The sequence below is a fragment of the Catenulispora pinisilvae genome, assembly GCF_015356865.1.
In the GTDB taxonomy this organism is placed as follows: Bacteria; Actinomycetota; Actinomycetes; order Streptomycetales; family Catenulisporaceae; genus Catenulispora; species Catenulispora pinisilvae.
Window position 1 is genome coordinate 1 of sequence record NZ_JAAFZA010000020.1, and the last position, 56348, is coordinate 56348.

Annotated in this window: 54 protein-coding genes and 1 riboswitch (1 of these 55 running past the window's edge); of the genes, 36 read left to right on the forward strand and 18 right to left on the reverse strand. The window is 71.3% G+C overall.

Annotated elements, in window-relative coordinates; translation table 11 throughout:
- Positions 1-235 precede the first annotated feature (235 nt).
- Complete coding sequence (locus IZR01_RS07985; RefSeq protein WP_194923479.1) at positions 236-1216, reverse strand: aldo/keto reductase; 981 nt, start codon at positions 1214-1216, stop codon at positions 236-238.
- A 15-nt stretch (positions 1217-1231) separates the two neighbouring features.
- A complete protein-coding gene (locus IZR01_RS07990) occupies positions 1232-3769 on the reverse strand; it encodes an excinuclease ABC subunit UvrA (RefSeq protein ID WP_228559038.1) in 2538 nt (845 codons plus the stop codon).
- An 82-nt stretch (positions 3770-3851) separates the two neighbouring features.
- On the opposite strand from IZR01_RS07990, the gene IZR01_RS07995 reads away from it, so the two are divergent.
- Both IZR01_RS07995 and IZR01_RS08000 read left to right on the forward strand, forming a co-directional pair.
- Positions 3852-4292, forward strand: coding sequence for a helix-turn-helix domain-containing protein (locus IZR01_RS07995; protein ID WP_323746427.1), 441 nt, complete (start codon positions 3852-3854; stop codon positions 4290-4292).
- A gap of 4 nt (positions 4293-4296) precedes the next feature.
- Positions 4297-4719, forward strand: coding sequence for a VOC family protein (locus IZR01_RS08000; protein ID WP_194895903.1), 423 nt, complete (start codon positions 4297-4299; stop codon positions 4717-4719).
- A gap of 102 nt (positions 4720-4821) precedes the next feature.
- Here IZR01_RS08000 and IZR01_RS08005 read toward each other — a convergent pair whose 3' ends face one another.
- Positions 4822-5217: a nuclear transport factor 2 family protein gene (locus tag IZR01_RS08005; RefSeq protein ID WP_194895902.1), complete on the reverse strand. Its 396-nt coding sequence runs from the start codon at positions 5215-5217 to the stop codon at positions 4822-4824.
- Between the two features lie 88 nt (positions 5218-5305).
- Here IZR01_RS08005 and IZR01_RS08010 point away from each other — a divergent pair, with 88 nt between their 5' ends.
- A complete protein-coding gene (locus IZR01_RS08010; RefSeq protein WP_323746945.1) occupies positions 5306-5758 on the forward strand; it encodes a MarR family winged helix-turn-helix transcriptional regulator in 453 nt (150 codons plus the stop codon).
- A gap of 39 nt (positions 5759-5797) precedes the next feature.
- Here the strand turns inward: IZR01_RS08010 and IZR01_RS08015 are convergent, their stop codons facing one another.
- On the reverse strand, positions 5798-7645 hold the full coding sequence (locus IZR01_RS08015; protein ID WP_194895900.1) for an AMP-dependent synthetase/ligase: 1848 nt from the start codon (positions 7643-7645) through the stop codon (positions 5798-5800).
- Between the two features lie 254 nt (positions 7646-7899).
- Here IZR01_RS08015 and IZR01_RS08020 point away from each other — a divergent pair, with 254 nt between their 5' ends.
- The 5 genes from IZR01_RS08020 to IZR01_RS08040 are packed head-to-tail and all read left to right on the forward strand — an operon-like array spanning position 7900 to position 11745.
- Entirely contained in the window at positions 7900-8340 is a 441-nt protein-coding gene (locus tag IZR01_RS08020) for an SRPBCC family protein (RefSeq protein ID WP_194895899.1), read from the forward strand.
- Positions 8337-9581 carry an ArsA family ATPase gene (locus IZR01_RS08025; RefSeq protein ID WP_194923445.1) on the forward strand — a complete coding sequence of 415 codons (1245 nt, stop codon included), beginning with the start codon at positions 8337-8339 and terminating at the stop codon, positions 9579-9581. The genes IZR01_RS08020 and IZR01_RS08025 overlap by 4 nt, the downstream gene beginning before the upstream one ends.
- Positions 9582-9597: 16 nt before the next feature.
- The gene (locus tag IZR01_RS08030; RefSeq protein ID WP_194895897.1) at positions 9598-10056 is read left to right on the forward strand and encodes a DUF5304 family protein; all 459 of its coding nucleotides are present in this window, start codon (positions 9598-9600) and stop codon (positions 10054-10056) included.
- A complete protein-coding gene (locus IZR01_RS08035) occupies positions 10056-10994 on the forward strand; it encodes an ROK family glucokinase (RefSeq protein WP_194895896.1) in 939 nt (312 codons plus the stop codon). Before IZR01_RS08030 ends, IZR01_RS08035 begins: the two co-directional genes overlap by 1 nt.
- Positions 10995-11037: 43 nt before the next feature.
- Positions 11038-11745, forward strand: coding sequence for an endonuclease/exonuclease/phosphatase family protein (locus IZR01_RS08040; RefSeq protein WP_194895895.1), 708 nt, complete (start codon positions 11038-11040; stop codon positions 11743-11745).
- A 29-nt stretch (positions 11746-11774) separates the two neighbouring features.
- On the opposite strand, the gene IZR01_RS08045 is transcribed toward IZR01_RS08040, so the two are convergent.
- Genes IZR01_RS08045 through IZR01_RS08060 form a run of 4 tightly spaced genes read right to left on the reverse strand, consistent with a single transcriptional unit; the run spans position 11775 to position 14644 of the window.
- Positions 11775-12791 (reverse strand): zinc-binding dehydrogenase, encoded by a 1017-nt coding sequence (locus IZR01_RS08045; protein WP_194923446.1) that lies wholly within the window; start codon positions 12789-12791, stop codon positions 11775-11777.
- Between the two features lie 46 nt (positions 12792-12837).
- A complete protein-coding gene (locus tag IZR01_RS08050; protein ID WP_194923447.1) occupies positions 12838-13203 on the reverse strand; it encodes a MerR family transcriptional regulator in 366 nt (121 codons plus the stop codon).
- 15 nt (positions 13204-13218) lie between these two features.
- Positions 13219-13824 carry a hypothetical protein gene (locus IZR01_RS08055; RefSeq protein WP_194895892.1) on the reverse strand — a complete coding sequence of 202 codons (606 nt, stop codon included), beginning with the start codon at positions 13822-13824 and terminating at the stop codon, positions 13219-13221.
- A 1-nt stretch (position 13825) separates the two neighbouring features.
- Positions 13826-14644, reverse strand: coding sequence for an alpha/beta hydrolase (locus tag IZR01_RS08060; RefSeq protein ID WP_194923448.1), 819 nt, complete (start codon positions 14642-14644; stop codon positions 13826-13828).
- 142 nt (positions 14645-14786) lie between these two features.
- Between IZR01_RS08060 and IZR01_RS08065 the strand changes: the two genes are divergently transcribed.
- The 4 genes from IZR01_RS08065 (at position 14787) to IZR01_RS08080 (ending at position 18408) form a co-directional block, all read left to right on the forward strand.
- Complete coding sequence (locus tag IZR01_RS08065) at positions 14787-15596, forward strand: lysophospholipid acyltransferase family protein (protein ID WP_194895890.1); 810 nt, start codon at positions 14787-14789, stop codon at positions 15594-15596.
- Entirely contained in the window at positions 15593-16885 is a 1293-nt protein-coding gene (macS, locus tag IZR01_RS08070) for a MacS family sensor histidine kinase (RefSeq protein ID WP_194923449.1), read from the forward strand. The genes IZR01_RS08065 and macS overlap by 4 nt, the downstream gene beginning before the upstream one ends.
- Before the next feature lie 73 nt (positions 16886-16958).
- Complete coding sequence (locus tag IZR01_RS08075) at positions 16959-17612, forward strand: response regulator (RefSeq protein WP_194895906.1); 654 nt, start codon at positions 16959-16961, stop codon at positions 17610-17612.
- Positions 17613-17679: 67 nt separating this feature from the next.
- The gene (locus IZR01_RS08080) at positions 17680-18408 is read left to right on the forward strand and encodes a maleylpyruvate isomerase family mycothiol-dependent enzyme (protein ID WP_194923450.1); all 729 of its coding nucleotides are present in this window, start codon (positions 17680-17682) and stop codon (positions 18406-18408) included.
- 56 nt (positions 18409-18464) lie between these two features.
- Here IZR01_RS08080 and IZR01_RS08085 read toward each other — a convergent pair whose 3' ends face one another.
- On the reverse strand, positions 18465-19733 hold the full coding sequence (locus IZR01_RS08085; protein ID WP_194923451.1) for an alpha/beta hydrolase family protein: 1269 nt from the start codon (positions 19731-19733) through the stop codon (positions 18465-18467).
- Between the two features lie 210 nt (positions 19734-19943).
- Here IZR01_RS08085 and IZR01_RS08090 point away from each other — a divergent pair, with 210 nt between their 5' ends.
- From IZR01_RS08090 to IZR01_RS08130, 9 genes are all read left to right on the forward strand, one after another.
- Complete coding sequence (locus tag IZR01_RS08090; RefSeq protein ID WP_194923452.1) at positions 19944-20972, forward strand: 6-phosphofructokinase; 1029 nt, start codon at positions 19944-19946, stop codon at positions 20970-20972.
- 185 nt (positions 20973-21157) lie between these two features.
- Positions 21158-21730 carry a hypothetical protein gene (locus IZR01_RS08095; RefSeq protein WP_194923453.1) on the forward strand — a complete coding sequence of 191 codons (573 nt, stop codon included), beginning with the start codon at positions 21158-21160 and terminating at the stop codon, positions 21728-21730.
- A gap of 14 nt (positions 21731-21744) precedes the next feature.
- Complete coding sequence (locus tag IZR01_RS08100) at positions 21745-23052, forward strand: sensor histidine kinase (RefSeq protein ID WP_194923454.1); 1308 nt, start codon at positions 21745-21747, stop codon at positions 23050-23052.
- Positions 23049-23723: a response regulator gene (locus IZR01_RS08105; RefSeq protein ID WP_194895884.1), complete on the forward strand. Its 675-nt coding sequence runs from the start codon at positions 23049-23051 to the stop codon at positions 23721-23723. The genes IZR01_RS08100 and IZR01_RS08105 overlap by 4 nt, the downstream gene beginning before the upstream one ends.
- 137 nt (positions 23724-23860) lie before the next feature.
- Positions 23861-25225 carry a class II 3-deoxy-7-phosphoheptulonate synthase gene (locus IZR01_RS08110; protein WP_194923455.1) on the forward strand — a complete coding sequence of 455 codons (1365 nt, stop codon included), beginning with the start codon at positions 23861-23863 and terminating at the stop codon, positions 25223-25225.
- Between the two features lie 376 nt (positions 25226-25601).
- Positions 25602-26648: a threonine aldolase family protein gene (locus IZR01_RS08115; RefSeq protein ID WP_194923456.1), complete on the forward strand. Its 1047-nt coding sequence runs from the start codon at positions 25602-25604 to the stop codon at positions 26646-26648.
- Positions 26649-26714: 66 nt separating this feature from the next.
- Positions 26715-27488, forward strand: coding sequence for a hypothetical protein (locus IZR01_RS08120; protein WP_194899494.1), 774 nt, complete (start codon positions 26715-26717; stop codon positions 27486-27488).
- 153 nt (positions 27489-27641) lie between these two features.
- Positions 27642-28394, forward strand: a complete 753-nt coding sequence (locus tag IZR01_RS08125; RefSeq protein ID WP_194923457.1) for an SAM-dependent methyltransferase — start codon at positions 27642-27644, stop codon at positions 28392-28394.
- 90 nt (positions 28395-28484) lie between these two features.
- Positions 28485-29045, forward strand: a complete 561-nt coding sequence (locus IZR01_RS08130) for a hypothetical protein (protein WP_194899492.1) — start codon at positions 28485-28487, stop codon at positions 29043-29045.
- A gap of 19 nt (positions 29046-29064) precedes the next feature.
- Here the strand turns inward: IZR01_RS08130 and IZR01_RS08135 are convergent, their stop codons facing one another.
- The 4 genes from IZR01_RS08135 to IZR01_RS08150 all read right to left on the reverse strand — a co-directional run bounded on the left by IZR01_RS08135 (position 29065) and on the right by IZR01_RS08150 (position 32068).
- Positions 29065-29769: a LuxR C-terminal-related transcriptional regulator gene (locus IZR01_RS08135; protein ID WP_323746947.1), complete on the reverse strand. Its 705-nt coding sequence runs from the start codon at positions 29767-29769 to the stop codon at positions 29065-29067.
- Positions 29770-29992: 223 nt separating this feature from the next.
- Positions 29993-30991 carry a sensor histidine kinase gene (locus IZR01_RS08140; RefSeq protein ID WP_228559040.1) on the reverse strand — a complete coding sequence of 333 codons (999 nt, stop codon included), beginning with the start codon at positions 30989-30991 and terminating at the stop codon, positions 29993-29995.
- Positions 30992-31109: 118 nt separating this feature from the next.
- Positions 31110-31589, reverse strand: coding sequence for a bacterioferritin (gene bfr, locus IZR01_RS08145; RefSeq protein WP_194923459.1), 480 nt, complete (start codon positions 31587-31589; stop codon positions 31110-31112).
- Between the two features lie 200 nt (positions 31590-31789).
- Positions 31790-32068: a (2Fe-2S)-binding protein gene (locus tag IZR01_RS08150; protein ID WP_194899926.1), complete on the reverse strand. Its 279-nt coding sequence runs from the start codon at positions 32066-32068 to the stop codon at positions 31790-31792.
- Positions 32069-32200: 132 nt separating this feature from the next.
- Between IZR01_RS08150 and IZR01_RS08155 the strand changes: the two genes are divergently transcribed.
- The 13 genes from IZR01_RS08155 (at position 32201) to IZR01_RS08215 (ending at position 47548) form a co-directional block, all read left to right on the forward strand.
- Complete coding sequence (locus tag IZR01_RS08155) at positions 32201-32848, forward strand: sulfite oxidase-like oxidoreductase (RefSeq protein WP_369125455.1); 648 nt, start codon at positions 32201-32203, stop codon at positions 32846-32848.
- Positions 32849-33224: 376 nt separating this feature from the next.
- Positions 33225-33351, forward strand: a riboswitch (cobalamin riboswitch).
- 88 nt (positions 33352-33439) lie between these two features.
- A complete protein-coding gene (locus IZR01_RS08160) occupies positions 33440-35491 on the forward strand; it encodes a putative cobaltochelatase (RefSeq protein ID WP_194923460.1) in 2052 nt (683 codons plus the stop codon).
- A complete protein-coding gene (cobO, locus tag IZR01_RS08165) occupies positions 35491-36147 on the forward strand; it encodes a cob(I)yrinic acid a,c-diamide adenosyltransferase (RefSeq protein WP_194923461.1) in 657 nt (218 codons plus the stop codon). Before IZR01_RS08160 ends, cobO begins: the two co-directional genes overlap by 1 nt.
- The gene (locus IZR01_RS08170) at positions 36144-37514 is read left to right on the forward strand and encodes a cobyrinic acid a,c-diamide synthase CobB (RefSeq protein ID WP_194923462.1); all 1371 of its coding nucleotides are present in this window, start codon (positions 36144-36146) and stop codon (positions 37512-37514) included. Before cobO ends, IZR01_RS08170 begins: the two co-directional genes overlap by 4 nt.
- On the forward strand, positions 37514-38287 hold the full coding sequence (gene cobI / locus IZR01_RS08175; protein WP_194923463.1) for a precorrin-2 C(20)-methyltransferase: 774 nt from the start codon (positions 37514-37516) through the stop codon (positions 38285-38287). The genes IZR01_RS08170 and cobI overlap by 1 nt, the downstream gene beginning before the upstream one ends.
- Positions 38284-39099, forward strand: coding sequence for a precorrin-4 C(11)-methyltransferase (gene cobM / locus IZR01_RS08180; protein ID WP_194923464.1), 816 nt, complete (start codon positions 38284-38286; stop codon positions 39097-39099). Before cobI ends, cobM begins: the two co-directional genes overlap by 4 nt.
- 54 nt (positions 39100-39153) lie before the next feature.
- Entirely contained in the window at positions 39154-40335 is a 1182-nt protein-coding gene (cbiE, locus tag IZR01_RS53035; RefSeq protein ID WP_194923465.1) for a precorrin-6y C5,15-methyltransferase (decarboxylating) subunit CbiE, read from the forward strand.
- Positions 40332-42167 (forward strand): precorrin-3B C(17)-methyltransferase, encoded by a 1836-nt coding sequence (gene cobJ / locus IZR01_RS08190; protein ID WP_228559041.1) that lies wholly within the window; start codon positions 40332-40334, stop codon positions 42165-42167. Before cbiE ends, cobJ begins: the two co-directional genes overlap by 4 nt.
- The gene (locus tag IZR01_RS08195; RefSeq protein WP_194923466.1) at positions 42164-42787 is read left to right on the forward strand and encodes a precorrin-8X methylmutase; all 624 of its coding nucleotides are present in this window, start codon (positions 42164-42166) and stop codon (positions 42785-42787) included. The genes cobJ and IZR01_RS08195 overlap by 4 nt, the downstream gene beginning before the upstream one ends.
- Positions 42784-43650, forward strand: a complete 867-nt coding sequence (locus tag IZR01_RS08200) for a sirohydrochlorin chelatase (protein WP_194896897.1) — start codon at positions 42784-42786, stop codon at positions 43648-43650. Before IZR01_RS08195 ends, IZR01_RS08200 begins: the two co-directional genes overlap by 4 nt.
- On the forward strand, positions 43601-44707 hold the full coding sequence (gene cobC / locus IZR01_RS08205) for an Rv2231c family histidinol phosphate aminotransferase CobC (RefSeq protein ID WP_194923467.1): 1107 nt from the start codon (positions 43601-43603) through the stop codon (positions 44705-44707). Before IZR01_RS08200 ends, cobC begins: the two co-directional genes overlap by 50 nt.
- Before the next feature lie 10 nt (positions 44708-44717).
- Positions 44718-46154 carry a TldD/PmbA family protein gene (locus IZR01_RS08210; protein ID WP_194896896.1) on the forward strand — a complete coding sequence of 479 codons (1437 nt, stop codon included), beginning with the start codon at positions 44718-44720 and terminating at the stop codon, positions 46152-46154.
- Positions 46151-47548: a TldD/PmbA family protein gene (locus IZR01_RS08215; RefSeq protein WP_194896895.1), complete on the forward strand. Its 1398-nt coding sequence runs from the start codon at positions 46151-46153 to the stop codon at positions 47546-47548. Before IZR01_RS08210 ends, IZR01_RS08215 begins: the two co-directional genes overlap by 4 nt.
- A 1-nt stretch (position 47549) precedes the next feature.
- Here IZR01_RS08215 and IZR01_RS08220 read toward each other — a convergent pair whose 3' ends face one another.
- The 3 genes from IZR01_RS08220 to IZR01_RS08230 are packed head-to-tail and all read right to left on the reverse strand — an operon-like array spanning position 47550 to position 51501.
- On the reverse strand, positions 47550-48329 hold the full coding sequence (locus tag IZR01_RS08220; protein WP_194923468.1) for a 1-aminocyclopropane-1-carboxylate deaminase/D-cysteine desulfhydrase: 780 nt from the start codon (positions 48327-48329) through the stop codon (positions 47550-47552).
- Positions 48326-50557 (reverse strand): SF1B family DNA helicase RecD2, encoded by a 2232-nt coding sequence (recD2, locus tag IZR01_RS08225; protein ID WP_194923469.1) that lies wholly within the window; start codon positions 50555-50557, stop codon positions 48326-48328. The genes IZR01_RS08220 and recD2 overlap by 4 nt, the downstream gene beginning before the upstream one ends.
- A 20-nt stretch (positions 50558-50577) precedes the next feature.
- Positions 50578-51501, reverse strand: a complete 924-nt coding sequence (locus IZR01_RS08230; RefSeq protein ID WP_194896892.1) for an EamA family transporter — start codon at positions 51499-51501, stop codon at positions 50578-50580.
- 92 nt (positions 51502-51593) lie between these two features.
- On the opposite strand from IZR01_RS08230, the gene IZR01_RS08235 reads away from it, so the two are divergent.
- A complete protein-coding gene (locus IZR01_RS08235; protein ID WP_194896891.1) occupies positions 51594-52490 on the forward strand; it encodes a LysR family transcriptional regulator in 897 nt (298 codons plus the stop codon).
- Entirely contained in the window at positions 52487-54118 is a 1632-nt protein-coding gene (locus IZR01_RS08240; protein WP_194923470.1) for a cobyric acid synthase, read from the forward strand. Before IZR01_RS08235 ends, IZR01_RS08240 begins: the two co-directional genes overlap by 4 nt.
- Positions 54119-54184: 66 nt before the next feature.
- Here IZR01_RS08240 and IZR01_RS08245 read toward each other — a convergent pair whose 3' ends face one another.
- A complete protein-coding gene (locus IZR01_RS08245) occupies positions 54185-55204 on the reverse strand; it encodes an acetamidase/formamidase family protein (protein WP_194923471.1) in 1020 nt (339 codons plus the stop codon).
- Positions 55205-55261: 57 nt separating this feature from the next.
- On the reverse strand, positions 55262-56348 hold the 3' portion of the coding sequence (locus IZR01_RS08250; RefSeq protein ID WP_369125449.1) for an MFS transporter. Its footprint extends 116 nt past the window's final position; only the last 1087 of its 1203 coding nucleotides appear in the window; its start codon lies beyond the right edge, outside the window; the stop codon is at positions 55262-55264.

The window sequence follows — 56348 nt, forward strand, 5'->3', positions numbered from 1 at the left end:
CCCCGAACCGGCACAACCATGACCGAAGGCCGTAAAAAGCTTCTAAAACCCACACGCCAACCGCAACCCGCCCTGCAAACTTTAGCCCCCCCAAAACCGCTGGCCCGCAGCCCCGGCCGGGAACGGATCCCGACCGGCGCCCGACCTGCGACCGGCGCATCGCGAACTACCGGGCAAAGGCTGCCTGGCGCGGCGGCACTAGTCCCTAACGCGACGACTAGCCCCTAACGCACCACTACTTCTCGTCCCCGCCCAACGGCCGTGGCCGATAAGGCGCCTCCACCGCCGCGATCTCCTCGGGCGTCAGCTCGATGTCCAGTGCGGCGACCGCGTCGTCGATGTGGTGGGGTTTGGTGGCGCCGAAGATCGGGGCGGTGATGCCGGGGCGGGTTAGGAGCCAGGCTAGGGCGATCTGTGCCGGAGGGACGCCTCGATTGGTGGCGATGGCTTCGACCGCGTCGACGACTGGGAAGTCGTGCTCGTTGTAGAGGGCTGCGGCTACCGGGTCGGTGGTGGAGCGGGTGGTGGTGGCGCTGTCGCCTCTGCGGACGCCGGCTAGGAGGCCGCGAGCCAGGGGGCTCCAGGGGAGGATGCCGACGCCCTGGTCGATGCAGAATGGGATCATCTCTCGTTCTTCTTCGCGGAAGACGAGGTTGTAGTGGTTCTGCATCGAGATGAAGCGGGTCCAGCCGTTCAGGTCCGCCGTGTACTGGGCCTTGGCGAACTGCCAGGCGGCCATGGTCGAGGCGCCGATGTAGCGGGCCTTGCCGGCTTGGACTACGTCGTGCAGGGCCTGCATGGTCTCCTCGATCGGGGTCTCGGGGTCCCAGCGGTGGATCTGGTACAGGTCCACGTAGTCGGTGCCGAGGCGGCGCAGTGAGGCGTCGATGGAGGCCATGATGTGCTTGCGGGACAGGCCGGAGTCGTTCGCGCCGGGGCCGGTCGGGAAGAAGACCTTGGTGGCCAGGACGTAGTCGTCGCGGTGGGCGAACAGTTTGGGCAGGATGCGGCCCGTCACCTCTTCGCTCGCGCCCTCGGAGTACATGTCGGCGGTGTCGAAGTAGGTGATGCCCGCCTCGGCGGCGCGGGTGACCAGGGGCAGTGCGGCGTCCTCGGACAGGATCCAGGGGCGTGATTCGGGGTTGCCGTAGCTCATCATGCCCAGGCACAGCCGCGTCACCTTCAGGCCGGAACGGCCCAGTCGTACGTTTTGCAAAGAACTCATTCCCCTCTAAGAGGTGTGCTCCGCCAAGAATCGCGCGGTGCGCCCGGATCCGCCACCGGACACCTCGGCGGGCGTTCCCTCGGCGACGATCCGCCCGCCCGCGTTCCCGGCGCCGGGCCCGAGGTCCAGCAGCCAGTCGGCGGCGGCCGCGACGCGCATGTCGTGCTCGACCATGACGACCGTGTTGCGCTGGTCGACGAGTTCGCGCAGCCGGGCCAGCAGCAGGTCGGCGTCGGCCGGGTGCAGGCCGCTGGTCGGCTCGTCGAGCAGGTACAGGGTGTGGCCGCGGCGCGCCCGATGCAGCTCACTGACAAGCTTGATGCGCTGGGCCTCGCCGCCGGACAGTGTGGTCGCGCTCTGGCCCAGGGTGAGGTAGCCCAGGCCGATGTCGTCGAGCAGGCTCAGGATCCGGTGCGCGGCCGGCAGGTGCTCCAGGAACGACAGGGCGTCCTCGACGCTGAGCGCCAGCACGTCCGCGACCGACTTGCCGTCGGCCAGCACCTGGAGCGTCTCAGGGTTGTACCGCGCGCCGTGGCAGACCGGGCACGGCGCGGATTCCGTCGGCAGGAAGAGGAGCTCGACGCTCACCACGCCCTCGCCCTGGCAGTTCGGACAGCGGCCGTTCGGGAGGTTGAAGCTGAAGCGGCTGGCGGTGTAGCCGCGCTCCTTTGCCAGCGGCTGGGCCGCGAAGAGCTTGCGGACGGTATCGAAGAGCCCTGTGTACGTCGCCAGGTTCGAGCGCGGCGTGCGGCCGATCGGTTTCTGGTCCACCTGCACCAGGCGCTGGATCGCGGACAGCCCGTCGGCCTTGGGGATGGCGATGATGCGGTCGTCGTCCAGGGCGGCTTCCTCGTCGGACGCCTCGCGGTCCTCGCGGCTCCCGCGGTCCTCGGCGTCGGCCGGGGTGCCGAGGTGGTCCCGGACAGTCGCGGCGAGCACCTGGCCGACCAGCGTCGACTTCCCGGAACCGGAGACGCCGGTGACGGCGGTCAGCGTGCCGAGCGGGAACCGGACGGTGAGCCGGTCGAGATTGTGGCGGGTGACGTCGAACAGCGTCAGCCACGAGGACGGCTCGCGGACGGCGGCCGGCCGGATGCTCGGCGCGTCACCGAACAGGTAGCGCGCGGTCGCCGACTCCGGGACGTCCATCAGATCGGCCGTCGGCCCGCTGTGCAGGACGCGGCCGCCATGCGTGCCGGCGCCGGGGCCCAGGTCCACGAGCCATTCCGCGTCGGAGATCACCCGCGGATTGTGTTCGACCACGAATACGGAGTTCCCGGCGGCCCGCAGTCGCCGCAGCGCGGTCAGCAGCAGCTCGGTGTCGGCGGGGTGCAGGCCCGCGGACGGCTCGTCGAGCACGTATAAGACCCCGAACAAACCGCTGCCGAGCTGCGTGGCCAGATGCAGGCGTTGGAACTCGCCGGCGGACAGGGTGGACGTCGCCCGATCGGTCCCGAGGTAGCCCAGACCGAGCTCAGTCAGAGTCCTGAGATGCTCTTCGAGGTTGCCGATCAGCGCCTCGGCCGCCTGGCGGCGTTCCGGGGACAGCGCGGCCGTGTCGGGGTGGACGCGAGCCCGTTCCAGCAACCCGGCCAGCTCGGCCAGGGGGAGTGCGGTGGCCTCGGCGATGTCGACCCCTGCGATGGTGACGCTGAGCGCGAAGGGGTTGAGGCGCCGGCCCTCACAGGTCGGACAGGGTTCCTCGGTGAGGAAGGACGCGGCCTTGGTGCGCAGCGATGCGCTCTTGGTGGTGGCGTACGTGTGCAGGACCCAGCTGCGGGGCGACATATATGTGCCCTGATAAGGGCGGGTGATGCGATGCGCCTCGCGGACCGGATGCACCGTCACCACCGGTTGCTCCTCGGTGGTCAGCAGCCAGTGCCGGCGCTCGGCGGGCAGCGCGCGGAACGGCGCGTCGATGTCGATGCCCAGCTCGCCGAGGATGTCGCGGTAGTTCTTGCCCTGCCACGCCCCGGGCCACGCGGCGATCGCGCCCTGGCGGATGCTCAGCTCCGGATCGCCGACCAGCCTGTCCTCGTCCACGGTGTAGCGGCGCCCGAGGCCGTGGCACGTCGGACAGGCCCCGACCGCGGTGTTGGGCGAGAACCAGTCGGAGTCGACCGGCTCGGCACCGGCCGGATACGTCCCGGCCCGCGAGTAGAGCATGCGCAGCACGTTCGAGACCCGGCTGACGGTCCCCACGCTGGAGCGCGCGCTGCCCGCCGCGTACTGCTGCCGCAGTGCCACCGCCGGCGGCAGCCCGCTGATGCCCCCGACCCGCGGCGCCCCGGCCTGCTCGATCAGGCGGCGCGCGTAGGGCGCGACCGATTCGAGGTAGCGGCGCTGCGCCTCGGCGTAGATCGTGGCGAACGCCAGCGACGACTTGCCCGACCCCGACACCCCGGTGAACGCCACGATCTGGTCGCGCGGCACGGCGACGTCCACGTGCCGCAGGTTGTGCTCGGTGGCGTCGTGGACCCGGATCATCGGGTCGGTGGCGGTGGCGGAGCCCGCGCCGCGCTGTTCGGCGCCCTTGTCGACCATGCGAAAACGCTATCCGCGCGCTTCGCCTCGCGCACGTCACGTCGCCCCGCGCATGTCACCAGGCCCGACTACCCTCGCACACGTGCCCTCCGTCGCCCCCGCCCGCCACCTCCAGCGGGCCAAGGACCTCGCCGACGCGCGCTACGCCGAGCCGCTGACCGTCGCGGACCTCGCGGCGGCCGCGCGGCTGTCGCGGGCGCACTTCTCGCGGGAGTTCCGGCGGGCGTTCGGGGAGTCGCCGCACGCGTACCTGCTCACGCGGCGGTTGGAGCGGGCGGCGGCGTTGTTGAGGTACACCGACTACGCGGTCGCCGACATCTGCTGTGCGGTGGGGCTGACCAGCGTCGGGTCCTTCACCACCAGCTTCACGCGGGTGTACGGCCTGCCGCCGGCCGCCTACCGGGCCGCGCATCCGCCGGCGGCGGAGCTGGTGGCGCTGCCGGGGTGTGTGGTGCGGGCCTACGGGCGGCCGAAGAACCGGACGTTTCGAGAAGACGGTACGGGTCCGGGCGACTTAGCGTGACGTCATGATCTCCTTCACCAGTACTCAGCTCTGGGTCCACGACCAGGACGCGGCCCTCGACTTCTACACCACCAAGATCGGCTTCGTGGTCCGGTCGGACGTCACGGTGCCGGAGATGGGGAACTTCCGCTGGCTCAGCGTCGGGCCGGCGCACCAGCCGGACATCAGCATCGTGCTGATGGCGATCCCGGGCGAGCCGATCATGGACGACGCGACCCGGGCCAAGGTCGAGGAGCTCACCGGCAAGGGGTTCGCCGGCACGTTGTTCCTGACCAGCGAGGATGTGGACGCCGACTACGCCACCCTGGTCGAGCGCGGTGTGGAGTTCATCGAGAAGCCCAGCGACCAGATCTACGGCCGGGACTCCTCCTTCCGCGACCCGTCCGGCAACCACATCAGGCTGATGACGGCTCGCGAGATGGGATAGCGGCCGCGGCCTGATCGGCCGGCCGCGGCGACGGCCCGACCGCCCGACCAGCCGCGGTGGCCGCCCGACCGCCCGGGGCGGCGACCGCTACCGGCGCGGGCGCTAGCGCGCGCTGCCCAGCCCCCGATCGGCCTCGCTCCCGGCCACCATCAGCGTGACCTCCTCCAGCCGGACGAACCGGCCGTCCGGCGCGCGCTCGGCGAACACGTACACCTCGTGCGAGGCCGTCGACCCGTCCGCCTTCACCATGTCGATGGTGTGCCGCTCGGCGTAGCGGCCGCCGTCGGCGTCGGCGAGCTCGTCGTGCACCCGGATCGTGCCGTCGGCGACGACGCCCCGCAGGTGGGCGATGTGCTCGGCGAACTCGGCGCGGTCGGTCCAGACCCCGTTGGTGCGCTGGCGGTAGTCCGGGGCGAAGTGCCGGTCCAGGGCCTCCTGGAGCGGCAGGTCGGGGCTGAGCAGCAGGTCGGTCAGGGCGGTGGCGATGGTCGCGGGCATGGGGGCTCCTTCGTTCCCAAGATGCGTGCGCCGTGCACGCATCTCTGACGATAGCAGATGCGTGCGCGATGCACGCTATTGTGGAGCGGTGAATGTTGCTCCCGAGCATGAGCCTGGAACCGAGATCGCCGAATCCATCGGCCTGCTGATCCAGCGCGGCACCCGCGCCGGCCTCTACGCCGCGCTCGTCGAAGGCGTCGCCGACGGCCTCGACGAGAACGCGTACCCGGTGCTCAGCGGCCTGGCTCGGACCGGTCCGCGCAACGCCGCCGATCTGGCGGCCGTGATCGGCCTGGACCGGTCGGGTGTGAGCCGCCACGCCTCGCGGCTGGAGGCGGCCGGCCTGATCCGGCGGGAACCCGATCCGGCGGACCGCCGCTCGGTGCTGCTCGTCCTCACCTACACCGGGATCGCAGCGGTCGAGGAACTGCGGCGGCGCCTGGCCGAGCGGATCACCGCCACATTAAAAGAATGGCCCCCGGACGAGGCCGAAGCCTTCGCCCGGGGGCTGCGCCGCTTCGTTGAGGAAGGGCCGTTCTAGCTCGCGGCGGCCCTATGGCTCACTGGGGCTCACTCTGGCTCACTGCCCGGTGGTGGACCCGACGCCGTCGTAAAGCGCCTCCACATCGGAGGCGTTCTCCACCATCACCACGTTCCGCTTCAGCTTCATCGAAGGCGTCACCTGCCCGCCCTCGACGCTCCACTCCGTCCCGAGCACCGTGAACTTCTTGATCGCCTCGGCGTGGCTCACCGCGCGGTTCGCGTCGTCGACCGCCTTCTTCACCTCGGCCCGCACCTCCGGGTCGGCGGCGGCCTCGGCGATGGTCCAGCCGGCCGGCTTGCCGTGGCCGGCGGCCCAGGTCGGCAGCGCCTCCGGGTCCAGGGTGACCAGGGCGGCGATGAACGGCTGCTTGTCGCCGACCACCATCGACAGGTTCACCAGCGGGTGGGCGTTGATCCGGTCCTCCAGGACGGCCGGGGCCACGTTCTTGCCGCCGGCGGTCACCAGGATCTCCTTCTTGCGCCCGGTGATCGACAGGTAGCCGTCGTTGTCCAGCGAGCCCAGGTCGCCGGTGGCGAACCAGCCGTCGGTGATGGCCTCGCTCGTGGCGGCGTCGTTGTGGTAGTACCCGGAGAACATCATCGGGCCCTTGACCTCGATCTCGCCGTCCTCGGCGATGCGGACCGAGGCGCCGGGGACCGGGACGCCGACCGTGCCGGGCCGGGCCTTGCCGATCGGGTTCAGCGTGATCGCCGCGCACGTCTCGGTCAGGCCGTAGCCCTCCTGGACCTGCAGGCCGATGCCGTGGAAGAAGTGCACCAGCCGGGTGCCCAGCGGCGCGCCGCCGGAGACGGCCAGGGTCGCGTTGCCGCCCAGGGCCGCGCGCAGCTTGCCGTAGACCAGCTTGTCGAAGACCGCGTGCTTGACCTTCAGGCCCATCGGCACCTTGCCCGCGTACTCGGCGCGCGACCAGGCGATCGCGGTGGCCGCGGCCTTGTCGAAGATGGCGCCCTTGCCCTCGGCGTGCGCCTTCTGCGAGGCGCCGTTGTAGACCTTCTCGAACACCCGCGGCACCGACAGGATGAAGGTCGGCTTGAAGCCGCCGAGCTCCTCCACGATCTTCTTGGTGTCCGAACAGTGCCCCAGCTTCACCCGGGCGGTGAGCGCGGCGGTCTGGATGACCCGGGCCAGCACGTGCGCCAGCGGCAGGAACAGCAGCGTGGAGCCGGCGGAGTTGAAGGCGCTGGAGGCCATCCGGGTCACGTTCTCGCACTCGGCGAGGAACTGGCCGTGGGTCAGCACGCAGCCCTTGGGCCGGCCGGTGGTGCCGGAGGTGTAGATGATCGAGGCCAGCGACTCCGGGGTGGCGGCACCGCGGCGCCGGGCCAACTCCTCGTCGCTGATCGCGGTGCCGGCCGCGGTCAGCTCCTCGATCGCGCCCTTGCCGCCGTCCGGCTCGATCACCCAGACCTCGCGGACGTCCGGGGCGCCGCCCAGGCCGGAGTCGGCGACCCCGGCGCGGGCGCTCTCCACGCTCGCGGCGTTGGCACTGGTCTCGGCGAACACCGCGACCGCGCCGGAGTCGGACAGGATCCACTCGACCTGCTCGGCCGAGGAGGTCTCGTAGACCGGGACCACGACCGCCCCGGCCTCGAACAGGGCGAAGTCCAGCAGTGTCCACTCATAGCGGGTGCGGGACATCAGGGCCACGCGGTCGCCGACCGCGATCCCGGCGGCGGCGATGCCCTTGGCGACGGCGGTGACTTCGGCGAGGAAGTCCTTGGCGGTGACGTCGCGCCACACACCGCCGGTCTTGCGGCCCAGCAGGGCCGCGGCCGGAGCCTGCTCGGCCGCGTTGTGCACCACGTCGGTCAGGTTGGCGGTGGCACCGACCTGGTAAAGCGGCGGGACGCTGAACTCACGCACGGTTGTCTTGACTCCTCGTCTTCGAGGCCGGACGACGGGGCGGCCGGGCGCCACGTGGGGTGTGGGCGCGCCCTGACGCTACTGCTTATTACCAGCCGGTAGGTAGTACTTGATGCCGTTTCGTAACCTGGCCGACTCCTGGGTGTGCGGGTGCCGCCGGACACCATCATGCCCTGCCGGAGACCTCGACCAGCCGTCAGGTGTGGCGTACGCGATAGCCTTGGCCGCAACCACCGACGGCGAGGAGGCGGGCCATGTCCGAGCGCACAAAGTCCAGCATCGACATCGCGGCCCCGCCCGAGGCCGTGCTACGGGTCATCACCGACTTCGAGGCCTATCCGCAATGGACCGGGGAGGTGAAGGAAGCGCGGGTCGAAGAACGCGACGACGCCGGGCGCGCCACCCGCACCTGGTACCGCATGGACGCCGGGGCGCTGCGCGACGAGCACACGCTGGCCTACGAATACCCATCGGACGTTGAGGTTCGCTGGACGCTCGTGAGCTCGAACATGATGCGGGCGTTGGACGGCTCCTACTTGGTCGAGGCGACCGAGGCCGGCAGCCACGTGACCTACCAGCTCGCGGTGGACGTCAAGCTGCCAATGGTCGGCCTGCTCAAGCGCAAGGTCGAGAAGCTGATCATCGACCGCGCGCTGTCCGGCCTGAAGAAGCGTGTCGAGGCGATCTCGGCGTGACGCGGCTGCTCTTCCTCACCGGGCCCGGCGGTGCGGGCACGACCACGCTCGCCGCGGCCACCGCGCTGCGGGCCGCGGCCGGCGGGCACCGGGTGCTGCTGCTCGGCGTGGCCGACGCCGGGGAACTGGCCGCGGTGCTCGGGGCCTCGGGGGTCTCCGGGGACGGAAACGTCCTGGACATCGACGACATCGACGACGATCTGGACCGCGATGATCTGAACCGCGACGACGGCGAAGGCGGGGCTCCCACGGCCCGCCGCGCGGCCCTGGCCAACCTGACCGTCCGCCGCTTCGACCCGGCTGCGGCCACCGAGACCGCGCTGGTCGACATCGCCAAGCTGCTGTCCGGGCCGCTGGCCGCCGCCGGCCTGTCCGCGCCGGACGCCACCGAACTCGGCCCGGTGCCCGGCCTGCCGGACATCCTCGCGCTGCGGGAGATCGCCACCGCGGTCGCCTCGGCGCAGTGGGACACCGTGGTCGTGGACGGCCCGCCGCTGAAGGCCGCGCTGGCCATGCTGGCCTGGCCGGAGACCGCCGCGGCGGCGCTGCGCCGGGTGCGGCCGATCGAGGGCCAGGCGGCCCGCGCGCTGCGGCCGCTGCTGGCCGGCCTGGTCGGACTGCCGAGCCCGTTCGCGATGGTCACGCAGTGGACCGACGACGCCGCCGCCGAGATCGCCGCGGTGCGTACCGCGCTGGTTCACCCCGGCAGTGTGGTGCGGATCGTCGGCTCGCCCTCGGCGGCCGCGCAGCCGCTGCTCCAGGCCACCCCGACCCTGCTCGCCCTGCACGGCCTGCGCGCCGACACCGGCACCCTGGCCGACGTGCCCCGGGTGCCGGAGGAGCCGCTGGGCGTCGCCGCGCTCGAAGCCTTCGGCGAGGCCGTCTACGCCGGCTACCAGGACGGCGACCCGGGTCCCGGCCTGGCGGATCCGCCGGAGCCGATGATGGTCACCGACGACGACGGTGACGGCTACCGCTACGACCTGCCGCTGCCCGGTGTCGAGCGGGACCAGCTCGGCCTGGTGCGCTCCGGGGACGAGCTCGTCGTCAGCATCGAGGTGCCCGGCGTGGCCGCGCACCGGCGGGCCTTCCCGCTGCCGGCCGCGCTGCGCCGCTGCCGCATCGCCTCGGCGCGCATCACGGACGGCGTGCTGCGCGTCGGCTTCAAACCGGACGAGAGCCTGTGGCCCGAGCGCTTCCTGACGGACCATAGTGAAGACACACAAAACGGTGACCGGTGACGGGAGGGGCATATCTATGAACGACAACAAAGACGACATTCCTTTTGAGGACAGTCCGCCGCGCCCCGAGCGGGACGTGAGCGGCGAGGCCGCGGGCGCCTCCGATGGTGCGGACGGCAAGGGCGACTCCGAGGCAGCCGGTCCCACTGCTTCCGAGGAGCGGACACCTCCGGGATCGGGCTCGACAGGCCCGACCGGCGTGCGCGAAGATCTCGGGACGTTGGCCGACGAGGCGCGCAAGCTGTGGTCGGCGATCGAATCGCGCGTCGTGGCCCCGGCGGTCCAGTCCTATCCCGAGGTGGCACGCCACCTGGGCGCGGCCGGCCGCGAGGTGGCCGCCGCGGTCCGGTCGGCCGTGCGCGGCTCGGAACAGTCCTGGCAGACTGGCGGCCCCGGCGACGACAAGGCGCAGGAGAAGATCACCGTGGAGCGGGTGGACCGGATCGATCCGTCCGAGCAGAAGAACAGGGACTAATGACTCTCACCATCGGCGTAGACATCGGCGGCACGAAGATCCTGGCCGGCGTGGTCGACGAGACGGGGAAGATCCTCGACTCGGTCAAAGTCTCCACTCCGGAGAACTCCGACCAGACCGCCGACGCCATCGCCGAGGCGGTACGCAAGGTCCGTGGCGACCACGAGATCGGCGCCGTGGGCCTGGGCGCCGCCGGCTTCATCGACGCCGACCGGGCCACCGTGCTGTTCGCCCCCAACGTGTCCTGGGTGAACGAGCCGCTGAAGACCCGCATCGAGGAGCGCATCGGCCTGCCGGTGGTGGTGGAGAACGACGCCAACGCCGCGGCCTGGGGCGAGGCCAAGTTCGGGGCCGCGGCCGGGCACGACGACGTGGTGGTGATAACGGTCGGCACCGGCATCGGCGGCGGCCTGATCCTGGGCGGCTCCCTGTACCGCGGCCGGTTCGGCATCGGCGGCGAGCCCGGCCACTACCGCGTGGTCCCCGACGGCCGGCCCTGCGGCTGCGGCAACCGGGGCTGCTTCGAGCAGTACGCCTCCGGCAACGCCCTGGTCCGCGCCGCCCGCGAGCGCGCCGCCGCGGCCACCGGCCGGGCCAAGGACCTGCTGGCGCTCGGCGACGGCACCGTCGAGGGGATCCAGGGCTCGCACGTCACCGAGGCCGCCCGCAACGGCGACACGATAGCGCTCGCGGCGTTCAACGAGATCGCCGACTGGCTGGGCCAGGGCATGTCGGACATCGCCGCGCTCCTGGACCCCAGCGCCTTCGTCCTGGCCGGCGGCGTCTCCGAGGCCGGCGACCTGCTGCGCGCCCCGGCCGCCGAGGCCTACCGGCGCAAGCTGGCCGGCAAGGGGCACCGGCCGTATGCGCAGGTCCTGACCGCGACCCTCGGGCCGGACGCAGGCCTCATCGGCGCTGCCGACCTCGCACGGGTCTGAGCACTTTCCTCCATAGCGATCACCGCTTAGCGTGGTGATCGCTATGGAGCAGACAGTACGGATACTCACTTACAACGTGCGGTCCTTAAGAGACGACCGCGCCGCGCTCGCACGCGTCGTGCGATCCTGCGCCCCGGATGTGGTCTGCATCCAGGAGTCGCCCCGCTTCTTCGGCTGGCGGCGGGCCGCCCGGGCGATGGCGGCGTCCTTCGGGCTGAAGGTGGTGATCGGCGGCGCGGACGCCTCCGGCAACCTGCTGCTGGCCGGGCCGGACGTCAAGGTGGAGGCTGCCGAGGTGCTCTACTTGAAGCACCGCACGGGCTATCACCTGCGGGGCCTGGCGCTCGCCACGCTGCGGATCGGCAATAGCCGCTTCACGGTCGGCGGGACGCACCTGAGTATGAACCTGGAACAGCGCGTCTATCAGGCCGGCGAAGTCCTGGGGCACCTCGACGGGTTCGCGGAGCGCAACCAGACGAAGTCGCGCATCCTGGCCGGGGACTTCAACAGCTACCCCGGCAGCGTCGAATGGAACATCATCACCGAGCGGCTGGCGGACGCCTGGATGGTCTCGCCGGTGGGGGCGGAGTTCACCTCTACAGGGAAGAACCCGTACCAGCGCTTAGATGCGGTGTTCGTCTCTAGAGACGTCTACGTGGTGCGCGCGGGCGTTCCCACGGACCTCGTCAGCCAAGCCGATACGGCGCTGGCTACAGACCACCTGCCTGTGCTCGCGGTAGTGCGGATTTGAGCCTCGAAACTACAGTCGTAGTACGACGGCTAGCGCCAGGGATCGAGGGCGAGCTTGCCCTCGGTCTGCCCGGCCTCGAGTTGCTGGAGCACCATCGCTCCCTCGCTAAGCGGGTAGAGCGCAGGAGTGCCAGGCGTATATATGCCCTGCGCTATAAGCGCTTCGAGCTCGGTGAGTAGCGACCGGTACAGGGACGGCGCCGCGACGGCCAGCGTCCCGATGTGCAGACCCTTGATCTGCACCGGGTGCGTGAAGACCAGATCGTGAGTGGTCACGGTGGCCTCGCCAGAGGACGCCCCGAACACCACGACGCGTCCGGTGACCGGCTTCGCGACCGAAAGGCTGGTCGCGAAGGTCGCCTGCCCCACCGACTCCAGGACCAGGTCGACGCCTGCCGTCCGGCGGCTGATCTCGGCCGCCAGGTCCGGCCGCCGGCGGTCCAGCACCAGGTCGGCGCCGAGGGCCCGGACGGTGGCGTGCTTGCTCGGCGAGGCCGTGCCGATCACCCGCGCGCCGTAGTGCCGGGCCAGCCGGACCGCGGCCTGCCCCACACCGCCGGCCGCCGCGTGCACGAGGACCACTTCGCCGGCTTGGACCGCGCCGAGCGTCTTCACCGCGGCCAGGGCGGTGGCCCAGTTCAGTACCAGGCCCAGCGCCTGGGCGTCGCTCCAGCCGGCCGGCACGGGCAGCACGCCGGCCGCAGGCATCGTCATGTACTGCGCGAAGGCTCCCGGCCCGGCGCCGACGACGTGCGTGCCGGGTGCCAAGGGGGCTTCGACGCCGGGACCCGCGCCCACGATCTCGCCGGCGGCCTCGAAGCCCGCCACGTACGGCGCCTGCGGGCCGCCCCCGTACGTCCCACGGCTCTGCATGACGTCCGCGAAATTGACCCCGGCGGCACCGACCCGGACCAGGTACTCGCCGGGCTCCGGGACGGGACGCGGCCGATCGGTGGTGAGGGTCAGGTCCCGCGGCCCCTCGTGCGACTGCTGGACCAGGGCTCGTGTTGTCTGTTCGGCGGGGAGCCGCTGCTCGTTGATCTCCATGCGGCCACCGTAGGAACCTGACACTTGCGTCAAGGTCAAGCGCCGGTCAGCGATCGGCAGCGTGGGCCTGTTCGAGGTAGGTGTCCAGCGCCGCCTGCTGGTCGCGCAGGACGGCGACGCGGGCGGCGAGCCGGTCGCGGTAGCTCCGCACCTCGTGCAGGAACTCCACGCACGACACGGGGGCACCGGCATCGGACCCGTCATTGAGGCCGGGCAGTAACTCTCTGATCAGCCGCACAGGCAGCCCGGACTCCAGCAGCGCGCGGATGACGAGCACCCGATCGATCGTGGACTGGCAGTAGTCGCGGAACCCGTTGCCGAAGCGGCCGGGGACGATCAGGCCCTCGTCCTCGTAGTGCCGCAACGATCTCGCGCTCACCCCGCTGACTCGAGAAGCTTCGCCGATCTTCACAGCGCCTCCCGATGGCTAGACGACCGCGCCGTTGTCCGGGTCGTCGTACTCGTCGCGGTCCGGCTTCATCCGGGCCACCAGCGTGATGATCCCGCCGAACACGCCGATCACCGCCAGCCAGCCCAGGTACTCCGGCGTCTGCCACTTCAGCAGCGTGTGCAGCACCAGGAACGTCACGCCGCCCAGCAGCATGGTCCAGGACGCCAGGGTGCCCGCGGAGACCTGCGGCAGCGGCGGGTCCGGCGGTTCGTAGTGCTCGGTGTAGTCCAGCGGGTCGACGGTGGTCTCGTCGGTGGGCTCGACGATCTCCGCGTGCCACTCCGGCCGCGGGTCCAGGACCGGGTAGCGGACGATCTTGCGCGGGCCCAGGCTCTCCGGGCGCTGCGGCTGCGGGTCCGGGGCGGACTCGCCGTGGAAGGCGGCGACCAGCTTGTCGAACTCCACGCGCTCGCGGGCGATCCGCGCTTCCTCGGTCTCGGGCTCTTCGGTCAGGTCCTCGTCCGGCAGGTCGGCGGCCGCGGCGGCGGTCGCCACCTCCTCCGCCGGCTCGTCGGTCGGCTCTACGGACTCGGCGGGCTCCTCGGGCAACCCGGGCCCCGGTTGTTCGCTGGCGGTGCTCACATCAATTCCCCAACCCGGCGACCCGCCGGACGAATTCCACGCTTCCGGCATAGATCTGATCGGCGTCGTGGTCCAGGGTGGCCACGTGCGAGCTCTTCTCGAGCACCTGCTCCGTCACGTCCGTGGAGGAGATGCGGGACAGGATCACCGCGCTGTTCGACGGGTGCACGACCGGGTCTTTGCCGGAGCGGAACAGCAGCGTCGGCTGCGTCACCTTGGGCAGGTCGGTCTGCACCGTGCGCCAGCCGCCGGCGAAGGAGTCCAGGGCCTTGAGCGGCACCCGGTCGTAAGCCAGTTCGCTGACGCCCTTCTTGTTGATCGCGTTCCCGATCCCCGGGACGCTGGGCACCAGGTGCTTGAGTACCGGCACCAGCTTGATCACCGCCTTGTCCGGCTTCACCGAGGCGTTGACCAGGACCAGGCCCGCGACGTCGGCGCCGTGCCGCTCGGCCAGCCGCAGGGCCAGGGTGCCGCCCATCGACAGGCCCACGACGAACACCCGGTCGTAGCCGGCCAGCAGTTCGTGGAACGCCCGGTCCACCTCGGCGTACCAGTCGGCCCAGGTCGTGACCTGCATGTCGTGCCAGTCGGTACCGTGCCCGGGCAGGCGCGGCAGCCGGACCCCGAACCCGGCGGCGACCAGGTGCTCGGCCCAGGGCCGCATCGACTGCGGCGAGCCGGTGAAGCCGTGGCACAGCAGTACGCCGACCCGCGGTGTGGCGGGAGTGTTGGCGGTGTCGCTGGTGGCCTGATCGGCATCGGGATCGGCGGGCACGTCGTGCGAGAAGGGTTCGGCACCGGGGAGCACGGGCGCGGTCATGGTCACCATCGTTCCACGGCGGACGGGGGGAGTACAGCGACGCCGCACGCAGTAGTGTTCGCTTCGCAGACCCGAAGATAACCCCGCGCGTCGCCGGTATGAAGTCACTGTACGCGCACCCGGCCCTACGGAGAGGCAGACGGTGTTCTACGGCTTGCTCAAGGTCATCTTCCTGGGGCCGTTGCTACGCGTCCTGTTCCGACCTTGGGCCAAGGGCCTGGAGCACATCCCGGCCGAGGGCCCGGTGATCCTGGCCAGCAACCACCTATCTTTCTCCGACTCCTTCTTCATGCCCCTGATGGTCCCGCGGCCGGTGTACTTCCTGGCCAAGAGCGACTACTTCACCGGCAAGGGCGTCAAGGGCCGGCTGACCGCGGCGTTCTTCCGCGGCGTGCGCTCGGTCCCGATCGACCGCTCCAGTGGCCAGGCCGCCGACCCGGCGCTGAAGACCGCGCTGCGGATCCTGTCCGAGGGCAAGGCGCTGGGGCTCTACCCGGAGGGCACCCGCTCGCCCGACGGCCGGCTGTACAAGGGCCGCACCGGCATCGCGCGCATCGCGCTGGAGTCCGGCATCCCGGTGATCCCCTGCGCGATGGTCGGCACCTACGAGATCCAGCCCACCGGCCAGGTGATGCCCAAGATCAAGCGGGTCGGCGTCCGCTTCGGCGAGCCGCTGGACTTCGCCCGCTACCGCGAGGTGCCCGGCGCCGTCGACGACCGCTACATCCTGCGCTCTATTACCGACGAGATCATGTACGCGCTGATGGACCTGTCGGACCAGGAGTACGTGGACATGTACGCCACCGACGCCAAGAAGATCATCTCCGCCGAGAAGGCCGCCGAGCGCGCCGAACAGCGGGCCGAGGCGAAGAAGGCCGCCGCCGAGGAGCGCCGGGCCGCGATCGAGGAGCTGCGGCAGCAGGAAGCCGACGAGGACGCCAAGCGGCGATGAGCGGGCTGGGGGATCCGCCACAGCAGCAGGAGCGGGACTCGCAGCCGGTGTTTAAGCGGCCGCGGCCGCAAGCGCCTGCGCCAGACCCGCAACGCCCCGCCGTCGACACCGCCATGTGGCGCGCCCTGGGCGTCTTCCGCAGCCTCACCCTCGCCTACGCGATAGCCCGCTTCGCCGCCTCCTACGACCGCTACGCCCACCCCGGCGAGGCGATCGCGGTCCTGTTCACCATGGCCGTCTGGACCGCCTGGACCGGCATCGTCTACCACCGCCCCGCCATCACCCGCCGCGCGCTCTTCTCCTTCCTGGCCACCGACCTGGCCGTCGGCGCCGTCGCGGTCCTGAGCACCGATCTGGTCGACACCGCGTCCCGGATCGATTCCGGCGCCCTCACCCTGCCCACTGTCTGGGCCTCGGCCCCGGTGATCGCCGTGGCCGTCGCGCTGGGCTGGCGCGGGGGCGTGGCGGCGGCCGGGGTGATGGGGCTGGCCGACCTGGTCGAGCGCGGGGCGCTGAGTCAGGACTCGATCCACAACATCGTGCTGCTGGGCCTGACCGGCGCCGCGATCGGCTACGTCGTCGAACTCGGCCGCACCGCCGAGCTCACCCTGGTCCGGGCCCAGCGTCTGGAGGCCGCCACCCGCGAGCGGCAGCGGCTGGCCCGCGACATCCACGACGGCGTGTTGCAGGTGCTGGCCCTGGTCCAGCGGCGCGGTGCGGAGATCGGCGGCGCCGGGGCGGAGCTCGGGCGCATGGCCGGGGAGCAGGAGCGCGCGCTGCGTTCCCTGGTGAACAGCTGGCACGACACCGACGACGGGGACGGCGACCCGGTGGACCTGGACCTGACCGCGGTGCTCGGCCGCCTGGCCGGGCCCCGGGTGACGCTGGCCGGCCCCGGCACCCCGGTGACGCTGCCCAGCCCGGTGGCGCGGGAGATCGCCGCGGCGGTGGCGGCCGCCCTGGACAACGTCCGGGTGCACGGCGGCCCCGGCGCCGACGGCCTGGGCGCCCGGGCCTGGATCCTGGTCGAGGACGAGAGCGAAGCGGTGGTGGTGACCGTCCGGGACGACGGCCCCGGCATCCCGGCCGGCCGGCTTGAGGAAGCCCGCCGGGTCGGCCGGCTCGGCGTCGCGCACTCCATCCAGGGCCGGCTCACCGACGTCGGCGGGCACGTCGACGTGGTCTCCATCCCAGGTCAGGGCACTGAGGTCGAGATGCGGGTACCGCGCGTGCCGCGGCCGCGCGGCGCCGCGACCTCGGTGGCCGCCATGCGCAGGGCCCTGAGGTGAGCGGCGAATGAGCAGTGCGCTGAGTGGGCAGCCCTTTGTAGAGTCGGGGACCGTGAACACTCAGGTCAGGGTCATGGTCGCCGACGACCACCCGATGTGGCGGGACGCGGTGGCCCGTGACCTCGCCGAGGCCGGGTACGACGTGGTGGCCACAGCGGGGGACGGCGAGGAGGCGGTGCGTCGCGGCACGGCCGCGCGTCCGCAGGTCGTGGTGCTGGACATGCAGATGCCCAAGCTCTCCGGCGCGGAGGTGACGGCCCGGCTGGTGGCCGCCGATCCCGATGTCAAGGTGTTGGTACTCTCGGCCTCCGGCGAGCAGCAGGACGTCCTGCAGGCGGTGAAGGCCGGCGCGATCGGCTACCTGGTGAAGTCGGCCAGCCGCGAGGAACTGCTGGCCGCCGTGGAACGCATCGCGGTCGGCGACCCGGTGTTCACCCCGGGCCTGGCCGGACTGGTGCTCGGGGAGTTCCGCAAGCTGGCGATGGTGCCGCCCGGCGCCGGCGCCGAGGCCGCGGCCGACACCCCGCGCCTCACCGACCGCGAGACCGAGGTGCTGCGGCTGGTCGCCAAGGGCCTGTCCTACAAGCAGATCGCCGACCGGCTGGTGCTCTCCCACCGCACGGTGCAGAACCACGTCCAGAACACGCTCAACAAGCTCCAGCTGCACAACCGGGTCGAGCTGGTGCGCTACGCCATCGCCCAGGGCCTGGACGAGGACGACGAGTGAAGCCGGTCCCCGCTCGACCGGCGGTGATCGGACGTGCCGACCACGTCCCTGGGGTAGCTTCCGCCCCATGGATGATTTCGACTTCGGTGATTTCGACTTCTTCAGCGTGCTGTGCTCCGAGCTGGACGCCTACGCCGGGCTGCTCGTCGGCCTGACCAAGGACGACCTGGACCGGCAGGTGGCGGCCTGCGCCCCCTGGACCCTCTACGAGCTCACCGACCACCTCGGCAACGGCAACCTGTGGGCGACCACCGCCGTGCAGGAGGGGCACGGCCGCAACGACCAGGAACGCACCGCCCCGCACGACCCGGCGTCCCTGCACACCTGGTTCCTCAGCACGGTCGACCAGATCACCACCGCGCTCGACGCCGACGCCGGGACCGAGGCCTGGACGTTCAGCAGCCTGATGCCGCGCACCGTCGGCTTCTGGCAGCGGCGGCGCGCGCACGAGACGCGGATGCACCGCTGGGACGCGCAGAACGCGCTCGGCACGGCCGAGGCGCTGGACCCGCCGTTCGCCGCCGACGCGGTGACCGAGGTGTTCGAGCTCTTCGCCCCGCGCATGGTCAAGCGCGGTCTGGCCGCCGAGCCGCAGACCGCGCTGAAGCTGAACGCCACCGACGTCGGCCGGTCCTGGACGTACGGACCCGGCGAGCCGGTGTCCGAGGTCGCGGGTGCGGCCTCGGACCTGGCGCTGCTGCTGTGGAACCGGATTGGTCTGGACGCCGCCGGGCTGACGTGGACCGGGGACCGCGCGGCGGGGGAGCGGGTCGTGAAGGCCCCGCTCGTGCCCTGAGACGTGTCCCGCGACGCGCTGCCGCCCGTCGGCGGGCCGCTGCCTTACGCGCTGCCTTACGCGATGAACTGCACGTCCGGGAAGCTCGGCGACGGGCCGTCGAGCAGCGGGCTGGGCCGGTGCCGCAGGTGCAGATCGAAGAACGCGAGCGGGTAGGCCTGCTGGATCCGCACGCCCTCACCGGCGTCCATCGTGCCGATGAAGCTCTGCACCCCGGCCTGGTCCAGCCCGAGCAGCTGCGCCGCCGGCCCGATCAGGCCCTCGGAGTCGCTGAAGGATATGTGTTGGGCGCCGTTGAGCTGGAGGTAACGCCGCCAGCCCTTGAGGTGGGTCCAGAACTCCTGGGCGTCCGGATCCGCCGAGCGGGTGAAGACCGCGCTCATCATCATGAAGGGCTTGGCCAAGTCGGTGGTGATGGTCGGCTGCATCGGCCCGTCGAAGCTCAGGCCGGCCCGGATCCGGTCGTCGGCCAGGGTGGCCAGGGCGGTCGCGGTGCCGCCCTTGGACCAGCCGAACATGCCGATCCGGTCCAGGTCGAGGGCGCCCGACAAGCCGTCGGGCAGCGGGTGCCGGTCGACGTCGGGGTTGCGGCCGGCGGCGATCTCCTCAATGGCGTTAAGGAGGAAGCGGGCGTCGGCGGCGAAGTCGCTGGGGGACATCGGTACCCGGTCGGTGAAGTCGGGGGACAGGACCGGGCCGCCGGGGAACTGCGTGTAGGCGTCGTAGGTGTGGTCCACGGTGGCCACGATGTAGCCGTGGCTGACCAGCTGCTGGACCACGGTGGTGGTGTCGGAGCGGTGGTCGTGCGCGCCGTGCGAGAAGACGATGACCGGCCGGGGCCGTCCGCCGCGGTGCACCGGGGCGCCGACGTGCCCGGCGGTGGCCGGGACCGGCAGGGCGGTCGGCGGGAAGCCGGCGCCGGCCAGCCAGGCCTGGAAGACGCCGGCCGGCATCCAGCGCGCGACCGGGAAGCGGTCGGTGTCCCGGGCCGGGTACCAGATGCTGGCCATCAGCGGGTACGGGCGGCCCGGGTTCAGCGGGTCGGGGCGGGAGGCGTCGACCAGGTGCAGATCCACGGTGCCGACCCGGTGCGGGCCGGTCGGGGGCGAGATCAGGAGCTGCGACGGGGCGCCGGTGGCGGCCTTGGCGGTCGGGCTCGTCGGCGCGCCGGCGGAAGTGCCTGAGCCGGTCGCGGGGGCGGAGCCGGTCGCCGCCGAGGCCCGGGATGCCAGCCCCAGCGGCACCACGGCCCCGGCGGCCAGAGCGGCGCCCAGCAAGGCGCGGCGGCCGGGTTCGTGACGGCTGGTGAACGGTGTGGTCGTCATGTTCGAACGCTGTCATGCGGGGTATCCACCGCACATCGGCTCGTGGGCGTAATCCCCCGGGCTGCCATACCCCCTGCGCGAAGATCACCTGATGTGATCGATGTGTCTCGGCAGGTGATCGTCGGCTTCTGGTTACCGCCTCGTAGCGGTTACGGTGGCGGTGATCGTACGGTGACCCAGATCACATCGTGAACATCAGGGAGTGTGGCCATGCGCATCGGAGTGCTGACCGGCGGCGGGGACTGCCCGGGCTTGAACGCGGTGATCCGCGCGGCGGTCCGCAAGGGCGTGCAGTTCTACGGCTTGGAGTTCGTGGGATTCCGGGACGGCTGGAAAGGGCCGTTGGACCGGATGACCAAGCCGCTGGACGTCGAGGCGGTGCGCGGCATCCTGCCCCGCGGCGGCACCATCCTCGGGTCCTCGCGCACCAACCCGTTGAAGGTCGAGGGCGGCGTCGAGCGGATCAAGGAGAACCTGGCGGCCGAGGAGGTGGACGCGCTGATCGCGATCGGCGGCGAGGACACCCTGGGCGTGGCCACCGTGCTCGGCGACCAGCACGGCGTGCACGTCGTCGGCGTACCGAAGACCATTGACAATGACTTGAACGCCACCGACTACACCTTCGGCTTCGACACCGCCGTCCATGTCGCCACCGAGGCCATCGACCGCCTGCACACCACTGCCGAATCGCACTCCCGGGCGCTGATCGTGGAGGTGATGGGCCGGCACGCGGGCTGGATCGCGCTGCACTCCGGCATGGCCGGCGGCGCGAACGTGATCCTGATCCCGGAGGTCACCTTCGACATCGACGAGGTCTGCGGCTGGATCGAGTCCCGCTTCGCCCGCGGCTACGCCCCGATCGTCGTGGTCGCCGAGGGCGCGCACCCCAAGGACGGCCAGATGCAGATCCAGACCGGGGAACTGGACGCCTTCGGCCACGTCCGGCTCGGCGGCATCGGCGAGCGGCTGGCCGCCGAGATCGAGCACCGCACCAAGAAGGAGGCCCGCACCACGGTCCTGGGCCACACCCAGCGCGGCGGCACCCCCTCGCCCTTCGACCGCTGGCTCGCCACCCGCTTCGGCCTGCACGCCGTCGACGCGGTGCACGACGGCGACTGGGGGAAGATGGTCGCGCTGCGCGGGACGGACATCATCCGGGTGCCGCTGGCCGATGCCACTAAGACGCTGAAGACGGTGCCGATGTCGCTCTACGAGGAGGCTAAGGTCTTCTTCGGGTAGATCAGAGCTCTGACTAGCTGAATCGCGGCGGGCGTCCTGGCTTCCGGGGCGCCCGCTGCTTTCGCGTGAAGGTTGTGTCCCGGTGATGAAACGTGTCCCCGTGAAGGCTGTGTCCCGGTGAAGAACGTGTGATCGAGCGGCGCTCGCTCAAAGGCGCCGCCCGTGCCCGTCCTACTCTCGCGCTCGTGGACACTGACCAACGCCTGCGCCGGATCCGCCTGTGGCTCGCGCTCTTCGGCACCGGCCTGGTCCTCAGCGGCGTCACCGCCTTCCCGCTGGAGACCGAGACCCGCTGGCTCAGCGCCTGGCTGCACCATCTCCCGGCGCCGGCCGGGCTCACCGCCTGGATCGACCGCGTCCACGAGGCACTGAAGCAGACCAACGCCGAGTACCCGTTCATCGCCTATGGCACCGACTGGCTCGCCTTCGGCCACCTGACCATCGCCGTGGCCTTCTACGGCCCCTGGCGCGATCCGGTCCGCAACAAGTGGGTGATCCAGTTCGGCATGATCGCCTGCGCCGGGATCGTCCCGCTGGCGCTCATCTGCGGCCCGATCCGCGGCATCCCGTTCTGGTGGTCGGTGATCGACATGTCGTTCGGGGTGTTCGGGGTGCTGCCGCTGATCCCGGTGTGGCGGCACATCAAGGTCTTGGAAGCCTTGGCGGCAACAGGGCCGGGACCGGCGCATACTCCACCCGGAGTATCCGCCGCCGCCCCACAGCCTCCGCTGGACGGATACCCGCGGCCCGCGATCTGATCTAGCGTTCAAGCATGACCGAACAGCCGCAGCCGACCTCGCGACCCTGGCTGGCCTGGCTGTGGATCGAACGCTCGACTGTCGTGCTGCCGCTGATCCTGCTGGTGTTCGACGTCGTCGGGACCTGGGGCGCCTACGGTCACTGGCACAACACCGGCCACCAGCAAGTCGAGTACGGGGTCCGGCCGCTGGACTGGTTCGGCTGGGTCCTGGTCGTCGCCGGCCCCGTCGCGTTGCACCACCGGCGGCGGGCCCCGCGGATCGCGATGGCGGTCTGCCTCGGCGCGACCCTGCTCTACCTCCTCATGGGCTACGCCTACGGTCCGATCTTCCTGAACGCCCTGCTCGCGGTGATCGTCATCGGCGGCACCGGCTACCGCCGCGAGGTGTGGGCCGGCTCGTTGGCGTTCGCGATCGGGATGATCTTCGTGCCGACGCACAGTGCGAAGGGCCAGCTGCGCAGCAGCCCCAGCGAGATCCTGTTCACCGCCGGCTGGCTGCTGGCGCTGCTGATGCTGGCCGAGCTGTTCCGCCTGCTGCGCCAGCGCGGGCTGGAGGTGCAAAGGGCCCGCGACCAGGAGGTCAAGGCGCACGAGGAGGAGTCGCGGCGGCAGGCCAGCGAGGAGCGGCTGCAGATCGCCCGCGAACTGCACGACGTGCTGGCGCACTCGATCTCGCTGATAGCGGTGCAGGCCAACGTCGCGCTGGAGGTCATGGACCGCCGCCCCGAGCAGGCCCGGATCGCGCTGTCCGCGATCAAGGACGCCAGCCGGTCCGCGCTCGGCGAGGTCCGCTCGGTGCTGACCGTGCTGCGCGGCGACGGCGCGGCCCCCCGCGACCCGGCCCCCGACCTGGGGCGATTGGAACACCTGGTGGAGCTGGCCGAGGCGGCCGGGCTGAAGGTGGCGCTGAGCGTGGTGGGGGACCTGGAGAAGGTGCCGCTGGCGGTGAGCCAGGCCGGGTACCGGATCGTGCAGGAGTCGTTGACGAACGTGGTGCGGCACGCTGAAGCCGGGCGCGCGGCGATCCTGGTGGAGTGCTCCGACGGACTGCACCTGCGGATCACCGACGACGGCCGCGGGTGCCCGCTGGGGGAGGCCGTGACCGGCGGGAACGGGCTGCCGGGGATGCGGGAGCGGGCGACCGCGTTCGGTGGGACGCTTACTGCCGGACCGCAGCCGGGCGGTGGGTTCCGCGTCGATGCCCACATCCCGTTTCCGGCGCCGTCCGCATCGTCCACGCCCGCCGCCAACGACGCCAACGACGCCAACGACGCCAACGACGCCAACGACACCGATCACACCGATGGGGAACAGCCATGATCAGGGTCCTGCTCGCCGACGACCAGGCGCTGGTGCGCGCCGGCTTCCGGGCGCTGCTGGAGGTACAGGACGGGATCGAGGTGGCCGGGGAGGCCACCAACGGTGCCGAGGCCTACCGGCTGGCCGGGGAGGTGGCCCCGGACGTGATCCTGATGGACATCCGGATGCCCGGCACCGACGGCCTGGAGGCCACCCGGATGATCACCGCGGACGAGCGCCTGTCCGGCGTCCGCATCCTGATCCTGACCACCTTCGAGCTCGACGAGTACGTCTTCGAGGCGATCCGGGCCGGCGCCAGCGGCTTCCTGCTGAAGGACACCGAACCCGCGGACCTGCTCCGCGGCCTGCGCGCGGTCGCTGACGGCGAGGCCCTGCTGGCCCCCAGCGTGACCCGCCGCCTGATCGAGGAGTTCGCGGTCCGCAGCAAGCGCACCGGCCCCAACCCGGCGGCCGAGCAGATCAAGGCCCTGACCGAGCGGGAGCGGGAGGTGCTGGCGCTGGTCGCGGCCGGGCTGAGCAACGAGGAGATCGCCGACCGGCTGGTGCTGAGCCCGCTGACGGCCAAGACGCACGTCAGCCGGAGCATGGTGAAGCTCGGGGCCCGGGACCGGGCCCAGTTGGTGGTGCTGGCCTACGAGTCGGGGCTGGCCCGCCCTGGGTGGTTGGACTAGCGACTTCCCATCTGTCTCGCCTACCCCACCAGCACCCTCATCCCCGGCACCGCCACGGTATCCGCAGCTCGGACGCCCGGGTCCCAAGCACTGGACGCGTCCACGGAACCCCTCGAAGCTTCGCGTACCCTGGCTCAATGAGCGAAGTTGTCAGGAATCCGGCCGGTGCCGGGTCCGTCGAAGACACGTGGTCCGCGCTTCCCGCGGGCCAGCAGCCGGAGTGGCCGGACGCCGCCGAGCTGGCCGCCGCCGTCTCCGAGCTCCGCTCCTATCCGCCGCTGGTCTTCGCCGGCGAGGCCGATCTGCTCAAGGCCCGCATCGCCGAGGTCGCCCGGGGTGAGGCGTTCCTGCTCACCGGCGGCGACTGCGCCGAGACCTTCGCCGGGGTCACCGCCGACGCGATCCGCGCCAAGCTCAAGACGCTGCTCCAGATGGCCGTCGTCCTCACCTACGCGGCCTCGCTGCCGGTGGTGAAGGTCGGGCGGATCGCCGGCCAGTACTCCAAGCCGCGCTCCAAGGGAACCGAGACCCGCGACGGCATCACCCTGCCGGCCTACCGGGGCGACTCGATCAACGGCTTCGACTTCACCCCCGAGGCCCGCACCCCCGACCCCAAGCGCCTGCTGCGGATGTACCAGGCCAGCGCCTCCACGCTGAACCTGGTCCGGGCGTTCACCACCGGCGGCTACGCCGACATGCGGCAGGTCCACGCCTGGAACCAGGACTTCGTGGCCGGATCGCCCTCCGGCGAGCGCTACGAGGTGCTGGCCGGGGAGATCGACCGCGCGTTGCAGTTCATGCGCGCGTGCGGGACCGACCCCGAGGAACTGCGCACCGTCGAGTTCTACGCCGCGCACGAGGGCCTGGTGCTCCCCTACGAGTCGGCGCTGACCCGCATCGACTCGCGCACCGGCAACCCCTACGCGACCAGCGGCCACTACATCTGGATCGGCGAGCGCACCCGCGACCTGTCCGGCGCGCACGTCGAGTACTTCAGCCGGATCAGCAACCCGATCGGCATCAAGCTGGGCCCGACGACCAGCCCGGACGACGCGCTGGCCTACCTGGACCGGCTGGACCCGGACCGCGAGCCCGGCCGGCTGTCGTTCATCGTTCGCATGGGCGCGGGCCAAGTGCGGGAGAAGCTGCCGGCGCTGGTGGAGAAGGTGCGCGGCGAGGGCCACCAGGTGGCCTGGATCTGCGACCCGATGCACGGCAACACCTTCGAGGCGCCCTCGGGCCACAAGACCCGGCGCTTCGACGACGTGCTGGACGAGGTCAAGGGTTTCTTCGAGGTGCACCACGCGCTCGGCTCGCACCCCGGCGGCATCCACGTCGAACTCACCGGCGAGGACGTCACCGAGTGCGTCGGCGGCGGCGAGGAGATCCACTTCGAGGCCCTGCACCAGCGCTACGAGACGCTGTGCGACCCCCGGCTGAACCGCAGCCAGTCGCTGGACCTGGCGTTCCTCGTCGCGGAGATGCTGCGCGCGGGGCACTGAGACCGACCCTTCATCGCTCCCGTCCCGGTCTGTCCGGGCCGGGAGTGCGGCAGGGCGCGGGTAAGAGCGACCGAGGATTGGTGGCCGGTCTGGCGAGGCGGCGCAGCCGCCGCAGCGCACGGAAAACTCGGCGGGGCTCGTGTCTTTGGCGGCTTCGCCGCTGGTGGCTGGGCGTGCCGGACGCATGCCCTCGACCCGGCCCGCGCCTGCGCGCAAATCGGCACGAGCGTCGTGGGCATGCGGCTTGCAAGCGCAGCGCGGCAAGGGACCGGTGCGGCCAGGCTCGGAGCTCCGACGCTGGTTTTCCAATGTCGCTCAGCCCGCCCGGCCACCAATCCTCGGTCGCTCTAAACATTGCGCGATACGTTTCGGGGTTATGGCCAACCTTGACTTCGAGTACCCGATCGACCTGCGCAGCGACACCGTCACCAAGCCCTCCCAGCCGATGCGGGAGGCGATCGCGGCCGCGGAGGTCGGGGACGACCAGTACGGCGAGGACCCGACCGTCCGGCGGCTGGAGGAGGACGTCGCGGCCCGGTTCGGGTTCCAGGACGCCGTCTTCGTCCCGACCGGGATCATGGCCAACCACATCGGGATCCGGCTACAGGTCGGCCCGGGCGAGGAACTGATCTGCGACGCCGACGCGCACATCGTCGCCCACGAGAACGGCGGTCTGGCCGCGCACGCCGGGATCCAGACCCGCACCCTGCCCTCCGTGCGCGGGCTCCTGGACCCGGCCGGCCTCGCCGCGCTGATCCGCGTCGGCGACCGATACACGGTTGGTACCCGCGCGCTGGAGGTGGAGAACACCCACAACCGCGGCGGCGGCGCCGTATATCCCATCGAGACGCTGCGGGAAATCAGGGCACTGGCTGACTCCTTCGGTCTCGGACTACACCTGGACGGCGCGCGCATCTGGAACGCGTACGCGGCCACCGGCGTCCCGTTGCGGGAGTACGGCGCGATCGCGCACACGATGGCGGTCTGCATGTCCAAGGGCCTCGGCGCCCCGGCCGGGTCGCTGGTGTTGCTCCCGCCCGGCCGCTCCGAGGAGGCGCGCTCGCTGCGCCGCCGGCTCGGCGGATCGATGCGGCAGGCCGGAATCCTGGCCGCCGGCGCCCAATACGCGCTCGACCACAACCTGGAGCGCCTGTCGCAGGACCATGAGAACGCCGCGCGGATCGCGGCGGCGCTGCGGTCGGCCGGGGCCTCGGTGCGCGACCCGGAGACCAACATCGTGCTCCTCGACGCCGACGACGCCCCGGCGGTGGCAAAGGAATGTTTCGCCAAGGGCGTGCGGATCTCCGCGTTCGGTCCGAAACTGCTGCGGATCGTGACGCACTTGGACGTGTCGGCTCAGGACTGTGACACCGCCGCCGACGTGGTTTCCTCCGTCTTGATGCAATCCCCTGAGAGGGGCTAGGGTCGGCCCCGATTAAGCGGTTGTCGCTAGCGAGTCAGCATGGTGGGGAGAAGCCCGATGGGCTGGATGAGCAAGCTGTTCAGTTCCGACGAGGAAGTCGGCCCGGAGGAAGCGCATCGCCGCGCTCAGGAGGCTGAGGGGGGAACGAAGGCGCCCGCCAAGAAGGCCCCTGCGAAGAAGGCGGCCGCCGGCGAGCACGAGGCCGCCAAGGCGGCGCCCGCGGCCAAGAAGACCGCCGCCGCTGCCGTGCCCGCTCCCCGCGCCGCCACGCACGCGCACGAGCCGGTCCAGAGCGGTTCCCCGACCCACCCGACGGTGTCCAAGGGCACGGGCAAGACCCTTGAGCACGACCAGATGCTCACCGTCCACATCCTGACTCACGTCCCCGAGCACTCCCCGCGCGAGGACGACCCGCACTACCACCTCTTCGAGCAGGCCAAGGCGCGGCTGAAGCGCCAGGGCATGTGGAAGTGCATCATCGACGACGACCTGTGCGACGGCGACCCGGAACTGCACCACACGCACGTGGAGTTCTCGCAGATCAACCAGGTCGACGAGAAGAAGATCATGCAGGCCCTGGGGCTGCACTTCGAGACCGACGAGGACTTCCAGAAGTGGGCGGAGTCCCCGGGTAACCTCGAGGTGCTGTGCGCGAACCACCACCGCGCGCACTACGGCATACACGTCATCCCCGGCCCGCTGTGGGAGGCGCTGCGCTTCCACAAGACCGGCACCGGCCCGGCCGCCGAGTTCGTGCCGGCCAGCCAGGTCGAGGCGGACGGCGCCGGCAACGGCGACGACGAGAAGAAGCCGGCGGCTGCTAAGAAGGCCGCCAAGTAGCTCGGCTCTGCGCGCTGTGCTGCCCGGCTTCGGGCGGCACAGCGTTTTTCTTTTGCCCGTACGGCGGTTCTGTTCTGCGTACGGCGGCTTTGCTCTGCGTACGGTGAAAACTGATCGCTTCGCGGTAGTGATCTCTGCTACCCCTTGATGCTTATGACCGCACCCACACCGCCCAAGCTCGGCACCGCTTCCAACCTCGTCTTCCACGGTCCGCTGTCCGCCGAACGCGCCGACCGGCTGGTCGCGGACCTGACGGCCCGCAAGCCGGCCACGATCGTCGACTACGGCTCCGGATGGGGCGAATTCCTGTTGCGGCTGCTGGCATCCGCGCCCGGGGCCCACGGCACCGGCATCGACATCCACGGCGCCGACATCGTGCGCGGCCGGGCGCTGGCGGCCGAGCGCGGGCTGGCCGAGCGGGCCACGTTCGTCGAGGGCTCCGCCGCCGACCACACCGAGCCGGCGGACCTCGTCGTCAGCAGCGGCGCGTACCAGGCCTTCGGGACCATCCCGGCGGCGCTGGAGGCGTTGCGGGCCCGGGTGCGTCCCAGCGGACGGCTGTTGTTCGCCGCCGAGTTCTGGGAGCGCACGCCGACCGATGCGGAGCTGGCCGCGATGTGGCCGGGGACGACGATCGAGGAGTGCGTGTACCTCGCGGATCTCGTGGCGGCGGCGGTGGACGCGGGCTTGCGTCCGCTGCGCGTCGAGACCGCGACGCGGGGGGAGTGGGAGGAGTTCGAGTCCGGATACGCCGCCGACGTCGAGGAGTGGCTCCTCGACAATCCCGGGCATCCCGAGGCCGCCGAGCTCCGCAAGAAACTCGACGACCATCTGTCGATCTGGCTGCGGGGCACGCACGGCGTGATCGGCTTCGCCTACCTGACGCTCGGTGTTCCGGCCGCCTGAGGACCGGCTCGGGTCATCAGGGTTCGATCAGGGCAAGACCAGGGTCCGTCCCCGATCCGCGGGCGCCGCGCCGCCGACACATTGGTGGGCATGACAAAGAAGCTGTTCGCCAGCACCACCGCGGCCGTGACTCTGGCCGGCCTGACCATCCTCGGCTGCTCGGCCGCCAGCGCCTCGGCGAAGCCCGCCTCGGCACCGGCCAGCGCCGCCCACCTCACCGCCTACAGCCCCGACGACGGCCCCACCCAGCAGGTGATCGTCACCGGCGCGGTCGCCGACTACGGCCAGGCCGTCAGCGTCAACCCGGACGGCACGGTCAACCCCGAGCACAACAGCCAGCTGGAGCTGAAGCTGACGCACGGCACGTTCCGCCTCGACATCGCCTCGATCGACAAGGCCTTCGTCGCCGCGATGGCCAGCCGGTTCCCGACCGACCCGGCGACCTGCTCCGGCAACTTCGCGGTGACGCAACAGGTCCCGGTCGTGACGGGCTCCGGGACCGGCTCGTATAAGGGCGCTGACGGCTCGTTCACGCTGACGATCGCCCTCGACGAGGTCGACAAGCCGACGCCGGGGCAGCCGTGCAACGGGACGCAGGCCTTCCTCAGCCAGGCGATCGTCATCACCGGGCCCGGCACGCTGAAGTTCTAGTCTCGGCTTTGTTCTCGGGTCAGGCCAATCGCCGGTCGCTCGCCCAACGGGAGAGCTCCCGGCGGTTGGACAGTTGCAGTTTGCGCAGCACCGAGGACACATGGGTCTCGACGGTCTTGATCGAGATGACCAACTCGCGGGCGACTTCCTTGTAGGCGTAGCCGCGCGCGATGAACCGCAGCACTTCCCGCTCGCGCGGGGTCAGGCGGTCCAACTCCTCGTCGCGGGTCGCGGCACCGCCACCGGAGAACGCGTCGAGCACGAAGCCGGCGAGGCGGGGCGAGAAGAACGCGTCGCCCTCGGCCACCCGCCGCACCGCATCGGCCAACTCCGCGCCGCTGATGGACTTGGTGACGTAGCCGCGCGCGCCGGCCCGGATGACGGCGATGACGTCCTCGGCGGCGTCCGAGACGGACAGCGCGAGGAAGCGCGCCTCCGGCACGACCGGCAGCGACCGCTCCAGCACCGCCACACCGCCGCCTCCGGGCAGATGCACGTCGAGCAGCACCACCTGTGGCCGGGCCGCCGCGATGACGGCTACGGCCCGCTCAGTGTCATCCGCCTCGCCGACGATGTCGATCGAAAGACCGGCGGCCTCGGCGGCGTGCCGGAGCTCGGTACGGACTCCGGCGCGGAACATCTGGTGGTCGTCGACGAGGACGATGGTGATGGGGCCCGGCGCCGCGTTATCGGCCGCGGCTGAGTCGGCTGGCGCCGAACCAATCCCAGCAAGTTCGGCTGCGGCTGATTCGGCCGGCGCCGAACTTGCTGGGATTGCAGGACTCGCCGGGCTTGAGTCTGGAGCGCTTGTGTCGGTCGCGCCTGAGCTGCCTGATCCGGCGCTTGCCGGACTTGAGCCTGCTGGGCTCGTGCCGGCCGCGCCCGAGCTTGTTGCGCCTGAGCTCGCCGCGCCCGAGCCAGCTGCCCCTGGCGTGTTCTGTGCGGAATCAGCCACCGGGCATCTCCAACCGGACCTCGGTCCCGGCCCCCGGCGCCGTCCGCACCTCGGCCCGGCCACCATGGCGCGCCATCCGCCCGACAATCGACTCCCGAATCCCCATCCGATCCGCCCCCACCAAGTCGAGCTCGAAGCCCGGCCCCCGATCCCGCACGAACACCTCGACCCGGCGTGTCCCCGCCTCGACCTCCGCGAACACCGAGATCGGCCCGTCCCCGGCATACTTCGCGGCGTTGACCAGGGCCTCCCGCGCCGCCGCCACACATGCCGCCAACCCGGCGTCGAGCTCCGCGTCACCGACCGCGACGACCTCGATCCGCACCCGATGCCGGTCCTCGACCTCCGCCGCGATCGCCTGAATCGCCGCGACCAGGCTTGTCGGCTGCGCATCGACCACGCGCCCCCGCCGGTCGTACAGCCAAGCCCGCAGCTCGCGCTCCTGTGCCCGCGCCAATCCCCGCGCCTCGGCCGGATCGGCACGCTGGATGAGCGCGAGCGTGTGCAGAACCGAATCATGCATATGCGCCGCGACTTCGGCGAACTGCTGCGCCCGCACCCGCTCGGCACGCTCGGCCGCCAACTCGCGGATCACCCGCAGCAGATACGGCATCGCGATCAGCACCGCCCCGGCGAACAGGGCCAGCGCCGCGACCACCGCGCTGGTCTCCTCGGCCAGCGCCGCGCCGTTGTTCAGCAGCCGTACCAGCGCGCCCGCGACGGCCAGGACGCCGATCAGCGTGCGCAGGTCCGGGCCGTGGCGCGGCGGCGCGTCCAGTGTGCCCAGCCACGGCGCGCGGCGCTCGGCGGCCAGCTCGCGCAGCAGCAGCGCCAGTCCGCCGAGCACGGCCGCCAGCGGTATCAGGACCCGTACCTGGTCGTCCAGGCTGGGGCCGTCCAGGGCCAGCACGACCACGACGCCGGCGGCCACCAGCAGCGGGCCGGAGTCGCGGCGCGGCACGCCGGCCGGCGGGGAAGGCGGTCGGACCATGGCAGCCATGGTCACACGCCGCTCGCCGGCCGCGCATCAGGGTCGACCCCGAGACCGTCTCAGGGTTTGTCCCTCAGCTCGCGGGGCTCCGCTGTATGCAGATCTATGCAGAAGTCCTTCAGGACTCCGGCTGCTCCACCAGCTGCGCCACGTAGAGCGGCTCCCCCATCTGCCCGATCAGGTCCAGCTGCGTCTCGAGGTAGTCGATGTGGTGTTCCTCGTCGGCCAGGATCTCCTCGAACAGGTTCGCCGACGTGACGTCCCCCCGCTCGCGCATCAGCTTGATCCCGTTCCGCAGCCGCTCCACCGCCGCGACCTCGATCTTCATGTCGGCGTTGAACATCTCGGTGACGCTCTGGCCGATCTCCAGCGGGAACAGCTTCTGGAAGTTGGGCAGCCCCTCCAGGAAGATGATGCGCTCGGCCAGCTTGTCCGCGTGCTTCATCTCGTCGATGGACTCGCTGCGGGTGTACTCGGCGAGTTTCTTCCAGCCGCGGTTGTCCTGCAGCTTGTAGTGCAGCCAGTACTGGTTGATGGCCGTGAGCTCGGCGGTCAGCTGCTCGTTCAGGAACGCGATGATGTCCTTGTCACCCTGCATGGCGTTCGATATTGCCAGAGCGGCGACCCGGGGAGGTAACGGCGTGAGCGCGGATTGCGCCGAACGGGGAGTGCGCGCCGGGGCGCGCCACACTGGCCGGACAGGACAGCTAGCTCAGACAGCTAGCCCCGGCACCAGCCCAAACAGCCAGCACCAACAGCTGGCACCAGACAACCAGCCCAAACAGCTAGCTCAGACAGCTAGCCCAGCGCGGGGACCGCGGCCGGGCAGTGCGGCGCGTGCTGCACGAGCGTCCCCGCCGCCGGAACCGGCAGCCGCTCGGCCTCCGGCATCGCTTCCGGCGGTGCGGAGTCGGCGACCCGGGCCGCGGCCAGCAGGCAGCTCAGCCGCTTCACGCAGGTCCCGCACCCGGCGCCGGCGCCGGTCGCCTTGCGCACTTGCTTGACCGACTTCGCGCCCAGCGCGACGGCGACATCCACCTCGGCGGTGGTGACCGCGTGGCATATGCAGGCGTACAAGCGGGGCTCCGGGAGTCAACGGGTTCGCTGCGGGCAATTCATGCAGGACTTAGGGGAGCCTAAGCTACCCAACCGGCGGCTGCCAAGTCCCCGGCGAACGTGCCGTGCGCCACATCTGGGACCATGGTCCCCATGGGGCAGCCGGGATCAGGGGTGGACACAGAAGGTGAGACAGCTTTGTCGGACGGCCGGCTCCCCCCTGGCCAACGCATGCAGCGCGGCGAGTGGCCGGTGCTGCACTACGGCCCGGTGCCCCGTTTCAAGCCCGCGACCTGGGACTTCCGGGTCACCGGCGCGACCGCCGACGGTCAGGAGGCGATCTGGTTCCACGACGAGTTCAGCGCGCTGCCCACCGTCGAGGTGACCGCCGACTTCCACTGCGTCACCAAGTTCACGATGCTGGACGCCCCCTGGCGCGGCGTCGCCGGCCGCACCGTCCTCGAACTCGCGCCCCCGGCCCCGGACGCGACCCACGTCACGGTCTGGGCGGAGTACGGCTACAGCTCGAACCTGCGCCTTGAGGACCTGCTGCACGACGACACTCTGTTCGCCACCCACCACGACGATGTCCCGCTCACCCCCGAGCACGGCTTCCCGCTGCGGCTGATCGTGCCGCACCTGTACGCGTGGAAGGGCCCCAAGTGGGTGCGCGGGATCGAGTATCTGACGGTGGACCGGCGCGGGTTCTGGGAGGAGCGCGGCTACCACAACGTCGGGGATCCGTGGAGGGAACAGCGGTACTCGTATCAGGAGGACCCAGGGGACGGGCCTCCGCTGTAGTGCGGTAGTCAGGCTTGTAGCGCCGCAGTCGGGTGTAGTGCCGCAGTCAGGTGTAGTGCCGTAGTCCGGTGCAGTGCTGTAGTCACGACGTCTTGATCCGGTGCAGGACAGCGCGCCACAAGGTGCCGGGACGCCCGAGCGTTCGCGTTCGCGACTCCGAGGCGGCTGTGTCGCGTTGCTCACCCCGCACCACAGTCCGCGCTGTCGCGAACGCGCCGCCGTCCAACTCGTATTCGCCCAGGACACGTGGTCCGCGCTGACGATCGCTCATTGTTCCATTGACGGATACATCGGGACATCCTGCCACCGGGCGCCAGACTCGCGCGGTTTGACGCCCGGTGATCGCTGCGGGATGCTGCACGCGGGACGGCCGCCAGGAATCCGGTGCGAATCCGGAACGGTCCCGCCACTGTGATCAGGGAGTGCCTCCCGCTTGAGATGCCACTGGGACGTCAGTGTTCTGGGAAGGCCGGGCAGGCGCGCGGATCTGAGAGTCAGGAGACTACGGCCGGCCCCGGCACGCCGCCCCCGCGGCGTGTACGCATGAGTGAGACCTGTCGGGCGTGGATACCCGTGAGGAGCTGATCCGGCGTGCCGCCGTACCCGTTCTCCGCTGTCGTCGGACTCGACGATCTGCGGCTGGCTTTGCTGCTCAACGCCGTGTCCCCGGCCGTCGGCGGTGTGCTCGTGCGCGGCGAGAAGGGCACCGCGAAGTCGACGATCGTGCGCGCCCTGGCCGCGGTCCTGCCCCAGATCAGCGTGGTCCCCGGCTGCCGCTTCTCCTGCGACCCGGCCGCCCCGGACCCGGCCTGCCCCGACGGGCCGCACTCCCCGGGCCCCACCGCCGTCCACTCCCACCCGGCCCGCCTGGTCGAACTCCCGGTCGGCGCGACCGAGGACCGCCTGGTCGGCTCGCTGGACCTGGAGCAGGTCCTGGCCTCCGGCGTCGCCGCCTACGAACCGGGCCTGCTGGCCGCCGCCCACCGCGGCCTGCTCTACGTGGACGAGGTCAACCTCCTGCACGACCACCTCGTGGACCTCCTGCTCGACGCCGCCGCGATGGGTGTGGCGCACGTCGAGCGCGAAGGCGTCTCGGTCCGGCACGCGGCCCGCTTCCTGCTGGTCGGCACCATGAACCCGGAAGAGGGCGAACTGCGCCCGCAGCTGCTGGACCGCTTCGGCCTCACGGTCGAGGTCCGCGCCAGCCGCGACCCCGCCGAACGCGCCGAGGTGGTGCGCCGCCGGCTGGCCTACGAGGCCGACCCCGAGCGCTTCGCCGCGGCCTGGCAGCAGGCGGACAAGGAGACCGCGGCCCGGATCGAGACCGCCCGCGCGCTGCTGCCGTCTGTGACGCTGCCCGAGGCCGAGCTGCTGCGGATCACCCGCATCTGCGCCGCGTTCGAGGTCGACGGGATGCGCGCGGACCTGGTGACGGCGCGCGCGGCCACGGCGCTGGCCGCGTGGGCTGGGCGCGGCGAGGTGATCGCCGAGGATGTGCGGCAGGCGGTGATGCTGGCGTTGCCGCATCGGCGTCGGCGGCATCCGTTCGACGCGCCGGGGCTGGACGAGGAGCGGTTGGACGAGGCCATGGACGACGGGGATGAGGACCCTGATCCGGGTCCGGGCTCCGGTGGCGGTGATGCTCCGAACCAGCCGAGCGGTGGCGACTCCGGAGGCGAGGCCCCGTCTCAGGTGGAAGCCGAGGCGTCGGCCCAAGACTCCTCGGCCCAAGAATCCTCGGCCGAAGAACCCTCAACCCAGCACAAGCGCGTGTCGGGCTCGTCCACCGAGCAAGGGCCCGCGACCCCGAGCGAGCCCTTCAAAGCCCGCCTGTTACAGGTCTCCGGCGTCGGCACCGGCGCCGAAGGCCGCCGCTCCCGCGCCCGGGCCACCGGCGGCCGCTCGGTCGGCGCCCGCCCCGGCACCCACGGCCTCCACCTCATCGCGACCGTCCACGCCGCCGCGCCCCAGCAGATCGCCCGAGGCCGCAGCCAGGGCGCGCTCCGGCTTCGCTCCGAAGACCTCCGCGAGCCGATTCGCGAGGGCCGCGAAGGCAATCTCGTCCTGTTCGTAGTGGACGCCTCCGGCTCCATGGCCGCGCGCCAGCGGATGGCCGCCGTCAAGGGCGCGATCCTCTCGCTCCTGCTCGACGCCTACCAACGCCGCGACAAGGTCGGCCTGGTCACGTTCCGAGGCCGCGACGCCGAGGTCGCGCTCCCGCCGACCTGGTCCGTCGACGCCGGCGCCGCCCGCCTCACCTCGCTTCCGACCGGCGGCCGCACGCCGCTGTCCGCCGGCCTCCTGCAAGCCGCCGACGTCCTGCGCGTCGAGCGCATGCGCGACCCGAACCGGCGTCCGCTGGTGCTCATCATCACCGACGGCCGCGCCACGCAGGCCTCGCATTCGAAGGACCCGCTCGCCGACACCCGCCGGGCCGCGGCCCACCTGCACCGGGCCGTGGCTTCCCTGGCCGGCGGCGCCATCGTCGTCGACTGCGAATCCGGCCCGGTCCGCCTGGGCCTGGCCGCCCGCCTCGCGGCCGATCTCGACGCCGACCACCTGCCGCTCAGCGATCTCGCCGCCGACGCGCTCACCGCGGCCGTCCACAGCAATCGTCCCCGTTCCGACCGGAGGGCCGCCTGATGCCCCAGGGCCAACCCGAGTACGTCCCCGACGACGGCCTCACCACCCGCCAGCGCCGCAACCGGCCGCTGACGATCGTGCACACCGGCCCCGGCAAGGGGAAGTCGACCGCCGCCTTCGGCCTGGCCCTGCGCGGCTGGAACCAGGGCTGGCCGATCGGCGTGTTCCAGTTCGTCAAGTCGGCGAAGTGGCGCATCGGCGAGGAGTCGGCGCTCAAGGCCCTCGGCGAACTGCACGAGCGCACCGGCAGCGGCGGCTCGGTCGACTGGTACAAGATGGGCGAGGGCTGGTCCTGGCTTCGGGGGAATGGGGGTCGCCCCCCACAATCGAACACAGCGCGTGACCTGCACACCGATCCCGAACGACAGGCCGACAACGCCCGCGCCGGCTGGGAGCGGATCAAGCAGGACCTCGCCGCCGAGACCTACCGCCTCTACGTGCTCGACGAGTTCACCTACCCGATGAAGTGGGGCTGGGTCGACGTCCAGGACGTGGTACAGACCCTCGCCGACCGCCCCGGCGCCCAGCATGTCGTCATCACCGGCCGCGACGCCGCCCCGGCCCTGCTGGAGGCCGCCGACCTGGTGACCGAGATGACCAAGATCAAGCACCCGATGGACGCCGGGCAGAAGGGCCAGAAGGGCATCGAGTGGTGACCTCGTCGCCCCTGACCGTCCCCCGGATCGTGGTCGCCGCCCCGGCCTCCGGGCACGGCAAGACCACGGTCGCCACCGGCATCATCAGGGCCCTGACCAGCCGCGGCTTCACCGTGGCCCCGTTCAAGGTCGGGCCGGACTACATCGACCCCGGCTACCACGGCCTGGCCGCCGGCCGCGTCGGCCGCAACCTGGACCCCTACCTGGTCGGCACCGAGCGGGTCGCGCCGCTGTTCGCGCACGGCGCGGCCGGTGCCGACATCGCGGTGGTCGAGGGCGTCATGGGCTTGTACGACGGCGCCACCGGGGAAGGCGAACTGGCTTCCACGGCCCAGGTCGCCAAGCTGCTCCAGGCGCCGGTGCTGTTCGTCGTGGACGCCGCGGCCCAGGGCCGCTCGATCGCCGCGCTGGTGCACGGTTTCCGCGCGTTCGACCCCGAGGTGCGCCTCGCCGGCGTGATCCTGAACCGGGTCGGGTCCGAGACCCATCGCAGTATCCTGACGGACGCCCTGGACGAGCTGGGCCTGCCGGTCCTGGGCGCGTTGCGGCGCGAGGCCGCGGTCTCGGCCCCCTCGCGGCACCTGGGCCTGGTCCCGGTCGCCGAGCGCCGCGCCGAGGCGGTGGACGCCGTCGAAGCCCTGGGCGGGCTGCTCGACACCAGCGTCCAGCTCGACGAGGTCTACCGGCTGGCCCGCTCGGCCCCGCCGCTCGCCGTCACCGCCTGGGATCCCGCCGAGGAGGTCGGCCGAGGCTGCGGACCCCGGCCGCGCATCGCCGTCGCCTCAGGGCCCGCATTCACTTTCTCGTACGCCGAGAACGCCGAACTGCTCGCCGCCGCCGGCGCCGAGGTCTGCCCGTTCGACCCGCTGCACGACGAGGCGCTGCCCGAGGGCGTCGGCGGATTGGTGCTCGGCGGCGGCTTCCCCGAGGTCTACGCCCCTGAGCTGGCCGCCAACGAGGCGTTGCGCGAAGAGGTGTCCCGCTTCGGGCGCCTCGGCGGCGCGATCGCCGCTGAGTGCGCCGGACTGCTGTATCTCGGCAAGAGCCTGGACGGCCTGCCGATGTGCGGGGTCGTGGACGCCGAGGCCGTCATGACCGACCGCCTGACGCTGGGCTACCGGCACGCTGTGGCCGCTTCGGAGTCGGTGCTGGCCGCCGCCGGCACGCGGGTGTCAGGGCACGAGTTCCACCGGACCGCGGTCAGCCCCTCGGCCGGTTCGCCTCCGGCGTGGCACTGGCGCCGGAACGGGGGAGCGGTCACCGAGGGCTTCGCGGGGACCCGGATCCATGCCTCCTATCTGCACCTGCACTGGGCCGGTGCGCCGTCGATCGCCCGGAGGCTGGTCGAGAGCTGCGGGGTGGTGTGATGACAAACCCTGATTCCGCCTTGTCGGCACGCCTGCTCACCGGGGTCGGCGTCGGTCCCGGCGACCCGGATCTGGTGACGGTGAAGGCCGTCCGGGTATTGCGGGCTGCCGACGTCGTGTTCGTGCCCGTACTCGCCGACGGTCCCGAAGGGCCGGGGCGGGCCGAGGCGACGGTGCGTGCGCACCTCGACGGCGACACGATCCGGGCGATCCCGTTCGCGTTGTCCGATCGCGGCGGACGCACCGCCGAACGCCTCAGCGCCTGGGACGAGGCGGCACGCGCGGTCGTCGCAGCGTTCGAAGACGGCGCCGAGCGCATCGCCTTCGCCACCATCGGCGACCCGAACATCTACTCGACCTTCAGCTACCTCGCGCAGACTGTTCGAGAGCTGATGCCGTCGGTCGCGGTCGAGACGGTGCCCGGCATCACGGCCATGCAAGACCTCGCCGCTCGCTCCGGGACCGTCCTGGCCGAGGGCCGCGAAGTCCTGGCGCTGTTCCCGATGACCGCCGGCCTGGACGCCTACGAGCGGGCCTTGGACTCGTTCGACACGGTCGTCGCTTACAAGGGCGGGCGATTCCTGCCGGAGATGCTGGCGGCCGTCGACAAGGCCGGCCGCCGGCCGGAGACCGTCTTCGGTGCCGCGTTGGGACTGCCGGACGAAGTAGTGGGCCCGGTCGTGGATCTGGATCCTGACACGCTCGGCGCGGCGCCGTATCTGTCCACTGTCATCACCACCGCGCGGCGGCGCGAACGAGGGGGAGCGCTGTGACGGCGAAGGTCACGTTCATCGGGGCCGGCCCGGGCGCGGCCGACCTGATCACGCTGCGCGGGGCCCGGGCGATCGCCGGGGCCGACGTGCTGATCTGGGCCTCCAGCCTGGTGCAGGAGGCGGTGCTGGAGCACGCGCGGCCCGACGCCGAGATCGTCGACTCCGCGGCGCTGCCGATGGAGGGCGTGATCGCGATCTACGAACGCGCCCTCGCCTCGGATCTGCGCGTCGCCCGCATCCACTCCGGCGACCCGGCGCTGTGGGGCGCGGTCCAGGAACAGCTGGAGCGCTGCCGCGAACTGGGACTGGAGACGGAGATCGTGCCCGGCGTCTCGGCCTTCTCCGCGGTCGCCGCCATCGCCCAGCGCGAACTGACCATCCCCGAAGTCGCGCAGTCGGTCATCCTCACCCGCCTCGGCGGCGGCAAGACCCCCATGCCCGAGAAGGAATCGGTCCGCGCCTTCGCCACCCACGGCACCACTATGGCCGTCTTCCTGTCGGCGGCCCGCTCCGGCCAACTCGCCGCCGAACTCCTGGACGGCGGCTACGCCCCCGACACCCCGGTGATCGTCGCCTACCGCGCCACCTGGGAGGACGAGGAGCTGGCGTACTGCACCATCGCAGACCTCGAAGAGACGGTGAAGGCGCGCAAGCTCTGGAAGCACACCCTGTTCCTGATCGGCCCGGCGCTCGGCGCCCACGGCACCCGCTCGCACCTGTACCACCCGGGCCACTTCCACGGTTTCCGGCGGGCGGACAGGACGGCTCGGCGGGAGTTGCTGGCGCAACGGGAGCCCGGGTCGGATGGCTGAGGCTGTTCCAGTGGTGACTGCTCAAGTGGGGGCTACTCAAGAGGTGGCGCGCACGTGATCACCGTCATCGGCTTCGACGGCGGCCCGCTGCCCGACGCCGCCCGTGCCGCGCTGGCTGAAGCCACCCTCGTGGTCGGCGGCCGGCGCCATCTGGACGCGGTCGGCACCGGCGTCCCGGAGACCGCGGCGCGCCTCGTGCTCGGCAGCCTGGACGGCATGTTCGAGGAGATCGCGCGGCACGAGCACGTCTGCGTGATCGCCAGCGGCGACCCGGGGTTCTTCGGCATTGTCCGGCAACTGCGGGAATACGGGCTCGATATCAGCGTTCTGCCGGCGGCGTCCTCGGTCGCCACCGCCTTCGCCGCCATCGGTCTGTCCTGGGACGACGCGATCGTGGTCAGCGCGCACGGCCGCGAGCTGCGCCCGGTGGCCAACGTCTGCCGAGCGTTCCCGAAGGTCGCCGTGCTGACCGGCCCGGGCACCGGCGCGAAGGAGTTGGCAGCCGTGCTGCCGGAGCGCACGTTCATCATCGCGCAGCGTCTCGGCCACCCGGACCAGCGCATCGACTCCCTTGACTCGCGCGTGGCCGCCGACACCGAGTTCGCCGACCCGCACGTCCTGCTATGCCTGGACGAGTCGCGGCTGACCTCCGAACGCGGCTGGATCGCGGGCTTCCCCGGCGGGCCCGGCGCGTGGGCGCTGGCCGAGTCGGAATTCGCCCACCGCGCCTCGATGATCACGAAGTTCGAGACCCGCGCCCTGGCCCTGGCAAAACTGGGCCCGCGCCCGGGCCGCCTGGTGTGGGACATCGGCGCGGGCTCGGGCTCGGTCGGCGTCGAGTGCGCACGCTTCGGCGCCGCGGTGGTCGCCGTCGAGCACGACGCGCAGTCCTGCGACCGCATCCGCGCCAACGCCGCCACCCACGACGTCACCGTCGAGGTGGTAACCGCCGATGCCCTGGCCGTCCTCAGCCGCCTGCCGCAGCCCGACGCGGTATTCGTCGGCGGAGGCGGCACCGACGTGATCGCCGCCTGCGCCGAAACCCCGGCCACCACTGTGGTCGTGGCCCTGGCCGCGATCGAGCGCGTCCCGGAAGCAATCAGCATCCTGACGAAGGCGGGCCGCACCGTCGACGGCGCCCTCCTCCAATCCTCGCGCCTATCCGCGCTCCCGGGCGACGCCCACCGCTTCGCCGCCACCAATCCCGTATTCCTGCTCTGGGGAGAACGCCGTTGACCACAACGACGCACAAGACGATCGGCGTGGTCGCCGCGACATCCGCCGGCCACCACGCCGCCGCCACCCTGGCCGCCGCCTGGCCCACCGAAGTACGCCTCTACCCCGGCGCCGCGGACCTGCGCACCGCCTTCGAGTCCTGCGACGCAGTCGTGGCCTTCCTGGCGATCGGCGCAACGGTACGCTCCCTCGCCCCACTACTGGGCCACAAATCCACGGACGCCCCAGTGGTCTGCATCGACGAATCCCTCCGCCACGCGATCGCCCTCCTCGGCGGCCACCACGGCGCGAACACCCTGGCCGAACGCGTATCGGAGCTCCTGGGCTGCACCCCGGTGATCACCACCGCCTCCGACACCGCCGGCGCCCAAGCCCTCGACTCCTACGGCGCCGACCTCGGCTTCACGATCGAGAACCCCGACCAGCTGGCCCCGATCGGCACCGCCCTGCTCTCCGGAGCGCCCGTCGCGCTGCGTGGCACAGATAGCTGGCCTCTCCCGGTGCTGAACGCGGCGGGGGGCGAGGCACAGGCAGTCATCGCGGTAAGCGACCTGGTCGATGCGGACTCGATCGCAACCGGCGACGACTTGGGCACTAGGGCCGAGACGCTGGTCTACCGGCCGCCGTCGCTGGTGGTGGGGGTTGGCGCCTCGCGTGGTGTGTCCGCCGAGGAGGTGCTCGATGCGGTGGATCGTGCGCTGGCCGGTGGCGGGTTGAGTCCGGCGTCGGTGGCGCGGTTGGCGTCGGTGGATGCAAAGGCTGATGAGGTCGGCATCCTTGAGGCGGCTCGGCGGCGTGGGTGGCAGGTCGTGTTCCACCCGGCCGAAGTTCTTGCCAAGGTCCAGGTTCCGAACCCGAGCGAAGTGGTGCTCGCCGAAGTCGGTACGCCCTCGGTCGCCGAGGCTGCCGCGCGCTACGACGGACCGAATCGGCCTCTCGCCGAGCTGATCGTCTCGAAGACGAAGAGTGTTCCGGCCGGCATCGAGCCGCCTGCTGGTATGGCAACCGCCACGCCCGCGGGCCTTGCCGCTGAGCCAGTCCGCCCGAGCCTGGCTCCGATGGCCACCGCGGCCGTGGCTCGCCTGGCCCCCCGAGGCCGCCTAGCGCTCATCGGCCTCGGTCCCGGCGCGCGCGATCTGCTCCCGCCGCGCGCGGTTGCCGAGTTGCGTCGTGCCTCCGTCGTCATCGGGCTTGACCAGTACCTCGACCAGATCCGCGATCTCCTGCGTCCCGGTACCGAGGTGCGCGCTACGGGGCTCGGTAGTGAGGAGGCGCGTGCCCGGGATGCGGTCCGGACTGCGCGGGAGGGGCGTGCGGTGGCGCTCGTGGGGTCCGGCGACTCGGGCCTGTACGCCATGGCCAGTCCTGCGCTCGACCTCTTCGCAGACCTCGACGATGTGGACGTGGTGGGTGTGCCGGGCATCACCGCCTCGCTTGCCGCGTCCAACATCCTCGGGGCGCCGCTCGGGCATGACCACGCGGTCATCTCGCTGTCCGATCTGCACACGCCGTGGCCCGCCATTGAGCGCCGGGTCAAGGCGGCTGCGGAGGGGGACTTTGTCACGGTCTTCTACAACCCGCGCAGTAAGGGCCGGGACTGGCAGCTCGGTCATGTGCTCGGGATTCTCAAGCAGCATCGGCCGCCGACCACGCCGGTGGGCTGTGTGCGGGACGCCTCGCGGCCGGGGGAGCGGGCGTGGATCAGCACCCTGAGTGAGTTCGATCCGGCCGATGTGGACATGTACACGATCGTCCTGGTCGGCAGCACCCACACCAGGGTGGCGGCCGGTCGGATGGTGACGCCGCGCGGCTACACCTGGAGCGCCGAATGAGTGCCGCGGTCGGACGCACCGTCCACCCCATCGAGGCGGAGTCCTACCGCATCCTGCGCACGCAGCTCGACACCACCACGCTGCCCCCGTATACGAAGGCTGTCATCGAGCGCGTCATCCATGCCAGCGCCGACTTCGACTACGCCACCGACCTCGTCATCGACGAAGCCGCGCTGGCGAGCGCCGCCGCCGCGCTCGAAGCCGGCGCGCCGATCGTGGCCGACGTCGAGATGGTCGCCGCCGGCATCACCGGCCGCGACGCCATCTGCGCGATCCGGGATCCTGCCGCGCCGAGGCGAGCGGCCGAGAACGGCATCACGCGCTCCGCGGCCGCGCTGCGCATCGCCGCCGAGCAGGCCGGGCCGGGGGCCGTCTACGTCATCGGCTGTGCCCCGACCGCCTTGTTCGAGCTCATCGCGATCGCCGAGCAGGCGCGCCCCGCGCTGGTCATCGGCCTGCCGGTGGGCTTCGTCGGGGCCGCGGAGTCGAAGGCCGCGCTGCGGGAGTCCGGGCTGCCGGCGGTGTCGAACGTCTCGGGCAAGGGCGGTTCGGCCGTCGCCGCCGCCGCACTCAATGCCCTGATTTACGCAGATCTGGTGAAAGAAGGAACCGCATCATGACCGCCCTGCTCATCGTCGGCCACGGCACTCGCGACGCCGAGGGCGCGCAGGACTTCCGCGCCTTCGTGCAGCGGGTCGCACGCCGGGCGCCGCAGGCCGTGGCGGCGGTGGACGGCGGCTTCATCGAGCTGTCCGCGCCGGCGGTCGGCGAGGCGGTGACCCGGCTGGTCCAGGCCGGGCACCCGCGGGTGGCCGCGGTGCCGCTGGTCCTGGTCGCCGCCGGTCATGCCAAGGGCGACATCCCCGGCTCGCTGAACCGCGAGCGCCTGCGCCACCCGGGCCTGTCCTTCGCCTACGGCCGTCCGCTCGGTGTGCACCCGACCATCCTGTCGTTGCTCGAAGCGCGCCTGAACACTGTTCTCCCGCAAGAGGAACGCGCCGACGCCGCGGTCCTGCTCGTCGGGCGCGGCTCGACCGACCCCGACGCCAACGCCGAGGTCTACCGCGCCGCCCGCCTGCTGTGGGAGGGCCGGGGCATCGGCATGGTGGAGACGGCCTTCGTGTCCCTGGCGCATCCGTCGGTGGTCGAAGGCCTGGAACGCTGCCGGCGCCTGGGTGCCAAGCGCATCGTGGTGCTGCCCTACTTCCTGTTCCGCGGCGTGCTGCCGGACCGTATCGTCGAAGAGGCCGCCGGCTATGACGTAGCCCCGGTCATCGGCGACTGCGATGAACTCGCCGACCTGGTCCTGGAACGCCACGCGGAAGCCGTCGCGGGCGACATCCGGATGAACTGCGACACCTGTGTCTACCGGATCGCGATGCCAGGGTTCGAACACAAGGTGGGGGCCGGTCAGGAACCGCATCATCACCCTGATGAAGACGGCCACAGCCACCATCACACCCACGCCCATTCGCATGGCTGAAGACCTCGGCCATCACGGCGACGCGGAGCTGCGGGACGTGCGCATCCGCCACGATTTCGCGGTCAACGTCCGCGTCGCCGAACCTCCGGGCTGGCTCCGGGATCGCCTTGCCGCCGGTCTGGAAACGCTGGCCGCATACCCGGACGCCCGCGCGGCCACCGAAGCGGTCGCCGAACGTCATAGCCGCACCCCGGACGAAGTGCTGCTCACATCGGGCGCCGCCGAAGCCTTCGTCCTGCTTGCCAGGGTTCTGCGACCCCGCCACGCGCTCGTCGTGCACCCGCAGTTCACCGAACCCGAAGCCGCGCTGAGGGCCGCCGGCCACCGCGTCGACCGCCACTTCCTGACCGGCGACTTCACTCTCGACCCGGCGACCGTTCCGGCCGAGGCAGACCTCGTGATGCTCGGCAACCCGACGAACCCGACCTCGGTCCTGCACCCGAAGAGCGCCGTCGAACGCCTCCGCAGGCCGGGCCGCACCATCGTGGTCGACGAAGCCTTCATGGACGCGGTCCCCGGCGAGACCGAGACCCTCGCCGGCCGCCCCGACCTTGCGGACCCCCCCGACCTCGCCGGTGTCGTGGTCATCAGAAGCCTGACCAAGACCTGGGGCCTGGCCGGGCTCCGGGCCGGCTACGTCCTCGGCCCCGCACCTCTCATCAGTGCCCTGCGAAACGCGCAGCCGCTGTGGTCCGTCTCCTCCCTGGCCCTGATCGCGGCCCGGGCCGTCTGCGAGCCGTACGCCCTGGCCGAGGCCGAGGCCCTCGCCAAGCAGGGCGACCAGGACCGCGAGTACCTGCTGGCCCGCCTCGGCGGGCTCCCCGACGTCACCGTCCCGGCCCCGTCCCGCGCACCGTTCGTGCTGGTCAGGACGCCGAACGCGGCCGAGCTCCGGACCCGGCTGCGGGCCGAGGGCATCGCCGTGCGCCGCGGCGACACCTTCCCCGGCCTGGGTGCGGACTGGCTGCGGGTGGCCGTGCGCGACCGCACCGCCACCGACCTGCTGGTCGACCGGTGGCAGCAACTCGCCGCGACGGTCAGCCGGGGTGCGGGATAGGGTCGGAGCCATGAGCAGCTACCTCGACGCCGCCGACCAGGCCGTGGAGCACGCGCTCGCGCTGGGGGCCCGCTACGCCGACGCGCGCGTCATGGACCGCCGCACCGAGTCCATGTCCGCCCGCAACGGTGCCGTGGAGGCGCTGGACCAGGGCGAGACGGTCGGCATCGGGGTGCGGGCGCTCGTGGGGTCCAGCTGGGGTTTCTTCGCGACGCCACACCTGGACGCGTCCTCGGTCCGGGCGGCCGGCCGGCAGGCCGTGGAGATCGCCCGGGCCTCCTCGCGGGTGCCGGGCCCGGCCAGCATGATCCCGGCCGATCCCGAGGTCGGCAGCTGGGCGAGCGGGTGCGAGGTGGACCCGCTGGAGGTGCCGCTGTCGGACAAGGGCGACCTGCTGACGTCCGCGACGGCCGTGATGCGGGATCAGGGCGCTGACATCGCGACCGGTGTCTATCAGATCTGGGACACCCGCAAGTGGTTCGTCTCCTCCGAGGGCCACCGCATCGACCAGCACATCCGGGAGTGCGGCGGCGGCATCTCGGCCACCGCGGTCGGTGATCGCGAGACCCAGGTGCGTTCCTACCCCTCGCGGCGCGGCCAGTACGGCACCCGCGGCTGGGAACTGGTCACCGAGCTGGACCTGGCCGCGCACGCCGCCCGGATCGCGGAGGAGGCGCAGGCGCTGCTGCGCGCGCCGCAGTGCCCGTCCGGCCAGACCACGCTCATCTTGGGCGGGGAGCAGTTGGCGTTGCAGATCCACGAGTCCGTCGGCCACGCCATCGAGCTGGACCGGATCCTGGGCTGGGAGGCGGCGTACGCCGGCACCTCGTGGCTGGACCTGGACCAGCTCGGTTCGCTGCGCTATGGCAGTGAGCTGATGAACATCGTCATCGACGCCACCTACCCCGGGGCCCTGGGCTCGTTCGGTTATGACGACGAGGGCACGAAGGCGGGCAAGCGGGACGCGGTCCGCAACGGCATCTGGACCGGAGTGCTCGCCGGCCGGGAGAGCGCGGCTGTCGCAGGGCTCGACTACGGCGGCAGCGTCCGGTCGATGGACTGGTCCCGGCTGCCGATCGTGCGTATGACCAACGTCGGCCTGGAGCCGGGCCCGCACACCCTGGACGAGATCATCGCCGCGACCGACGACGGGGTGTTCATGGACCTGAACCGGTCGTGGTCCATCGACGACAAACGCCTGAACTTCCAGTTCGGCTGCGAGGTCGGCTACGAGGTGAAGAACGGCAAGCTCGGCCGGATGGTGAAGAACCCCACCTACACCGGCATCGGCCCGACGTTCTGGCAGAGCATGGACATGCTCTCCAACGAGATCGTCCCGTGGGGCACACCGAATTGCGGCAAGGGCCAGCCCGGTCAGGTCGGGCACACCGGGCACCCGGCGGCGCCGGCCCGGTTCCAGAACGTGCGAGTGGGGGTGCGGGGATGAGCCCGGACACCGGGGCGCGGACCGAGACCGCCGAGCGGGTGCTGGAGGCCGCGCGGACGGCTGTCGGCGGCTCGGCGGACGTGGACGTGACGGTCGAGCACGAGCACCTGGCCCTCACCCGGTTCGCCAACTCCTACATCCACCAGAACGTCGCCAGCGACACCGACACGATCACCTTGCGGATCCACGCCGACGGCCGCACCGCCGTGAACGCCACGACGGTCACCGACGACGCGGGCCTGGCGGCGCTGGTCGAGCGCACCGTCGCCGCGGTACGGCTCTCGCCCGCGGACCCGGGCTGGGCCGGGCTGTCCAGCCGCGCGCCGATGCCGGTGCCCTCGGCCGAGCCGGACCTGGCCACCGGCGGCGCGGGGCCGGAGGCGCGGGCCGAGCAGGTGAAGGCGTACGTGGACGCGGTCGGCGATCTGACGGCGGCCGGTTTCTACCGGAACCGCCTCGTGGTCACCGCCTACGCGAACTCCGAGGGCCAGGCTCTGCACGGGACGGTCGTGGAGGCCGCGATCGACGGTATCGCCAAGACCGCGAGCTCCGACGGCGCCTCGCGGCAGGCCTCGCGCCGGATGAGCGACCTGAACGGCGCCGCGCTCGGGGCCCGGGCGGCGGCGAAGGCGCTGGCGTCGCAGGACCCTGTCGAGATCGAGCCCGGCGAGTACGAGGTGGTGCTGGAGCCGACGGCGGTCAGCGACGTGCTGTGGGTCCTGGGCGGCTACGGCTTCAACGGGAAGTCGCTGACCGAGGGCACCTCGTTCGTGCGGCTCGGGGAGCAGCAGTTCGACCCCTCGGTGAGCCTGGTCGACGATCCCCTTTCCGGCCCGGCCGCCGGCGCCCTGTTCGACGCCGAGGGCACCCCGCGCGACCGCCTGGAACTGGTCCGGGACGGCGTCACGCGCGCGGTGGCGCACGACCGGCGCTCGGCGCGCGAAGCCGGAGTCACCAGCACCGGGCACGCCGGCGCCGACAGCGCGGTGGAAGGCGCGGAGCCGATCAACGTGCGCCTGGAGCCGGCGGTCGATGTGACCCCGACCGAGGTCGAGGGACCGGCGGCGGACTCCTCGGTGCAGGCGCTGGTCGCGCAGGTACGGCGCGGACTGCTGGTGACAGACCACTGGTATACGCGCTGCCTGGACCCGCGACGGCTGGTGATGACCGGGCTGACCCGCAACGGCGTGTGGCTGATCGAGAACGGCGAGATCACCCGGCCGGTGAAGAACCTGCGGTTCACCCAGTCCTACCCCGAGGCGCTGGCGCCGGGGCGGGTGCTGGGGATCGGGACGCACGCGCCCGCGTTCGCCTCGAAGTACGGTGCCTATTCGGCGATGGCTCCGGCGCTGCGGCTGGCCGGGTGGAACTTCACGGGTGGCGCGAGCGGCTGATTCAGCCGGTGGTCACCACGGCGATGATCCGAGCGCCAGCCGCGAACTTCCCGGCCGCGATCATCTCCGTGATGCCATAAAGCATCTTGGCGACATAGATCCGGTCCACCTCGAAGCCGTGCTCGGCCCCGAACCGCGCGGCGAAGGCATCCAACTCCGGCGGCACCTTGGCATAGCCCCCGAAGTGGTAGTCGTCCTCGACATGCCAGTTGTCGAAGACCTCTCCATACGTCTGCCGCTGTAACTCGGCGACCTCGCCGGTCAGGAAGCCGCCTTTCAGCGCCGCGAACCCGATCGCCCGCTGCCCCCGGCCCAGTCCGGCCGCGATCCCGGCCAACGTTCCGCCGGTCCCGACCGGGCAGCAGATGACATCGAAGGGCTCTGCGATCTCGCCCGGCAACTCGGCGCATCCCCGTACCGCCGCCGGATTGGACCCGCCCTCCGGGATCAAGAAGAACTCCCCGAACGTGCGCTCCAAGAACCGCCGCACCTCGGCCGAGTCCTTCGCCCGATAGGTTTGGCGGTCCATATAAGTGAGCTGCATTCCCTGCCCGATCGCGAACGCCAGCGACTCGTTCAGTGGTAGATGCTCCTCGCCGCGAATCACCCCGATCGTCGCGAAGCCCTCAGCGCGCCCGGCCGCCGCGACCGCGCGGATGTGGTTGGAGTACGCGCCGCCGAACGTCAGCAGCGTCGAAGCTCCGGCCTGGCGCGCGGCGGCCAGGTTGTACTTCAGTTTGCGCGGCTTGTTGCCGTCGAAACGAAGAGTGAGTTCCGTCATCGCAACCGGTGATCCAGTCCGGTGAACCGCTTCCCGGCCGACATGGTCCGGACCGCCTGGGCCAGCGCCCGCTTCGACCCGACCAGCACGACCAGCTTCTTGGCCCGCGTCACGGCCGTGTACAGCAGGTTCCGCTGCAACATCATCCACGCGCTCATCGTCACCGGGACCACGACCACCGGATACTCAGAGCCCTGCGACCGGTGCACGGTCATCGCGTAAGCGTGCTGCAACTCGTCCAGCTCGGCGAAGTCGTAGGGCACCTCCTCGTCCTCGTCGGTGCGCACCACCAGCGTCTGGTCCTCTAACACCATCGACGTGATGACCCCGCCGGTCCCGTTGAAGACCCCGTTCGAGCCCTTGTCGTAGTTGTTGCGGATCTGCGTCACCTTGTCGCCGACCCGGAACGTGCGGCCGCCGAAGCGCTTCTCCGGCCGCGACGGCTGCGCCGGCGTCAGCGTTTCCTGCAACAGCCCGTTCAGCGTGCCGGCACCGGCCGGGCCGCGGTGCATCGGGGTGAGGACCTGGATGTCGCGGCGCGGATCGAAGCCGAAGCGCTTGGGGATGCGCGTGGTCGCCAGCTCGACGGCCACCCGCGCGGCGTCCTCGGTCTCGTCCTCGACGAACAGGAAGAAGTCGTTGAATCCCTCCAGCTGCAACGGCTTCCCCGAGTTGATCCGGTGCGCGTTCACCACCACGCCCGACTGCTGCGCCTGCCGGAACACCTGCGTCAGCCGCACGCGCGGCACCCGCGGGGCGGCCAGCAGGTCCCGCAGCACCTCGCCGGCCCCGACGGACGGCAACTGGTCCACGTCCCCGACCAGCAGCAGGTGCGCGCCCGGCGCGACCGCCTTGGCCAGCTTGTTCGCCAGCAGCACATCCAGCATCGAGGCCTCGTCCACGACCACCAGATCGGCCTCCAACGGCCGGTCCCGGTCGTAGGCGGCGTCCCCGCCCGGCTTGAGCTCCAGCAGCCGGTGCACGGTCATCGCCTCGGCCCCGGTCAGCTCGGCGAGCCGCTTGGCCGCCTTGCCGGTCGGCGCGGCCAGCACCACCCGGGCGCGCTTGGCCCGGGCCAGCTCGACGATCGAGCGCACCGTGAACGACTTGCCGCAGCCCGGGCCGCCGGTCAGGACGCTGACTTTCGAGGTCAGCGCCTGCTTCACCGCCTCGGTCTGCTCCGGCGCCAGATCAGCCCCGGTACGCTCCTGGAGCCAGCCCAGCGCCTTGTCCCAGTCCACGGACCCGAACGAGCCCAGCCGGTCGTCCGGCGCCTCCAGCAGCCGCCGCAGTTGCGCGGCCAGCGATACCTCGGCGCGGTGGAACGGGACCAGGTAGACGGCGCGGATCGGCTCCTCGGGGTCGTAGCCGTCCGGGTCGGGGATGTCCTCGGCGACCACGCCCTCGGCCTCGATCAGCTGGTCCAGACAGGCCGACGCCAGCTCCAGGGGCACCGTCAGGATCTTGACCGACTCCTCCAGCAGCTTCTGGCGAGGCAGGTAGCAGTTCCCAGCGTCAGAGCTCTGTGACAGCGCGTACTGGATCCCGGCCTTCACCCGTTCTGGCGAGTCGTGGGGGATCCCGACGGCGACCGCGATCGAGTCGGCGGTCTTGAACCCGATGCCCCACACGTCCGAGGCGAGCTTGTAAGGCTCCTGTTTCACCACGTCGATGGCGGCGTCGCCGTACTCCTTGTAGATCCGCACCGAGATCGACGTGGTCACTCCGACCGACTGCAGGAAGACCATGACCTCCTTGATGGCCTTCTGCTCGATCCAGGCCGCCGCGATCAGCTTGGTCCGCTTCGGTCCCAGCGTCGGCACCTCGATCAGCCGCTGCGGGGCCTCCTCGATCACGGCCAGGGTCTGGACCCCGAAGTGCCCGACGATCTTCTCGGCGGTCTTCGGCCCGATGCCCTTGATGAGCCCGGAGCCGAGGTACTTCTGGATGCCCGCGACCGTCGCCGGCAGGACCGTGGTGTAGTTCTCGACGGTGAACTGCCGGCCGTACTGCGGATGCGAGCCCCACCGCCCGCGCAGCCGCAGCGACTCACCGGGCTGCGCCCCGAGCAGCGCCCCGACCACCGTGAGCAGGTCCCCGGCGCCGTGGCCGGTGTCCACGCGGGCGACGGTGTAGCCGGTCTCCTCGTTGGCGAAGGTGATCCGCTCCAGGACGCCTTCGACGACGGCGAGCGAGGTGCCGTGCGGCTCGGTGGTCGGTGCGGCCAAGGCGGTGATCTCTTCCGGTGCTAGGCGACGGCTTGAGCGGTCCTGTCGACTTTAGCGGCGGGCACGGACGGATCGGAGGCGATTGGGGTTCGTCGCGGCCACATGATGGCCACCAGCCCGGCCAGCACCACCGCGGAGCCGGCGATCTCCAGCGGGGTCATCCGCTCGCCGTTCGCGATCAGCGCCGCGAGGATCCCGATCGGCGGGACGCCGAGGGTGTAAGGGGCGACCGCCGAGGCCGGGTACTTGGTGAGCAGTACCACCCACGCCCCCATCCCGACGAAGGTCGACACCAGCACCACGTACAGCAGGCCCAGTACCGGTCCGGTGTGCAGGTGGGCGAAGGCGTGCCCGATCCGGTGCGGCCCCTCAGTCGCCAGCGAGGTGAGGAACAGCGGGGGAGTGGCGTACACGCTGGCCCACACCATCAGAGCGAAGCCGTTGGTGGCGCCGGCCTTGCGGTTGCAGATCGAGCCCAGTGCCCACGACGCGCCGGCGGTGATCACCAGCAGCAGCGACCACAGCGGCACGTGCCCGCCGCGTCCGGCGCCGATCACGCCGAGCCCGGCCACGGCCGCCGCGATCCCCGCCAGCTGCCGGATCCCGGTGCGCTCCTTCAGCAGCAGCGCCGCGGCCAGGACCGTGAACGGCGCGTTGCTCTGCAGGACCAGGGAGGCCAGGCCGTCCGGCATCCCGTGCGCCATGCCGGTGAAGAGCAGGACGTACTGGCCGTAGAACATGAACGCGCTGCTGCCGGCGATCCAGTACCAGCGCACTTCCTTGGGCCGGGGCACGAAGAACGCCGCCAGGCCGGTGAGCGCGAACCGCAGCGAGGCGAGCAGGATCGGCGGGAAGCCTTCGAGGGCGTGGCCGATGGCGATGAAGTTGACGCCCCAGATCAGGACGATCGCGACGGCCATGGCGACGTGGCGGGGATTACGCATGACGAAAGTGTCCGGCCGCAGTATCGTTTAGCACCAGCGAATGATTTTTCCCGAAACCGTTAAGACGGCCTAAACGATCGAAGGTGGCCCCGATGCTCGACGTACGCCAACTGCGGACGCTGCGCGCGCTGGCCGATCACGGCACGGTCTCCGCGGCGGCCGAGGCGCTGTACCTGACGCCCTCGGCGGTGTCCCAGCAGCTGGCCGTCCTGAGCAAGAGTACCGGCTGCGAACTGCTGGAACGACGCGGCCGCAACGTGGTGCTGACCGAGGCGGCGCGGGTCCTGGTGACCCACGCCGACGTGGTCTTCGCGCAGCTGGAGCGGGCGCAGTCGGAGCTGCGGGCGATCTCCCCGGTGCCGATGACGGTGCGGATCGCGGGCTTCTCGACCGCGGTCACGGCGGTCATCGCCCCGGCGATGAAGGCGCTTCGCCAGACGCACCCGGAGTGGGGTTTCGAGATCGCCGACACCGAGAGCGAGGACTCGGTGGCGCACCTGATCGACGGTTCGGTGGACGTCGCGGTGGTGATGGCCGCGCCGAACCGGCCGCTGCTCGGGGATCCGCGGATCAAGATCCTGCCATTGTTGGAGGAGATCTATCACGCGGCGCTGCCGGCCGGGCATCGGCTGGCCGGGGCGGAGCAGGTTTCGCTGACGGATCTGGTCGAGGATCCGTTCGTGCTGGCCGCCGAGGGCCTTTCCTGCCATGACCAGGTGACGGCTATCTGTGCCGATGCCGGGTTCCAGCCGCGTGGGCGGTATCGGGCCACCGACTTCAGTGCGGTCCTGGCGCTGATCGCCAACGGGTTCGGCGTGACCTTGTTGCCCACGCTCGGCGTTCCGCTTCAGGTGCCCGAGGGCGTGGTGCTGCTGCCGTTGAAGGAGGACTGGCCGCGGCGGGTCAGTTTGATCGCGGTGCGGACCGGGGCCGATTACCCGGAGGTCATCGCGGCGCTCACCGCGGCCGCGGCTAAGCTGGTGCCATGATCGACTTGCCCGGCGGGACGGGTTCGCTGCTGGTCGCCGGGACCACCTCCGATGCCGGGAAGAGCCTCATCACCGCTGGGATCTGCCGGTGGTTGGCCCGGCGGGGGGTTCGGGTGGCGCCGTTCAAGGCGCAGAACATGTCGAACAATTCGATGGTGGTCGGGACCGGGACCGGGACCGGGACCGGGGCCGGGGCCGGGGGTTCGGCCACGGCCGGCGCCTCATCGATGTCCGGCGCCTCAGCCGTGTCCGGCGCCGAGATCGGGCGCGCTCAGGTGATGCAGGCGCAGGCCGCCGGGGTCGAACCGGAAGTGGCGATGAACCCGGTGCTGCTCAAACCGGGCAGTGACCGCAGCAGCCAGGTGGTGTTGCTGGGCAAGGTGTTCGGCCAGGCCTCGGCGACCTCCTACCAGGAGCTGAAGCCCCGGCTGCGGGAGGCGGTGCTGGCGTCGTATCAGGACTTGAAGTCGCGGTTCGACGTGGTGGTGTGCGAGGGCGCGGGTTCCCCGACCGAGATCAACCTGCGCGACGGGGACCTGGTCAACATGGGGCTGGCCCGGCCGCTGGGGATGCCGGTGGTGGTGGTCGGGGACATCGATCGGGGCGGGGTGTTCGCGGCGTTCCACGGGACCGTGGCGTTGTTGGACGCCGAGGATCAGCGGCTGATATCAGGGTTCATCATCAACAAGTTCCGCGGCGATCCCTCGCTGCTGACGCCCGGGCTGCGGCAGATCGAGGGCTTCACCGGCCGGCCGGTGCTGGGCGTCGTGCCGTGGCTGCCGGGGATCCGGCTGGACGCCGAGGACGCGCTGCCGATCGAGGCGTACGCGGCGGGCGCGGCCGGGGCCGACGGCGTGCCCGGCGGGGCCCGGCTGCGGGTCGCGGTGGTGCGGTTCCCGCGGGTCTCGAACTTCACGGACGTGGACGCGCTGGCGATCGAGCCGGGCGTGGACGTGGAGTTCACGGCGTCGGCCTCGGCGGTGGCGTCGGCGGACCTGGTGGTGCTGCCGGGGACGAAGTCGACGGTCGCGGACCTGGCGTGGCTGCGTGCGCGCGGCCTGGACGCGGTGCTGGCCAAGCGCGTGGCCGAGGGGCGACCGGTCCTTGGGATCTGCGGCGGCTACCAGATGCTCGGCACCGAGATCGAGGACGAGGTCGAGTCGCGGCGCGGGACCGTCGCAGGGCTCGGACTCCTGCCGGTGCGCACGGTGTTCGACCCCGTCAAAACCCTGACTCGACCGGTGGGGTTCGGCCTCGGCGAACCGGTGGCCGGCTACGAGATCCACAACGGCCGGGTCCAGGTCACCGGCGGCGACCCGCTGTTCACCGACGCCGGCGGCGCGGCCCTGGAAGGCTGCCGCGAAGGTGCGGTCTGGGGCACGATCTGGCACGGCGCGCTGGAGAGCGACGGCTTCCGCCGCGCGTACCTGACGGAGGTCGCGCGGGTCTGCGGCCTGCCCTTCGTGCCCGACCCGGACACGTCGTTCTCGGCCGAGCGGGAGAAGCAGCTCGACCGGCTCGGGGACGCGGTGGAGGAGCACTTGGACACCGAGCGGCTGTGGCGGCTGATCGAGGGTGGGCCGACTGCGGGGCTGCCGCTGCTGCCGCCGGGGGCTGCCGCGCGCTGACTGATCTCAGCCCGGCAGCTCTCAACCTGCCAGCTCCCAACCCGGCAGCGCTCGGCCTGCCGGGTCTCAACCCGCCAGGTAGGCGGCCGCTCGCTCCCGCAACGTCTTGTGCACCCCGTAAGCCGACGTGCCGGACGGCAGGAAAGCCTTACGCATCTTGGCGACCGAGGTGTAGTTCGTGTCGCACACGTTCGCCAGCGGCGACTCCACCCCCTGCGTCACCAACTGGTACGCGTCCAGCTCGCTCAGGCCGTAGTCCCGGGCGACCCACTGCACCAAGTCGACCTGCGCGATGCGGAACGCGTCCTCCAGGGGGCGGGCCGATCCGGCGGTCATGATGTGCGTGTCGGACTCCAAGCGCGGCCAGGGGGTGGGGAAGCCCTTGACCAGCTCGATGGTGATGACCGTGTTCATCGCGGTCTCCACGGCCACCCCGCAGGTCTCGCCCTCGCCCTGGCGGGCGTGGCCGTCGCCGAGGCTGAACAGCGCGCCCTCGACGTTCACGCCGAGGTAGCAGGTGACGCCGGCGCGCATCTCGGGGGTGTCCATGTTGCCGCCGTGCGCGTCGGGCACCAGGGCCGAGCGGACTTCGAGGTTGGCCGGGGCCACGCCGACGGTGCCGTGCATCGGGTCCATCGGCAGCTCGACCTCGATGTCGCTGTCGTGGGCCCGGAACAGACAGGTGCGGCGCTCGCGGTCCAGCTGCCAGATCCAGACCCGCTCCGGCAGCGGCGGCTGGAGGGTGGCCGTGGTGTGGGTGGAGGTCAGGGCGCCGAACAGCGGGACGGTGGTCGAGGCGGCCCAGTCGCGGGCCGGCTCGATGGAGACGAAGTGCACGGCCAGCGTGTCGCCGGGTTCGGCGCCCTCGACGTAGAAGGGGCCGGTCTGCGGGTTCAGGAAGGGGAACTCGCAGACCTCGGTCACCAGGTCCTTCTCGGAGCGGACCCGGCCGGCGAAGCAGTCCTCGGTGAACAGCTCCAGGGTGTCGCCGGATTTCACGCGGGCCAGCGGCGGGGCGCCGCCGAAGGTCCAGACGTAGTCGTCGGCCGAGGGGTTGAACGTGAGGACCGGGAGCGAGTTCGCCATGTCATGCACTCTGTCAGACGGACCCGCTCGGCGGAAACAACCGCGACAACCACCGGCTCAGGACGCTGAGCCGAGCTCTTCGATCAGCGCCTCCTCCTCGGAGTCGATGAGGGTCTGCTGCTCGGCCGCCATCAGCAGCTTGTGCCCGGAGGCCAGGATCCCGATGCCGATCACCACGACCACGGCCGCGACGTAGAACGCGACGTGGATGTTGAAGCTCTCGGCGAGCCGGCCGGCGAAGTACGGGGCCAGGCCGCCGCCGATGAAGCGGACGAAGCCGTAGGACGCCGAGGCGATCGGCCGGTCGACCGGCGCCACGGTCATCACCGCCTGCGTGGTGATGGTGTTGTTGACGCCGATGAAGACGCCCGCGACGATCACCGCGCCGATCAGGATCGCCTTGTGGTCCGTGGCCAGCCCGACGATCAGGATGTTGACGGCGAACAACGCCAGGTTCGCGTAGAGGGTCCGGGCGATGCCGAACCGGGCTTGCAGCCGCGGGGCGGCGAACACCGCGAAGACCGCGACCAGCACGCCCCAGGCGGTGAAGACGTAGCCGAGTTGGTGCGTGCCGAGCTTCATCGGGAACGGGGCGTAGCCCAGGAGGGTGAAGAAGCCCCAGTTGTAGCACAGCGCGGTCAGCGCCAGGGTCAGCAGGCCGCGGTGGCGCAGGGCCCTGATCGGCTCGGTGATCGACACCTTGCGGGCCGGCGGCGGCGTCGGCGCCACCAGGATCAAGGTGGCGACCAGGGCGATCAGCATCAGGACCGCGACGCCGAAGAACGGGCCGCGCCAGCTGATCCCGCCGAGTTCGCCGCCGACCAGCGGGCCCAGGGCGATGCCGACGCCCAGCGCGGTCTCGTACAAGATGATCGCGCCGGAGAAGCCGCCGCTGGCCGAGCCCACGATGACGGCCAGGGAGGTGGCGATGAACAGCGCGTTGCCGATGCCCCAGCCGGCCCGCAGGCCGACGATCTGGCCGACGGTGCCGGAGGCGCCGGCCAGCGCGGCGAAGACCACGATGATCGCCAGGCCCGCGACCAGGGTCCGCTTGGCGCCGATCCGGCTGGAGACGAAGCCGGTGATCAGCATCGCCACCGCGGTGACCACCAGGTAGCTGGTGAACAGCATGGTGACCTGGCTC

Bases quoted from the DNA above. Each gene is read 5' to 3' on its own strand.
- IZR01_RS07990 (WP_228559038.1), bottom strand. From the start codon at position 3,769: ATGGTCGACAAGGGCGCCGAACAGCGCGGCGCGGGCTCCGCCACCGCC.
- IZR01_RS08000 (WP_194895903.1), top strand. From the start codon at position 4,297: ATGATCTCCTTCACCAGTACTCAGCTCTGGGTCCACGACCAGGACGCG.
- IZR01_RS08005 (WP_194895902.1), bottom strand. From the start codon at position 5,217: ATGCCCGCGACCATCGCCACCGCCCTGACCGACCTGCTGCTCAGCCCC.
- IZR01_RS08020 (WP_194895899.1), top strand. From the start codon at position 7,900: ATGTCCGAGCGCACAAAGTCCAGCATCGACATCGCGGCCCCGCCCGAG.
- IZR01_RS08030 (WP_194895897.1), top strand. From the start codon at position 9,598: ATGAACGACAACAAAGACGACATTCCTTTTGAGGACAGTCCGCCGCGC.
- IZR01_RS08035 (WP_194895896.1), top strand. From the start codon at position 10,056: ATGACTCTCACCATCGGCGTAGACATCGGCGGCACGAAGATCCTGGCC.
- IZR01_RS08040 (WP_194895895.1), top strand. From the start codon at position 11,038: ATGGAGCAGACAGTACGGATACTCACTTACAACGTGCGGTCCTTAAGA.
- IZR01_RS08045 (WP_194923446.1), bottom strand. From the start codon at position 12,791: ATGGAGATCAACGAGCAGCGGCTCCCCGCCGAACAGACAACACGAGCC.
- IZR01_RS08060 (WP_194923448.1), bottom strand. From the start codon at position 14,644: ATGACCGCGCCCGTGCTCCCCGGTGCCGAACCCTTCTCGCACGACGTG.
- macS (WP_194923449.1), top strand. From the start codon at position 15,593: ATGAGCGGGCTGGGGGATCCGCCACAGCAGCAGGAGCGGGACTCGCAG.
- IZR01_RS08075 (WP_194895906.1), top strand. From the start codon at position 16,959: ATGGTCGCCGACGACCACCCGATGTGGCGGGACGCGGTGGCCCGTGAC.
- IZR01_RS08080 (WP_194923450.1), top strand. From the start codon at position 17,680: ATGGATGATTTCGACTTCGGTGATTTCGACTTCTTCAGCGTGCTGTGC.
- IZR01_RS08085 (WP_194923451.1), bottom strand. From the start codon at position 19,733: ATGACGACCACACCGTTCACCAGCCGTCACGAACCCGGCCGCCGCGCC.
- IZR01_RS08090 (WP_194923452.1), top strand. From the start codon at position 19,944: ATGCGCATCGGAGTGCTGACCGGCGGCGGGGACTGCCCGGGCTTGAAC.
- IZR01_RS08100 (WP_194923454.1), top strand. From the start codon at position 21,745: ATGACCGAACAGCCGCAGCCGACCTCGCGACCCTGGCTGGCCTGGCTG.
- IZR01_RS08105 (WP_194895884.1), top strand. From the start codon at position 23,049: ATGATCAGGGTCCTGCTCGCCGACGACCAGGCGCTGGTGCGCGCCGGC.
- IZR01_RS08110 (WP_194923455.1), top strand. From the start codon at position 23,861: ATGAGCGAAGTTGTCAGGAATCCGGCCGGTGCCGGGTCCGTCGAAGAC.
- IZR01_RS08115 (WP_194923456.1), top strand. From the start codon at position 25,602: ATGGCCAACCTTGACTTCGAGTACCCGATCGACCTGCGCAGCGACACC.
- IZR01_RS08120 (WP_194899494.1), top strand. From the start codon at position 26,715: ATGAGCAAGCTGTTCAGTTCCGACGAGGAAGTCGGCCCGGAGGAAGCG.
- IZR01_RS08125 (WP_194923457.1), top strand. From the start codon at position 27,642: ATGACCGCACCCACACCGCCCAAGCTCGGCACCGCTTCCAACCTCGTC.
- IZR01_RS08130 (WP_194899492.1), top strand. From the start codon at position 28,485: ATGACAAAGAAGCTGTTCGCCAGCACCACCGCGGCCGTGACTCTGGCC.
- IZR01_RS08140 (WP_228559040.1), bottom strand. From the start codon at position 30,991: ATGGTCCGACCGCCTTCCCCGCCGGCCGGCGTGCCGCGCCGCGACTCC.
- bfr (WP_194923459.1), bottom strand. From the start codon at position 31,589: ATGCAGGGTGACAAGGACATCATCGCGTTCCTGAACGAGCAGCTGACC.
- IZR01_RS08155 (WP_369125455.1), top strand. From the start codon at position 32,201: ATGGGGCAGCCGGGATCAGGGGTGGACACAGAAGGTGAGACAGCTTTG.
- cobO (WP_194923461.1), top strand. From the start codon at position 35,491: ATGCCCCAGGGCCAACCCGAGTACGTCCCCGACGACGGCCTCACCACC.
- cobI (WP_194923463.1), top strand. From the start codon at position 37,514: ATGACAAACCCTGATTCCGCCTTGTCGGCACGCCTGCTCACCGGGGTC.
- IZR01_RS08195 (WP_194923466.1), top strand. From the start codon at position 42,164: ATGAGTGCCGCGGTCGGACGCACCGTCCACCCCATCGAGGCGGAGTCC.
- IZR01_RS08200 (WP_194896897.1), top strand. From the start codon at position 42,784: ATGACCGCCCTGCTCATCGTCGGCCACGGCACTCGCGACGCCGAGGGC.
- cobC (WP_194923467.1), top strand. From the start codon at position 43,601: ATGAAGACGGCCACAGCCACCATCACACCCACGCCCATTCGCATGGCT.
- IZR01_RS08210 (WP_194896896.1), top strand. From the start codon at position 44,718: ATGAGCAGCTACCTCGACGCCGCCGACCAGGCCGTGGAGCACGCGCTC.
- IZR01_RS08215 (WP_194896895.1), top strand. From the start codon at position 46,151: ATGAGCCCGGACACCGGGGCGCGGACCGAGACCGCCGAGCGGGTGCTG.
- IZR01_RS08220 (WP_194923468.1), bottom strand. From the start codon at position 48,329: ATGACGGAACTCACTCTTCGTTTCGACGGCAACAAGCCGCGCAAACTG.
- IZR01_RS08230 (WP_194896892.1), bottom strand. From the start codon at position 51,501: ATGCGTAATCCCCGCCACGTCGCCATGGCCGTCGCGATCGTCCTGATC.
- IZR01_RS08235 (WP_194896891.1), top strand. From the start codon at position 51,594: ATGCTCGACGTACGCCAACTGCGGACGCTGCGCGCGCTGGCCGATCAC.
- IZR01_RS08240 (WP_194923470.1), top strand. From the start codon at position 52,487: ATGATCGACTTGCCCGGCGGGACGGGTTCGCTGCTGGTCGCCGGGACC.
- IZR01_RS08245 (WP_194923471.1), bottom strand. From the start codon at position 55,204: ATGGCGAACTCGCTCCCGGTCCTCACGTTCAACCCCTCGGCCGACGAC.